This window comes from Enterobacter sp. SECR19-1250, assembly GCF_013391025.1.
GTDB lineage: Bacteria > Pseudomonadota > Gammaproteobacteria > Enterobacterales > Enterobacteriaceae > Enterobacter > Enterobacter cloacae.
In genome coordinates, this window is the sequence record NZ_JACASJ010000014.1 from 1 (window position 1) to 55,709 (window position 55,709).

Here is a 55,709-nt window from a genome sequence, read left to right on the forward strand (position 1 = left end):
GCGCGCTGATTTTCTTACGCCGCAGTTCATCGTGACAGAGCCGGGTGTCGTAAGCGCCGTCTGCCGATGCTGCCCTGATTTTTCTGTGAGTCTGCCGGATAAGACCCGGGAAGGCTTCTGAGTCCGTCACATTGTTCAGCGACAGGTCTGCACAGATGATTTCATGTGTTTTGCTGTCAACTGCCAGATGCAACTTTCGCCATATACGACGGCGTTCTTTGCCGTGTTTTTTGACTTTCCATTCGCCTTCACCAAAGACCTTCAGCCCGGTGGAATCAATCACCAGATGCGCGATTTCACCCCGGGTGAACGTTTTGAAACTGACATTAACCGACTTTGCGCGCTTGCTGACACTGGTGTAATCCGGGCAGCGCAACGGAACATTCATCAGTGTAAAAATGGAATCAATAAAACCCTGTGCAGCCCGCAGGGTCAACCTGAACACGCGTTTAATGACCAGAACGGTGGTGATGGCGAGATCAGAATAGCGCTGAGGTCTTCCCCGTGATGAAGGCGTTGCCGACTCATACCAGGCCTGAATAGCTTCATCATCCAGCCAGAAAGTTATGGAGCCACGGTTGATGAGGGCTTTATTGTAGGTGGGCCAGTTGGTGATTTTGAACTTTTGCTTTGCCACGGAACGGTCTGCGTTGTCGGGAAGATGCGTGATCTGATCCTTCAACTCAGCAAAAGTTCGATTTATTCAACAAAGTCCCAGAATGCTTAATGTCATGTTGTCGTGGCTGGACAATCGCTATCGACAAGAAAACCCATCAGAAATACGTTCTCTCCCCGCACATAGAGATTGCCGCCATTGCCAAAAAGAACCTTATCCTGCAGAGAAAGGGTAAGAACAGCTACTCCAGAGTGAAGTTAAACGAAAAAGGGGACTGTCCTTTTATCGATGAAAACAAGCTCTGCATGGTTCATCGCGATTTAGGTGAAGAGGCGCTCTCGCATACCTGCAGCACTTACCCCCGGAGTTCAACTCGCTACCAGGATGAGACACGGCACACGATGACGCTCTCCTGCCCGGAGGTGGTGCGGCGGGTGCTGTTTGACCCGGATGCGATGCTGCTTCAGGAGCAGGATGAGCTGGTGGCGGGCTATAAAACCAATTTGATTGGGCAGCGCCAGTCTGTCTCGCAGACTCAACAGGTGATCCATCTTTTCGCCTGGAATTTAATCCAGTCGCCATCCCGTAATATAGAAGAAAATTTGATGGCGCTGGCGCAGTTTATTCTTTGTCTCCAGCACGTTAACGTCGATCTGCATAATAAATTTGCTGAAGTGGAAAATTTCTACGAAGCGCTTCTCAATGAGTTGCAAAGCGGAAAATCGCTGATGGATTCCGGTCATCTGGCGAAGTCAAACGCGATGAAATATCTGGCGTTGTCCGTAATGGGCACAAATGTGGCGAAGGATTCAGCCCGGGACGGTTTTATTCTTGAAGGGCATCAGCAAATTGCCGCATACCTGGATGTTGCCGGTATTAGCGACGCGGCGGAACTGGAGACAAAATTCGACGCGATTAATCAGCAGTGGCACAAATTATGTGAGGATTCCTGTTTGTCAGAACCTTACGTGTTACGCAATTACCTGCTGTACAAACTCTACAGCAGCTATTTCCCCGGCAAAAACATGGCGACGATGATGCGTCAGTTTTATCGTATCGTGCTGGACTTTTTCTATATCAAATTCATCCTCAGCGTGAGATCGATGCAGGGCGAACTCGACCAACAGGTGGTAATGAAAACCATCGCCAGCCTCTCCGAAAAGGCCATGCACAATACCACCATTGATGCCCGCATGGACGCTGCGATTGATAAAATCAATGGCGGCGATGTTTTATCCTGCCTGCTGTTGATTGGATAAACGCCCGTAACGTAGGCCGGGTAAGCGCAGCGCCACCCGGCATTTTCTCAGACATTCACCGCACTGATCAGCCGAGACTTCATGGACTGGTACGCCGATGCCGCAAAGTCCTCAGCCCAGCGTTGATCCTCAATGGCGTCCAGCTGTACCGCACAATACTTCGTTTCCGGCGTTTTAGAGATGGGATCGAGATTATCCTGCGTCAGTTCGTTGCAGGCACCAATCCACCACTGATAGGTCATATATACAGCCCCGGGGTTGATGCGTTCGCTGAGGCTGGCGCGGGTAATCACTTTACCGCGGCGCGAACGCACCCAGACCAGTTGCCCGTCAGTGATACCGCGTTGTTCCGCATCCGCCGGGTTCAATTGCACCCGACTCGGTTCGTCGGCCAGGCTTTGCAGCGCGGCGCAGTTCCCGGTCATGGAACGACAGGAGTAATGTCCCACTTCGCGCACCGTGCAGAGCACCAGAGGATAGTCTTCGTCAGGTGTTTCAGCGGGCGCTCGCCAGGGCGCGGCAAACAGTTGCCCTTTGCCGGTTGGCGTGTCGAAGTGATTATCTTTGTACAGGTACGGTGTGCCGGGGTGATCGAGCGTTGGGCATGGCCACTGGACATGGCCCATTTCGCCCATTTTTGCGTATGTTACGCCGTAGAACAGCGGACACAGCGCGCGCATCTCATCCCAGATCTGCTGGTTTGAGGTGTAGTGCATCGGATAGCCCATTTCTGTCGCCAGCAGGCTGATGATCTCCCAGTCGCGTTTTACGTTGCCGCTGGCCTCAATGGCCTTGCCGAAACGCTGGAAGCCACGATCGGCACAGGTAAAGACGCCCCCGTGTTCGCCCCACGAGGTGGCGGGTAACAGAACATCCGCCACTTCCGCCGTTTTGGTCATGAAGATGTCCTGTACCACCACAAAGTCGAGCGCCTCAAAGCCGCTGCGCACCAGGCCCAGGTCGGCCTCGGTCTGCAGCGGGTCTTCCCCCATGATGTAATAGGCTTTGACTTTACCTTCCAGGGCGAGATGCGGCACCTCGGTAATACGCGTGCCGACGCGATCGTCCATTACCGTAACGTCAATTCCCCAGGCATCGGCGAACTTCTGCCTGACAGCCGGGTCCGTCACGTCCTGATAGCCGGGGAACATATTGGGCAATACGCCCATGTCACACGCTCCCTGCACGTTATTTTGTCCGCGAACGGGACCGACGCCGACGGCAGGGCGACCAAGATTACCGGTTAACAGCGCCAGACTCGAAAGCCCTTTTACCACATCTACGGCCTGACCAAACTGTGTGACGCCCATTCCCCACATCACGGTCGCGGAAGGGGCCGCTGCGAAAGTGCGCATCGCCTGGCGGACATCGTGGGCGGGTATGCCGGTCAGATGTTCGACCTTCTCTGGCGCGTACTCTTTCACCGTCTGCCGGTAGGCCTCAAGCCCCTCCGTGAAGCGTGCGACGTAGTTTTTGTCGTACAACTCCTCTTCCAGCAGCACATAGCCAAAGGCGTTAACCAGTGCCATATTGCTGCCGTTTTTCAGTTGCAGATGTTGGTCGGCAATGCGGGCTGTTTCAATCCGACGCGGATCGCAGACGATAATTTTCGCACCGTTCTCACGGGCTTTCAGCACGCGGCGGGCGACAATAGGATGGGAATCGGCGCAGTTGTATCCGAAAACCAGCAGGCATTTTGAGTGTTCAATGTCGTTAATGGAATTACTCATCGCGCCGTTGCCCAGCGTTTCCTGCAAACCCGCCACGGAAGGCCCGTGGCAGACGCGTGCGCAGCAGTCCACGTTGTTGGTATGGAGTACTGCACGGGCGAATTTCTGCATCACATAGTTGGTTTCATTGCCCGTCCCCCGGGAAGAGCCGGTGGTCATGATGGACCGCGGGCCGAACTGCGCTTTTATGTTTTTAAGCTTGTTGGCGGTATAACGAATGGCCTCGTCCCAGGTGACCGGGGTAAAGGGTTCGCCTTTGTGGTAGCGGATCATCGGTTGCGTCAGGCGAGGGGTGAGCAATCGGGTATCGTTAAGGAAGTCCCAGCCGTAAAAGCCTTTCAGGCACAAGGTGCCCTGATTGGTTACGCCGTCTGCGGCTTCGGCACGGATAATACGGTTATCTTCAACAACGAGGTTTAATTTACAGCCTGCACCACAGTAAGGGCAGACGCTGGCGATTTTTTTCATCAATAACAGACCTGTTAAGAAATGAAGCAAGATGACCGGAGAGCCCGATCCCGTAAAGAGGAGTAAGCAGGAAGTGTGCCATCTTTACGATGCGTGTTTTACAGGGTGTTATGAGGGGGGAGGGGTGTCATCGTCAGGCTGGTCGACAGTTATGACGATGACACGTTAGCTGATTTTAAAGGTCGTCCATTGTGTAACCCACAACAATTTCCAGCGTTTTACGAATGACGTCGGCCTGAACCACGTCATCCGTCGCTTCCAGCGTCTGGATCAGCCAGAGAATGATCGCTTTGTTGGTAAGGTGACCTTCCGTGGCCAGGACACAACGTACTGCAGTAGAAAAAATCGCGGATTCTTCAGCAAAACGATCGCCAGCGTGGCGGAAATACTCCGACAAAGCGCTGTCCAGAAAAGCCGAATGGTATTCGGGTTGTGGCTGAATATTCTGTCTCATTTGTTCTCACCGTAGCTGTTAAATTGCAGTCAATGTATTTTCCTGGGATTGGACGGTTTTCCATCACCAAATAACGGCACTACATTGTCTCTGTTATCCTTGAGAGATCCCTCTCTGATTGGTCGTCCTTGCGCGGTTCTGCGACGTATAAAGGCGCTGTTTTTTGAGCCGATGTCGGCTATCACCCTCGCCAGTGTCTCCCGCCGCCGGGGATCCTTTTCATGTATTTGCATTTTACGCAGACGCTGTACCAGAGAATCGGTCGTCAGTGGCCCCCGTTCTTTCAGGAGGGAAAGCACGGCTTCACCGATAAGCTGGTCTGTGAGTCTTTCAGCGTCACTGCGATTCATAACGTTACCGTTCGAAGAGCAAACCAAGCAGCATGTGGTAATGCTGTTCCTCTTCCGGCCCTTCGGCCTTTTCGAGGCGACTTAAGAGTTTGGTGCAGAGCGACTTGCGGTTGAGGTTTCGCCCGTCGCTAAGAATTTCAACCACAACTTCACCCAGCGTTTCCTGTTGCGTTGGAAGCGCGGCTTTTTCGAAGTACTGCGCAATAGCGGCGGCAGAATCTGCGACGTAACCGTTCTGTTGCATGTTTCGCTCCTGTAAAATTTAGTAATCACTAACGTTACATTTAAGGTATACACAAATCACAAATCTGTACATTAAAAATGTACAGATTTTTAAATATTTTATGATATATTTTATAAACTTTTTATATTTCAGAGGGTTATTGGTGGAGTTTGTAACGGTATCGTAACAGAATATATTGTACAACTTGAAGCGTCGTGGTTAAGTTGTACAACATCGAAAACTCGGGTCATAAACGTCCTAAATCATTGAGACGTAAATTATTTGCCTGACAATTAATATGCTATAACAGAACTCTATCCACGCGTTTTCGTGGCCAAACCCCTAACCCCTCCAGGAAAAGCATGCTGACAACCATCATATACCGCAGCCATATCTGCGATGACGTTCCGGTGAAAGCGCTGGAAACCATGGTCGCTGCTGCAGATAGTAAAAACCGACAATCCGACGTCACGGGGATCCTGTTGTTTAACGGCACGCACTTTTTTCAGTTGCTCGAAGGGCCAGTCGAAAACGTGACCGCCATTTATGAGCAGATCTGCCGCGATCCGCGTCACCACAATGTGGTGGAACTGATGCGCGATCACGGACCTTCCCGGCGTTTTGGCAATGTTGGGATGGAGCTCTTTGATTTGCGTCACTTCGACCGGGAAGATGTTCTTCAGCAGGTGCTTAATAAGGGCACGACCCGCTATCAGCTGACCTATAACGATCGTCCGCTGCAATTCTTCCGCACGTTCGTTGAGGCAACCGAGAAGGCCAACTATTTTGAATTGCCGCCCGCCGATGCCTGGGATTTTATCCCCGAGGAGACGCCGTTATCCGCACAACCGCCGGTGGTAGCAAAAGGGGCAGACTGCAGCTTTGCGTTTCAGCCGATTGTGGATCCCTTTATGCAGGAGGTGGTCTCCTGGGAAGCACTGCTGCGCACGCCATCCGGCGACTCGCCACGGGCCTATTTTGCGGCTCTTCCGCGTGAAGAGGTCTACGCAGCAGATTTGCACAGCAAACAGGTTGCGCTCTCCATGGCCAGTGCGCTGGGGCTACAGAATCAGACGCTGTCGATTAACCTGTTGCCCATGACGCTGGTCAATGTCCCGCATGCCGTCGATTTCCTGCTCACCGCTATCGACGCGAACGGCTTTGTGCCGGAGCAAATTGTGGTGGAATTCACCGAAAGTGAAGCCATCTCGCGCTTCGATGAGTTTACCCATTCGGTCCGGCAGTTAAAAAGTGCCGGTATCAGCGTGACGATCGATCACTTCGGGGCCGGTTTTGCCGGGCTGCAGTTGCTGGCCCAGTTCCAGCCGGACAGAATTAAGATTAATCGCGATCTGGTGCTGGATGTGCATAAAAGCGGTCCGCGTCAGGCCATCATTCAGGCGATTATCAAGTGCTGTTCCTCGCTGGAAATTCAGTTCTGCGCCGTTGGCGTGGAGAAGGCTGAGGAGTGGATGTGGCTGGAATCTGCGGGAATTTCCCAGTTCCAGGGGCATCTGTTTGCCAGCCCCCGACATGGCGGCATTCCGGCAATTTCGTGGCCCGAGAAAAAGTCTGGATTGTGATAATGCTGTACAACCTTTGGCAGAGTTAACTGTACGGAAGGCGGAATTTAGACAACAATAGAGTTAACGGCGTGGATGGTGTCCTCACCATTCACCTGTTTCAAACTGAGGTCTTAGTTATACAAATAGCTTGTACAATCTGATAAGGTTGCTGTGGTTGGGTATGGAAGTATTGAGCGTGAGGGAGTTAATGGCCTATTACAGTATCGGCGAAGTCGCCGAACGATGCGGTATCAACCCCGTTACGCTGCGTGCCTGGCAGCGCCGTTATGGTTTGTTGAAGCCGCAGCGCAGCGAAGGGGGTCATCGTCAGTTCGACGACGAGGATATCCTGCGTATTGAAGAGATCAAACGTCTGATGAAATCAGGCGTTTCGGTGGGGAAAGTAAAAGCCTTGCTGGAGAACAAGGAAGTGATGACCCAGGGTAACTGGGCCGCTTTCCAGGAAGAGATGATGACCGTTTTGCGCTATGCCAGCCCGGCAAAACTGCGCGCAAAAATTGGCGAGTTTCGCCGCGATCACGCCATGGATGCGTTGATCGACAACATTATTACCCCCGTAAGGCAGCGCATGAATCAGGATCAAAATACGGTGCGCCACATGGCGAGCCTGTTTGATGGTGTGCTGATCGAATTCGCCGTGGCAAGCCTGGCAGAATCGCGTAAAAAAGCTGGTAAAGATGCGTTGCTCATCGGTTGGGAGTGCGACGACCGCACTCATCTGTGGCTTGAAGCCGCGCGCTTAGCCAATAAGGGCTGGCATATCGACGTGCTGGCAGAGCCGATTGATTCACCGCGTCCCGAACTCTTCCCCGGGCAGAAACTCTTTGTATGGACGGGAAAATCGCCCACGCCCCGTCAGCAGGAACAGCTCGATCACTGGCGTGAACAGGGTTTTTCCGTCGCCTTTCATCATTAATCATCAGAGGCCTTGAGGGCCTTTTTTTCTTTCTGTCCTGTCCTGCGCAAAAGCTATCTCAAAAATAGGCATTTCCGATGCATATTTTGCTTTTCCTTTTAATCAGACGAACGACGCAGCGAAATGCATTATTAATCAATGCATTGAACAATTAAATCCATCCCGCCTGCATCCTCTCACAGGGTCTATGCTTAATAAAACCAGGCAAAAAGGGCGATTAAGCCTAATGCCCCTGCTGTCAGAGGGTTGAAGTGATAATCGTTATCACTAACATGGTGTTATGCCCTGATGGCTTATCAGATGAGGTGGACCTATGGAACTGCATTCAGAAACCTTTAACCCTGCCGATTTCGCCTGGCGCGGTTTAACGCTCACGCCAGCGGCGGCGGCACATATTCATGAGCTGGTGGCGAAAAAGCCAGAGATCCTCGGTGTGCGTTTAGGGGTCAAGCAGACCGGCTGCGCGGGGTTTGGTTATGTGCTCGACACCGTCACCGAACCCGAAAAAGATGATCTGGTGTTTGAAACGGATGGCGCAAAACTGTATGTCGCGCTTCAGGCGATGCCGTTTATCGACGGCACCGAAGTGGACTACGTGCGTGAAGGTTTAAACCAGTTATTCAAATTTCATAACCCGAAAGCCCAGAACGAATGTGGCTGCGGCGAAAGCTTTGGGGTATAGGCGGTACTATGTCTCGTAATACTGAAGCAACGAGTGAAGTAAATACCTGGAGCGGCGGACACCTCAACTATAAAGAGGGGTTCTTCACCCAGCTGCAAACTGATGAACTGGCGAAGGGCATCAATGAAGATGTCGTGCGCGCAATTTCAGCCAAACGTAACGAGCCGGAGTGGATGCTGGAATTCCGCCTGAGCGCTTACCGGGCCTGGCTGGAGATGGAAGAGCCGCACTGGCTGAAAGCCCACTACGATAAGTTAAATTATCAGGATTACAGCTACTACTCTGCACCTTCCTGCGGCAGCTGTGACGACACCTGCGCCTCGCAGCCCGGCGCGGTACAGCAAACCGGGGCGGATAATAGCTTCCTGAGTAAAGAGGTGGAAGAGGCGTTTAACCAGCTTGGCGTGCCGGTTCGCGAAGGGAAAGAGGTGGCGGTGGACGCCATTTTTGACTCTGTCTCGGTGGCAACCACCTACCGTGAGAAGCTGGCAGAACAGGGGATCATTTTCTGTTCTTTCGGCGAAGCGATCCACGATCACCCGGAACTGGTGAAAAAGTACATTGGCACCGTGGTGCCGTCTAACGACAACTTCTTCGCGGCGCTCAACGCAGCGGTCGCCTCAGACGGCACCTTCATCTACGTGCCGAAAGGGGTACGTTGTCCAATGGAGCTGTCGACCTATTTCCGCATCAACGCGGAAAAGACCGGCCAGTTCGAGCGCACCATTCTGGTGGCGGACGAAGGCAGCTACGTCAGCTACATCGAAGGGTGTTCCGCGCCGGTGCGCGACAGCTACCAGCTCCACGCCGCGGTGGTTGAAGTCATCATCCATAAAGACGCCGAAGTGAAATACTCCACGGTGCAGAACTGGTTCCCGGGCGACGGTAATACCGGCGGTATCCTCAACTTCGTCACCAAGCGTGCGCTGTGTGAAGGCGAAAACAGCAAGATGTCCTGGACCCAGTCTGAAACCGGTTCGGCCATTACCTGGAAGTACCCGAGCTGTATTTTGCGCGGGGATAACTCCATCGGCGAGTTTTATTCCGTTGCGCTGACCAGCGGTCATCAGCAGGCGGATACCGGCACCAAGATGATCCACATTGGTAAAAACACCAAATCGACCATCATCTCAAAAGGTATCTCCGCCGGACACAGCCAGAACAGCTATCGCGGGCTGGTGAAAATCATGCCAACAGCCACCAACGCGCGAAACTTTACCCAGTGTGACTCCATGCTGATTGGCGCAGACTGCGGCGCGCATACCTTCCCGTACGTGGAGTGTCGCAACAATAGCGCCCAGCTTGAGCATGAGGCGACAACGTCGCGTATCGGGGAAGATCAGCTTTTCTACTGCCTGCAGCGCGGGATCAGTGAAGAAGATGCCATCTCGATGATTGTCAACGGCTTCTGTAAGGACGTGTTCTCTGAACTGCCGCTGGAATTTGCCGTTGAAGCCCAGAAACTCCTCGCCATTAGTCTTGAACACAGCGTCGGTTAAGGAAAGCACATGTTAAGTATTAAAGATTTACAGGTTAGCGTGGAAGACAAAGCCATCCTGCGTGGCCTCAATTTTGACGTCAAGCCGGGTGAAGTCCACGCCATTATGGGGCCGAATGGCTCCGGGAAAAGTACGCTTTCAGCGACGCTGGCGGGACGCGAAGATTACGAAGTGACCAACGGCTCGGTGGAGTTTAACGGCAAAGATTTGCTGGAGATGTCGCCGGAAGAGCGCGCGGGGGAGGGCATCTTTATGGCTTTCCAGTATCCGGTCGAAATTCCGGGCGTCAGTAATCAGTTCTTCCTGCAAACGGCGCTCAACGCGGTACGCAAATACCGTGGCCTGGAGGCGCTGGATCGTTTTGATTTTCAGGACCTGATGGAAGAGAAGATCAAGCTGCTGAAAATGCCGGAAGATCTGCTGACCCGCTCGGTAAACGTCGGTTTCTCCGGCGGCGAGAAGAAGCGCAACGACATTCTGCAGATGGCGGTGCTTGAACCTGAACTGTGCATTCTGGATGAGACCGATTCCGGTCTGGATATCGATGCCCTCAAGATTGTCGCCGACGGGGTGAATTCTCTGCGCGACGGCAAACGGTCATTCATTATCGTTACCCACTATCAGCGTATCCTTGACTACATCAAACCGGATTACGTCCACGTGCTTTACCAGGGGCGCATTGTGAAATCCGGTGATTTCACGCTGGTCAAACAACTGGAGGAGCAGGGTTATGGCTGGCTTACCGAACAGCAGTAATGCGCTCCAGCAGTGGCACCGCCTGTTTGAAGCGCAGGGCGGAAGGCGTTCTGAGCAGGCACAACATCACCTGCAACAGATGCTGCGCCTCGGTTTACCCACGCGTAAACATGAGAACTGGAAGTACACGCCGCTTGAGGGCCTGCTGAACGCTGAATTTGTCTCGCAACGGGCGGATATCACACCGACGCAGCGCGATGCACTGGCGCTGAATGTGGATGCCCTGCGCCTGGTGTTTGTCGACGGCCAGTTCCGTCCTGATCTGAGCGACAGCACCGACGAGAGCGGTTATACGATCACCATTAATGATGAGCGCCAGAGCCTGACGGCACCCGTGCAGCCGGAGATCTTTCTGCACCTTACCGAGAGCCTGGCGCAGAGTGTGACGCAGATTCACGTGAAGCGAAACCAGCGCCCGGCGAAACCGCTGCTGCTGATGCACATCACCCAGGGCCTGGACGGCGATGAAATCAATACTGCGCACTATCGCCACCATCTGGAGCTGGCGGAGGGGGCGGAAGCCACGATCATTGAACATTACGTCAGCCTCAACGATACCCGCCACTTTACCGGGGCGCGCCTGACGATGAATGTCGCCGCCAACGCTCAGCTGCACCATATCAAGCTGGCATTCGAGAACCCGCAGAGTCACCACTTTGCGCATAACGATATCCTGCTTGGACAAGATGCAGCGGCATACAGCCACAGCTTCCTGCTGGGGGGCGCGGTACTGCGTCACAATACCAGTACGCAGCTTAACGGCGAGAACGCCACCCTGCGCATCAACAGCCTGGCGATGCCGGTCAAATCGGAAGTGTGTGATACGCGGACCTGGCTTGAGCACAACAAAGGCTACTGCAACAGCCGCCAGCTGCACAAAACCATTGTCAGCGACAAAGGCCGCGCGGTGTTTAACGGTCTGATCAATGTGGCGCAACACGCCATTAAGACCGACGGGCAGATGACCAACAACAACCTGCTGCTGGGGCGCCTGGCAGAAGTGGACACCAAGCCGCAGCTGGAGATCTATGCCGACGACGTCAAATGTAGCCACGGCGCCACGGTCGGGCGCATTGACGATGAACAGATGTTCTATTTGCGTTCGCGCGGTATTGACCAGCAGGCGGCGCAGAAAATGATTATCTACGCCTTTGCCGCAGAGCTGACGGAGGCGCTGGACGATGGCCTGTTAAAACAGCAGGTGCTGACCCGTATTGGTCAGCGTCTGCCTGGAGGCGAAGCATGAGTTTTCCCGTAGAGAAAGTACGGGCCGATTTCCCGGTTCTGACCCGTGAAGTGAATGGACTGCCGCTGGCCTATCTCGACAGTGCAGCCAGCGCGCAAAAACCGAATCAGGTGGTGGATGCAGAAGCCGAATTCTACCGCCACGGTTACGCCGCCGTGCATCGCGGTATTCATACGCTGAGCGCAGAGGCGACCCAGCGTATGGAGAACGTCCGCACCCAGGTGGCCGCTTTTCTGAATGCGCGCTCGCCGGAAGAACTGGTGTTTGTGCGCGGCACGACGGAAGGGATCAACCTTGTCGCCAACAGCTGGGGCAGTACGCAGGTTCACGCGGGCGATAACATCATCATCACCGAGATGGAACACCACGCCAATATCGTGCCGTGGCAGATGCTCTGTGAGCGTGTGGGTGCCGGGCTACGGGTGATCCCGTTGAATCAGGACGGCACGCTCCAGCTTGAGCACCTTGATGCCCTGCTGGACGACCGCACGCGGCTGGTGGCGATAACCCAGGTCTCTAACGTGCTGGGCACCGAAAACCCGGTGGCAGAGATCGTCGAAAAAGCCCACCGGGCGGGCGCGAAGATCCTGATTGATGGCGCTCAGGCGGTGATGCATCACGCGGTGGATGTTCAGGCGCTGGACTGCGATTTTTACGTCTTCTCCGGGCATAAGCTTTATGGCCCAACCGGGATCGGCGTGTTGTATGTGAAAGACGATATTTTGCAGGCCATGCCGCCGTGGGAAGGGGGCGGCTCGATGATCGCCACCGTCAGCCTGTCGGAAGGGACCACCTACGCGCGCGCGCCGTGGCGTTTTGAGGCTGGTACGCCCAATACCGGCGGGATTATCGGGCTTGGGGCTGCTCTCTCTTATGTCTCCTCCATTGGCCTTGAGGCCATCCAGGAGTATGAGCAGATGCTGATGCACTACGCGCTGCAGGAGCTTGCCAGCGTGCCCGAGTTGACCCTGTATGGCCCGGCTAACCGGCAGGGCGTGATTGCGTTCAATCTGGGAAAACACCATGCCTATGACGTGGGCAGTTTCCTCGATAACTATGGCGTGGCCGTGCGTACGGGGCACCACTGTGCCATGCCGCTGATGGCATTTTATCAGGTCCCGGCAATGTGCCGCGCGTCGCTGGTGATGTACAACACAACGGAAGAGGTCGACAGGCTGGTGGCGGGGCTAAAACGCATTCACCAGTTGCTGGGCTAACGGAGAAGCGAACAATGGCAGAGTTGCCGGACAAAGATAAATTACTGCGTAACTTCGGACGTTGCGCAAACTGGGAAGAAAAGTATCTCTATATTATTGAGCTGGGGCAGCGTTTGCCGCCGCTCAGTGAAGAGGCGCATAACCCGGATAATATTATTCAGGGCTGCCAGAGCCAGGTGTGGATTGTGATGGAGCAAAAGGGCGACGGTACGATTGAATTGCACGGCGACAGCGATGCCGCGATTGTGAAAGGGCTTATCGCCGTGGTCTTTATTCTCTACCACCAGATGTTCGCGCAGGATATTGTCGCCTTTGATGTGCGCCCGTGGTTTGAAAAAATGGCCCTGACCCAACACCTCACCCCGTCCCGCTCCCAGGGGCTGGAAGCGATGATTCGCGCCATCCGCGCCAAAGCTGCAATCATTAGCTAGACTTACAGGACAGCATTCATTCTGTTTCGCGAGGTGGTTCCCGCCTCGCTGGTTTTTCAGCTTTCTGGCGTTCTGTCAGTGAATAAGGAATCTCAGCATGAAGCGCGCGTCTCTAATAACACTCTTACTCCTTGGTTCGCTCGGCGCTCTTAATTCGGCCAGTGCGATGGATTATCCGTTACCGCCCGCAGGCAGCCGTCTGATTGGGCAAAATCAAACCTACACAATACAGGAAGGGGATACCAAACTTCAGACCATCGCACGTCGGTTTAATACTGCGGCACAGCTCCTCCTTGAAACCAATAATACCATTGCGCCGGTAAACCCTGCGCCGGGAACGGTGATTACCATTCCATCCCAGATGCTGCTTCCGGACACGCCACGCGAAGGTATTGTGGTGAACCTGGCCGAGTTACGGCTTTACTACTATCCGCCGGGGGGAAATATTGTTCAGGTTTTCCCGCTGGGGATTGGACAGCTGGGGCTGGAGACGCCGGTCACGACGACCCGCGTGAGTCAGAAGATCCCTAATCCAACCTGGACCCCGACGCCGGGCATCAGAGCGCGCTCTCTGGAGCAGGGCATTAAATTGCCGCCGGTCGTACCCGCCGGGCCAAATAACCCGCTGGGACGCTTTGCACTGCGTTTAGGCGTGGGCAATGGGGAATATCTGATCCACGGTACCAGTGCGCCGGACAGCGTTGGTCTGCGGGTGAGTTCAGGCTGTATGCGCATGAATGCCCCGGACATTAAAGCCCTGTTCGAACAGGTGCGGGTCGGCACACGGGTGCAGATTATTAATGAGCCGGTGAAGTTCTCCGTCGAGCCGGATGGCAAACGCTATATTGAAGTGCATCGTCCGCTGGCGCAGGTGGAGGGAGAAAACCCGCAGATTACACCTATTACCCATTCCGCTGACTTTGCCTCGTTTGTTTCTCAGGCAGGAAGTGACAAAGCGCTTATTGATAAAGCCTTGTCGCGCCGGGCGGGGATCCCGGTCGCCGTATCGGCGGCTAACGGCCCGTCGGCCAGCAACAACGTGCAGTCCGTGCAGAACAGCCGTGTCTCTGCTGCGGTAACGGAAGAGGATGGCGAGAAGGTGACGCAGTAGGGGGTTTGACGCAGGCAAAAAAAATGGCGCACAATGTGCGCCATTTTATTAACAGGTACTATTACTTACGGTATTTAGTAGCCTGGTTGTCCAGACGCTGGTTAGCGCGAGCTGCGTCATCTTTAGCAGCCTGAACGTCGGAACGCATTGCGTTCACGTCGTTGCTCAGCTGGTCAACTTTAGCGTTCAAAGTCTGAACGTCAGAAGACAGCTGATCGATTTTAGCGTTGCTAGAGCAACCTGCCAGCAGAGTAGAACCCAGGATTACCGCGCCCAGTACCAGTTTAGTACGATTCATTATTAATACCCTCTAGATTGAGTTAATCTCCATGTAGCGTTACAAGTATTACACAAACTTTTTTGGGTTGAGAATATTTTTTTGATGGGAATACGCCTATTTTTGATCGTTCGCTCAAAGAAGCAACGAATTCGGCATTTTTGTCGAAAAAGCTATGTTAAAAAAGGCATTTTTCATCGGATTCATCTTACATAAATCGCGATTAAATAGAAAAACCCGATTTGCTTTTTGAATAGAGTTGGCTAATACCACGAATAAAAAAAGCGCCCCGAAGGACGCTTTTTATCAAAAACTAATTCGTTTGAACATTATTACAGCACGTGAACAGAGGCGGTATTGGTTGTACCACTCGGTACCAGTGCACCCGATACCATTACCACCACGTCGCCTTTCTGTGCCAGGCCGCTTTCCAGCGCCAGTTCTTTACCCTGAATGTAGAAATCGTCAGTAGAGGCGATCTCTTTCACCAGGTGCGCAACAACACCTTTGCTCAGCACCAGCTGACGCGCAGTGGTTTCATTGGTGGTCAGCGCCAGGATGGTAGCATCCGGGAAGTATTTACGTACGGCACGCGCAGATTTACCGCCCTGCGTTGCAACCACGATCAGTGGCGCTTCCAGCTTCTCAGCCGTTTCTACCGCACCGCGGCAGACTGCTTCAGTGATGCGCAGTTTGCGGCTGTCGTTGTTGAAGTCCAGACGGCTGGTCATCACGCGGTCAGTACGTTCGCAGATGGTGGCCATGATGGACACCGCTTCCAGCGGATATTTACCTTTCGCAGATTCGCCAGACAGCATGACGGCATCAGTACCGTCGAGGATGGCGTTCGCCACGTCGCCTGCTTCAGCGCGGGTTGGACGTGGGTTTTTGATCATGGAGTCCAGCATCTGGGTGGCAGTGATAACCACTTTACGTGCGCGGACACATTTCTCGATCATCATCTTCTGCGCGAAGATCACTTCTTCAACCGGGATTTCAACACCCAAGTCGCCACGCGCAACCATGATACCGTCAGACGCTTCGAGGATTTCGTCGAAGTTATTCAGGCCTTCCTGGTTTTCGATTTTGGAGATGATCTGGATCTTCTCGCCGCCGTGCGCTTTCAGGTGCTCACGGATTTCAACCACGTCGGAACGTTTACGGATGAAGGAGGCAGCAACGAAATCAACGCCTTGCTCGCAGCCGAAGATCAGGTCTTGCTTGTCTTTTTCAGCCAGTGCTGGCAGCGCGATAGAAACGCCTGGCAGGTTAACGCCTTTGTTTTCGCCCAGGTCGCCGTTGTTCAGCACTTTACAGATGACTTTGTTGCCTTCGATGGCGGTGACTTCCATTCCGATCAGACCATCGTCTACCAGCACGGTGTTACCCACAGACAGATCGCTGGTGAAGCCTTCATAGGTTACCGCAACGATTTCGCTGTTACCGACCACAGACTTGTCAGTGGTGAAGGTGAAGGTCTGGCCCGCTTTCAGGGAGACGTCGTTACCGCCTTCCAGTTTGATGGTGCGGATTTCAGGACCTTTGGTATCCAGCAGGATGGCGGCTTTTTTACCGGTCTTGCTCATGACGTTGCGCAAGTTCTGGATACGCTGACCATGTTCAGCGTAGTCACCGTGAGAGAAGTTCAGACGCATAACGTTCATGCCGGCGTCCAGCATTTTGGTCAGCATCTCTTCAGATTCGGTTTTCGGGCCGATGGTACAAACAATTTTCGTCTTTTTCATGACAGTCTTAGTCTTTAAGTTGGGAAGGATATGGAAATCTCGCTCCGGGGGCGCACCGCCGCGGAGTCAAACCTGTGTTGCAAAAGAGTATATGACACGCACTAAGGATAGGAGACATCAAATGAGCGTGCAGAAGAAAGTGTGCCTGAGTGACAGCCCAACGAAGGAGAGGAGAAGTTGTACGTTGTTTTTTGTATTCCAAGCGCTGAAACCATTCACCAGGGATTTGGCGCGCATTATACGCTGATTTTAAGATAAAAGGAAAATGGAAACGGTGTTTCAGAAATAATCTGTGCAGTTTCACATAATATTGTTATCAATGCGTTAAGGCATAATGACATCTTATGGCGGCAGGCGAGGGGCCTGCCGCCTTTTGCTTATTTTTCCAGCGCCTGACTCAGATCGGCAATCAGATCGTCTGCCTCTTCGATCCCCACGGACAGGCGGATCAGCTGCGGCACAATGCCGTTAGCCAGACGCTGCTCGCGCGGAATTGAGGCGTGGGTCATGCTGTAGGGCTGACTCACCAGGCTTTCCACACCGCCGAGACTTTCTGCGAGGGTGAACAGCTTCAGCTTGCGGATCACCTCCGTCGCACGTTGCGCATCGCCTTTCACCACGACGGAAATCATCCCGCCCGGCAGCGCCATTTGCCTGCGGGCGAGCTGATAGTGCGGGTGCGAATCCAGCCCCGGATAGAAGACCTTTTCAACCTGCGGCTGCTGCGCAAGCCATTGCGCAATCGCCAGCGCGTTGCTGCTGTGCTTTTCCATCCGCAGAGCCAGGGTACGCATTCCGCGCAGCGTCAGAAAACTGCTGAAGGGATCGAGCACGCCGCCGATGGCGTTTTGCAGATAACCCAACCGTTCCGCCAGCGCCGGGTTATCGCCCACCACCGCCAGCCCGGCTACCACGTCGGAATGGCCGTTCAGGTATTTAGTGGCGGAGTGCACTACGATATCAAAACCCAGCTCCAGCGGACGGTGAATGACCGGGGAGGCGAAGGTGTTATCCGCCACGCTTATCACGTTATGGCGGCGGGCAATGGCCCCGATGGCTGCCAGGTCGGCCAGTTTCAGCAGCGGGTTAGTCGGCGTCTCCACCCAGATCATGCGCGTTTGGGGACCAATGGCGGCTTCCAGCGCGGCCAGATCGTCGGGCTTTACCCAGCTGACCCGCAGCCCGGTGCTGCGCTTGCGCACGTTTTCAATCAGACGGTAGGTGCCGCCATACACGTCATCAATGGCGACGATATGGCTGTCTTTATCCAGCAGCTCCAGTACGGTGGAAATGGCGGCCAGACCGGAGGCAAAAGCATAGCCGCGCGTGCCGCCTTCCAGTTCGGCGATGGCGGTTTCCAGCGCATGGCGGGTAGGATTGCCGCTACGGGAATATTCGTAGCCGGTATGCTCCCCCGGCGACGGTTGCGCAAACGTCGAGGTGGCGTAAATGGGCGGCATGACCGCGCCGTGTTGATCGTTAACCTGGCCGCTGTGTACGCTGAGCGTGGCGAGATTTTTCATTCTTGTTTCCTTATTGCTGTAGACGGTTGCGCCAGGCGGTGAGGAGATCGCTGCGGGTGATCAGACCCAGAAAACGGTCATTGTCATTAATCACCGCCACCAGACCGCGGTCGAAGATGGCGTGCAGGGCGCTTTCCGGCGCGTGCTTATCAAGAATCTCCACCTGTTGCGTCATGGCCGCCGTGACGGGGAGGGCAAAGCGAGCCCCGTCGCCGCCAATGTGGCGCAGCAGATCCCACTCATCAATAATGCCTACCACCTTGCCGTTCTCCAGCACCGGCAGCTGCGAGATGTCATACAGGCGCATGCGTGCCAGTACGGTGGAAAGCGTGTCGTCCGGGGCGGCGGTGACGGTGGCGCCCTCGTCGTGGCGCAGCGCAATGTAGTCAGAGAGATCGCCTGCCTGCGGGCGAGACATCAGCCCCCGCTGGCGCATCCAGTCATCGTTGAACATCTTTGAGAGGTATTTGTTGCCGCTGTCGCAGGCGAAGGTCACCACGCGTTTCGGCGTGGTCTGTGCCTGGCAATACTTCAGCGCGGCTGCCAGCAGGGTTCCGCTGGAGGAGCCAGCCAGAATTCCTTCCGTTTTCAGCAGCTCGCGCGCGGTGGCGAACGCGTCGCGGTCGGTGATGCGCCAGGCGCGATTCACCCCGTCAATGTGGGCCAGTGGCGGAATAAAGTCTTCGCCAATTCCCTCAACCAGCCAGGAGCCCGCGTCGCGGTAGCGTCCGGTTTCCACCTGGTCGGCCAGAACCGATCCTGCCGGGTCTGCGAGGACAAACTCCGTGTGCGGAGAGTGTTCGGCGAACCACGCCTGCAGGCCACCCAGCGTGCCGCCTGACCCCACGCCCACCACGATGGCGTCGATCCTGCCGTTAAGCTGTTCAAACAGCTCCGGCGCGGTGGTGGTACGGTGCGCCAGCGGATTGGCTTCGTTGTTGAACTGGTCGATGTAAAACGCGCCGGGCAGTTCACTCGCCAGACGCCGGGCGTAATCCTGGTAATAGGCGGGATGGCCCTTATTGACGTCCGAACGCGTCAGTACCACCTGGGCACCCAGCGCGCGAAGGTGGAAGATTTTCTCGCGGCTCATTTTGTCCGGTACCACCAGGATCAGCGAATAGTCTTTCTGGGCGGCGATCAGGGCCAGACCCAGGCCGGTATTCCCCGCCGTGGCCTCAATAATCGTGCCGCCCGGCTGCAGCTGGCCGGTGCGCTCCGCTTCATTAATCATCGACAGCGCCACGCGGTCCTTTATAGAGCCACCCGGGTTCTGGTTCTCCAGTTTCAGAAACAGCGAACAGAGGCCGGTGTCCAGTTTATGCAGCTGGATAACCGGTGTATGGCCAATCAGTTCAGTGACGGAGTGGTAAATCGTCATGGGTTTTTCCTTTCAGGAGGTCATGACGGGATGATAGGGCGGTGAAAATTTCGCAAGAAAGAACGAATCTCTGCTTTTTAGAACAGAAAAGAATATAAATGGTGTTTTGGATATCAGGATAGCAAGACGTAAAGTGCTCCGGATGTGAGGATGGCTATATCAACAGAATATGTTGAAAAAATGCGCGTTTTTGGCGTGGGTCGCCCCTGACATATGCATCGTGCAGATAAACATTGCTGAAATTGGTCTAAACGGGTCTCGCCCGCGACAGGCAGTGTTTATTCCCTCTGGTTATAACACATGCTTTTTTGTTCATTTAAAAGCAAGTAACGGCTGATTACTATCGTTTGGACATCCATACTTCTAAACCGCCAGGGCGGACGGATAACGAATAAGAATGATTGTTCTCAGCAATATTTCGAAGGTCTTTGACAACGGCAAGGTGGCGCTCACGGCCGTTGATAACGTCAATCTGACGATTGAGCAGGGGCAGATATACGGCATTATTGGCTACAGCGGCGCGGGGAAAAGTACGCTTATCCGCCTGTTAAATGGCCTGGAAAAACCGAGCAGCGGCAGCGTGACCATTAACGGTCAGGACATTTCTGCCGCAAAGGGGGAAGCGCTGCGACAGGCGCGTCTGAAGATCAGCATGGTGTTCCAGCACTTCAACCTGCTGTGGTCGCGAACGGTAGCGGAAAACATTGCCTTTTCGATGCAGATCGCCGGGGTGCCAAAGGCCAGGATTCAGGCCCGCGTGGCCGAGCTGGTGGAACTGGTCGGGCTGAAAGGCCGTGAAAATGCGTATCCGTCGCAGCTGAGCGGCGGGCAAAAGCAGCGCGTGGGCATTGCGCGTGCGCTGGCGAACAACCCGGATGTATTGCTCTGTGACGAAGCCACCTCTGCGCTCGACCCACAGACCACCGATCAGATCCTCGATCTGCTGCTGGACATTAATCGTCGTTTCAGGCTGACCATCGTCCTCATCACCCACGAGATGCACGTGGTGCGCAAAATCTGTGACCGGGTGGCGGTGATGGAGAACGGTAAAGTGGTGGAAGAGGGCGACGTGCTGAGCGTTTTTACCCATCCGCAGCAGCCGATTACGCAGCAGTTTGTCCGCCAGGTGAGCCAGTACGCTGAGGAAGAGACCTTTAATACCGAGCTGGCAAACGATCTGGAAGGGACGGTCATCCGTCTGACCTTCACCGGGCACAGCACACATAAACCGATTGTGGGTGAATTGACGCTGCGCTACGGCCTGCCGTTTAACATTCTGCACGGAAAAATGACCCAGACGGCGCACGGCGTGTTTGGCCAACTGTGGGTACACGTGGTGGCATCCGATGAACAACTGAACAATATCCTCGCCGACCTGAAGCACAGCGATATTGAAGGCGAGGTGATTAAACATGGCTGAGAATCTCTTTCCGCATCTGAAGTGGGATCAGCTCTGGGCGGCAACGCTTGAGACGCTGTACATGACCGCGCTCTCCGGTGTGGCGACCTTTGTGCTGGGGATTGTACTGGGTCTGGCGCTGTTTTTAACCGCCCGCGGCGGATTGTTCCACAACCGCACGGTCTATAGCGTCATTTCAATTGTGGTGAACGTGTTCCGCTCTATCCCGTTCATCATTCTGATTGTTTTGCTGATCCCGTTCACCAAGACCGTTGTTGGCACCATCCTGGGAGCTAATGCGGCACTGCCTGCCCTGATTGTGGGCGCCGCACCGTTTTACGCCCGCCTGGTGGAGATCGCCCTGCGTGAAGTGGACAAAGGGGTCATAGAAGCAACGCGCTCAATGGGGGCACGACTGAGCACCTTAGTGTTTCGGGTTTTACTGCCGGAATCATCACCCGCACTGGTTTCTGGTATTACGGTGACGCTGATTGCGCTGGTGAGCTACAGCGCAATGGCCGGGGTGATTGGCGCCGGTGGGTTGGGAAATCTGGCTTATCTGGAAGGATTCCAGCGCAACCATGGTGACGTCACGCTGGTGGCAACGGTGACCATTTTGATCATCGTTTTTGTTATCCAGTTCTGCGGCGACATCATTACCTCACTGTTAGATAAACGCTAATAAATACACACAGGAACCATCATCATGAAAAAGACACTGACACTGACACTGATCGCCGCAGCAACCCTCAGCGCCCTGAGCTTTGCCTCCTGGGCTGACACCCTCACCGTGGGCGCGTCCAATACGCCACATGCTGAAATTCTTGAACAGGCGAAGCCGATTCTGGCGAAGCAGGGTATCGACCTGGAGATCAAACCGTTCCAGGACTACATTCTGCCCAACACTGCCCTGGCGGGTCATGACATTGACGCGAACTACTTCCAGCACATCCCTTACCTGAACAGCGTGCTGAAAGATCACGAAGGCGATAAGGATTATGATTTTGTCAGCGCAGGCGCGATCCACATTGAGCCCATCGGCATCTACTCCAAAAAATACAAGTCGCTGAAAGACCTGCCGGAAGGCGGCAAAATCATCATGCGTGATGCCGTTTCTGAAGAGGGGCGTATTCTCTCTATCTTCGAAAAAGAGGGGGTGATCAAGCTGAAGCCTGGCATCGACAAAGTGACCGCGCGCATCAGCGACATCGTGGAGAACCCGAAAAAGCTGCAGTTCACCCCTAACGTGGAAGCGTCTCTGCTGCCGCAGATGTATAACAACGATGAAGGCGCGGCGGTTGTGATCAACGCCAACTACGCGATTGACGCCGGTCTGGATCCGGTTCACGACCCGATTGCAGTTGAGAGCGGTGAAAACAACCCGTATGCCAATATCATTACCGTGCATCGCGGTGACGAGAAGAAGAAAGATATCGTTGCGCTGGTGAACGTGCTGCACTCCAAAGAGATTCAGGACTGGATCCGCACCAAGTACAAAGGTGCGGTGATCCCGGTAAATAACTAATTAATTGATTTAGCTTAGGAAGCCCGGTGAGTTTCTCGCCGGGCTTCTTTTTTGTATCCGGGCGAGGGATCATTTAAGCTGACGGTTTAGGGCAACGGAGTGGATCGCCATGGGCAATGTGACCAAAGACGAAGAGTTGTACCAGGAGATGTGTCGGGTGGTAGGGAAGGTCGTTCTGGAGATGCGTGACTTAGGGCAGGAGCCCAAGCATATCGTGATTGCCGGGGTACTGCGTACGGCACTGGCGAACCAGCGCGTAAAACGGAGTGAGTTAACCACCCAGGCGATGGAGACAGTGGTGAAGGCGCTGGCCGGGTAAGGCACCAGCGTTTCGCGAGTTACTCAAATCCTGCATATCAACTGTCGTTATTGTTATTTCCCCTTCCTGATGGAGGCGTGTTTTACTGAAGTCAGGTAAAGCGATAGGGGTACAGACGATGAAAAAGTGGATAAGCACGTTACGGCGGTTTTTTGCGACCCGGCCCGCGAATGCGGAGAACAGCGCGCAACGTGTTCTTGAGTCGATACTGCCTGTCGCCAGTCTGTATGGCGTGGACGTGGCCAACATTGACCCGGAGTGGTTCCATGATAAAACGTCACGCTGAACTGCGCCGCACGCGCGAAATGTACTGGAATGAGCTGTGCATCGATGCTGTAAAGCGTGGATGAGCGGAAAAATACGCTGGGAAATCCTCGGTTAACGCAAACCGTTTTGTTACCAATATCTCCTTTCACAGATGGAGATGAAGATGAAACGGACTGTATTCACGCCCGCCCTTTTAGCCACCGCGTTACTGATTGCCATGCAGGCGGCCCATGCCGGGCCACAGGCGCATGTGGTCTGCAGTTACTCCCACACCCTCGGCGATGACGCCATCATGATGTTTGGTATGCCCAACCAGGCCATGTGGCACGATTTCTTTGGCAATACCCATACCGATGCCTTTTCAACCCGGGAAACCTTGCGCCAGCATGAAGAGACGACCTGTGATAACAAGGCCGACGGCTCTGCCTACTGGGCGCCTTCTCTGAGATTACCCGACGGAACGGTGGTCAAACCGGCCTACCAAAAAACCTATTATCAGGCCTCGAAGGTTGATGCCTATCCCTTGCACCCGTTCCCGGCCGGGCTGTCGCTGCTCGCCGGGGATCATCACGGCAGCACGCCCAACCCCCATATCAGCTTTTTATGCGCGAACGGGAATGGCTATAGCAGCAAAATCGGGGAGGTGTGCGGGCTGCGTAAAGCTAACGATGCCGTCCAGTTTAATATTGGCATTCAATTTCCGAACTGCTGGGACGGTGTGAATCTGAAGCCCGACCACGGTCTGGCCAATGCGGCGTATGACGTTAACGGCCAGTGCCCGAGCGCGTTCCCGGTAAAAATTCCAACGGTTAATATGAATGTGGCTTACGTGCTGCATGGTATTACCCGCCTGGACACCCGTCAGGCGCAACTGTCGCTCGATCCGGTGATGCAGGGGGCTGAACGTGAAGAACGCTGGGGTAGCCTCTACACGGCGCATGCCGATTTCATGAACGGCTGGACGGACGATGCCGCCCGCTTTATGACCGAACGCTGCATGAACCGCGGTATGGATTGTGGTTCAACCGTGCCCTATGGTTATTCTATGGCGAAGGCCAATGTCTGGCTCAGCAGTCTTGAACCGAACATCTCTCAGCCTTCACCGCAGGTGTTACTGGTAGAAGATAACTGGCAGAACGGTGGACGCACAAAAAACAGCGAGACGCTGAGCCTGGTAAAATTCCATATCCCACCGCTGCCCGCCGGGCAGGATCCGTCCTTGTTTAAATACCGCATCCGTATTTTCGGTGGGAAGGTAGAAAACAATGGGGCCGATCAGATTTTCTTTTATCCGGCCAGTAATGACTGGGATCCTGCGACCGTGAAGTGGTCGTCGCGTCCGGCCTGTAATTACCGTTCCGATGCCGTGCTTTATCTGAACCATGTTCGTGAATACCGGATGGTCGACGTGGATAAAGCCGTGCGTAAGGCGCTGGCGGAAGGGAAAACCGAGATCTCGTGGTATATCGGTGGCGATCGCCAGGGGAATCATTATCAGTTTGAACCAGCCTCATCACCAGACGGGTTAATGCTCATGCTGACTGGCTTTAAACATACGCCGGAGGTCTGACCCTACGTTTTTTTGTTCTTAACAGGGTTAGCTGGTAAGGTCTCGGCATTCGCCACTGTCCCTGTTAACGCAATGACCACCAACAGCATGATGAAACGCGCTATCGTTCTTTGGGCGATAGCGTGCACACTCAGCGGCGTACTGCTCTACGCCGAACAAATTCGCCGTCAGTTCTGGGAACGAGACCGTGAGTTCTCGGCGTTATTTTCCGAATTAAGCGCGGTCCTGACGCAAAATGAATCGGTCTTACCGCTTCTGAATGGCGATGAAGACATTGCCGCCCTGCGCAAAAAATTCCCCCATCTGCTCGCGCTGGAAAAAACGACGGGACGCCCACTGGATGCGGCGCGGGTGGAGCCTGCCCACGAGATGCAGTACTGGCTTTATAACCCCTGGCGTCAGATCCGCGTGCGGGTGGATCTCGGCCCGATTCTGAATGCGCATCATCCGTTTACCCATCTGGGGATCCGCTTTATACCGACCGGGGAAGAACGGCCCTCTGACGCATTCTGGCACTGGCAACGCACCTTCCCGCAACATACGCAACCTTTTACGCTCGAAGCGGATTCCCGGCCGGACTGGTTTGGCGTCCGCTGGTCTGTTTACCCCTTGTTGTTTATCGGCTGGGGGATAGTGATTGCGCTGGTAAGCGTGGTGCTCTGGCAGCGTAAAGCACGTAAAGACGCCGAGCAAAGGGCGCGCTATTACCAGCACGCCAGGCTCAATACCCTGGGGGAGATTACCGCCGGTATTGTGCATGAGATAAACCAGCCGCTGACCGCCGTCCAGACGTGGATCCAGGGCGCACAGCGTCAGTTACAGCAGGAAAACGGCCAGGCCGTGTCGCAGGCGCTGTCGGCTGCGCTGACGCAAACGCAGCGTATTAGCGCATTATTAACCCGTTTTCGTGAGCACGTTGTGAAGGAGAAAGTCACCCTGCGGGAAACCGATCTGGCAGCATGCTGGCTGCAGGTGGTGAACTTACTTGAGCATGAGCGCAGGGCTGAACATATCTCGGTCAGTCATGCGTTTTCCCCCGGGGCCACCACCGTGCTGGCCGACCCGCTCTGGCTGGAGCAGGTGCTGCATAATCTGCTCAGCAATGCGATTCAGGCCCAACAGGCGAGTCCTGCTGGCTGGGTAAAGATTGAAAGCCACAAAACCGAGAGCGGCATTCAGATTACCGTGACGGACGGCGGGCCAGGCTTCAGCCCGGAGGCGTTACAAAATGCCTTTATGCCGTTTTACAGCGGCCGGGAAGAGGGCATTGGACTGGGAATGACCTTAACGGAATCATTAATGACGCGTATGAATGGATCGATTACGCTGGGCAATGCACCGCAGGGCGGGGCACAGATCCGGCTACAACTGGCAAACGGAAAGGAGGCTACGGTTGGATAACACAATCTGGCTGATTGATGATGATGAATCCATCAGAGAGTCGATGGCGTTTTTGCTTTCGGGCATGGGGTGGCCGGTCAGGACGTTTGAAAGCGTTGATGCCTTTACCGCAGCCCATGCACGGGACACAGAGCTGGTAGGCTGCATGCTGCTGGATATGCGGATGCCGGGCAAAGGCGGGCTCACCTGGCTTGAGGAGGGGAAATGGCCCAGGCCCCTGCTGCCGGTAATCATCATGACCGGGCACGGGACCGTAGATGCCTGTCGTCGGGCATTTCGTAACGGCGTGTTTGAGTTTTTCACCAAACCGCTGGATGCCGATAAGCTTATTGAAACGGTAGGATTAGCCTTTGAGGAGAGTCAGCGCCGGTTTGCCGACTGGCAGGAAACCTCCCGGGTGAAAGCGCGCTTCGCACAATTAACCGCGCGGGAGCATGAGGTGCTGGGGGAGTTGATGAAAGGGCTCAGCAACAAAGAGGTGGCCGCCCGGCTGAATCTCTCGCCACGGACGGTGGAAGCGCACCGCGCGGCGGCGTTTACCAAGCTTGGCGTCGGCAGTCTGGTTCAGGCAATACGCGAATACGATAAATTGCAATCCGTATAACTACCAGGTTGAGTGCGTATTCAACCGAATTATGTTTCATCGCCCGGCAGGGTACGCTCTGCCACGTATCCCAACACGCGAGGAAGTGCGATGAAAAAATTAATGATGGTTGCGGCACTGGCCGCAGGTAGCGTAAGTCTGACGGCACAGGCCGATACGTTAAACCAAAAGAGTCTCTCGCTGGCGCAGGCGAATGCGCTGGCCACGTCCGCCATTCAGGCGTGTACGGCAAAGAATTATCAGGTGACGGTCACCGTGGTTGACCGTGCGGGCGTGGTGAAAGCCGTACAGCGTACGGACAATGCCGGTCCTCATACGGTTAAAGCCAGCGAAATGAAAGCCTGGACGGCGCTCAGCGCAAAGAATGCCTCAGGCAAAGTGATGGAAGCGGCGCAGAGCAACGCCGGCGCGCAAAACATGCGTGATATTCCGGGCTTCCTGCTGCTGGCGGGCGGCCTGCCGGTGAAAGAGGGCGATGAGGTGATCGGGGCGATTGGCATCGGCGGTGCGCCGGGCGGTCATCTTGATGAAGCCTGCGCGCAGGCGGCCATTGACGGGCTGAAAAAGTAACATAAAAAAAGCACCGGGTTAACCGGTGCTTTTTTATCAGATCTTGCAGGCATCGCCGCAGTCGTCATCCGCAACAATCGCCTGGGCTTTTTTATCTGCGTCGTCCAGACGTTCCGCATTACGCTCTTCTGCTTCATCCAGTCCGTTAAAGACCAGGTTTTCGAGATCAATTTCCATGTGGCACCTGCTTTATTCAGTTTTTGATACTGGCACAGTATAGGGCAAAAAAGGCCAGCAATGTACCTCGCAGCACATATGGATAATCCCTGCCATACTCTCTGCTTTATGGCTGAGGAATGCATATGATGACACTCTGCAAAACCTGCGGTACTGCGTATGACACCACGCCGGAAACATGCCCGATTTGCGAGGATGAACGCCAGTATGTTCCGCACAGCGGCCAGGCGTGGATTGACTTTGCTACCGTGACTTCCACCCACAGCAACAAATGGCAGCAGCTGGAGCCACAGCTGTTGAGTATCAAAACGGTGCCTGCCTTTGCGATTAACCAGCGCGCGCTGCTTTTGCGTACCCCACACGGCAATATTCTCTGGGACTGTATTGCCAACCTCGACCCGGCAACCAAAACGCTCATTACCGCGCTCGGCGGCATCAGCGCGATTGCGATCTCGCACCCACACTATTACACCACCATGCAGACATGGGCTGCGGCATTTAATGCACCGGTGTACCTGCACGCCAGCGACAGAGAGTGGGTCATGCGCGGCAGTCCTGCCATTCAGTTCTGGGAAGGGGATACGCTGGAACTATTTCCGTCGGTCACCTTGTTGCGTCTGGGGGGGCATTTTGCAGGCGGTACGGTGCTGCACTGGCAGGAGGGCGAAGGCGTATTGCTGGCGGGGGATATTCTACAGGTCACGCCCGGAAAAGACGCCGTTTCGTTTATGTGGAGCTACCCGAATATGCTGCCGCTGCCAGCCCGCACCGTTGAGCGGATTACCGGACTTCTGGAAGGCAAAAAATTTGCCCGCCTGTACGGTGCCTTTGAGGGACAAAACATCCCGGCAAACGCGGACGAGATTGTGCAGCGGTCGGGCCAGAAATATATTGCTTGTCTCAGGTAAAGCACGATGGGTAAACTTCAGGAGTGTGATCCCGATCATACCTAAACAACAACAGATAAAAGAGAAATTGCTATGCAACATATCATTGAAGGTTTCCTCAACTTTCAAAAAGAGATTTTCCCGCAACGTAAAGAGCTCTTCCGCAGTTTAGCGTCCAGCCAGAATCCCAAAGCGCTGTTCATCTCATGCTCCGACAGCCGTCTGGTACCAGAACTGGTCACTCAGCAAGAGCCAGGACAGCTCTTTGTCATTCGAAATGCTGGCAACATTGTGCCACCGTTCGGGCCAGAGCCGGGCGGTGTCTCCGCAACCATCGAATATGCCGTTGTGGCGCTTGGCGTGACGGATATTGTGATTTGCGGTCACTCCAACTGTGGGGCGATGAAGGCGATTGCGGATAACGCGAACCTCGAGCCGATGCCTGCCGTCTCCCACTGGCTGCGTTATTCTGATGCCGCTAAAGCGGTGGTGGAGAAGAAAAGCTGGGATCAGCCGATCGACAAAGTGAATGCGATGGTGCAGGAGAACGTCTTTGCGCAGCTGAGCAATATCAAGACCCATCCATCCGTTGCTGTGGGTCTGCGCAATAACGCCCTTCGCCTGCACGGCTGGGTGTATGACATTGAGAGCGGTGAAATTCGTGCGCTGGATAAAGCGACGAAAACCTTCGTTTCTCTGTCAGAGAACCCGGAAGTGTTCTTCGAATAATGACGATCAGGGCATGGAAGCCCTGTCAGCTATCGAAATACGGCAATCTCCTGCGTAACCCAGAAGCAGGTTTTTCCGCCGCTTTCGCCATCGACCCGGCAATCTCCGCACACTCGGCCAGTCCCTGAACGAAGGGATGATCGTGCATCAGCCACGGTATCGCGCCAAACGCGATTCTCCCGCGCACCGTTTCTGGTGCTTTAAGCGTGTAATCCTCGCCAATATCAGGGATCTCGTCGCCTGTCGCCTGCAGCTGTTTGCGCAGTGTCGGGAAAGGCAGATCCTCTGTTTTCAGCGGTTTTTGCCCGCGGGCATCAATAAACACGTCAAAGAGATAGGTGTTGTCTTCAGTCGCGATCGCCGTCTGGGCGCGACCGACATCCAGCGTGTAATCATCACCTAATGCGACAACGCTAATGATCCCGGCCTCGCGCAGCGCAAGCAGCCGACGGATAGACTGCGGTGGAATGGCGGCGTAGTTGTCGATAAACACCCGCGCCAGTCCCTGTTTGAAACGTTCCCGGTCCTGCTCATTAAGATGCGGCACGATCTCCTGAACCACCTCGTGCAACCGAAGCACGGTGTAGCGCCACGGCACCGTTCGCCGCTCACGTTTGTTGCGTTCGACCTCATTCAGATTGGCTTCTGCCCAGCTAAACGGACCGTGCTGTTTGCGGTCCTCAAACCAGGCATCGCGAAGGGTGTCCGCATCCAGGGCGCGCAGCCCGATTTTCTCACACCATGCCGGGTCGGCGAGTTCCAGCTCTTTTACCATCAGGGCAAAAATACGATCCAGCAGGCCGTCAGACCCTTTGGCGATTTCATTCTCAACGACAAATTCAGTTAATACCGACAGCGGCTCGTAAGGAATAGGGCAGTAAAAATCGGCCTCAGGCAGAATGCCTGTCCGGGACATGAGAACTATTTTTAACGCCTCGCTGCCCTTATCCAGAACGAATTTGTCATCAACAAAGGCGCCATGCTGCATAACAACCGCCATGGCGGCGTCCAGTCCGCTTAATGAGGTCCCCATAATCCCCACCCGACAGGCTGGGATATCGGCGTCCATCAACCCGGACCAGGGGCTTGGGAAGAAGGTGCGCGTGGCCTCATCCTCATCAGGCCAGACGTGGCCGGTGGCGATGACGGCAAGATTGAAGCGTTCAGGTAAGCGGCTGTTATTTACCGAAAGCGTAACGCCGTCTTTGTCGGTGGCGATATCCGTCACCTCGGCGGATTCATGGATATCGACATGAAATCCCAGCCTGCGGGCCTCTTTGACCACCCTCAGAAAACTGTCACGAAAATATTCCCCCAGCAGGATTCGGGGCAGAAACTGCCGATCGTGCAGGGAAGCTTTATCGACGTGATAGCGGGCGAGATGGGCTGCACTCTGCTCTTTTAACCAGTCGAGGTAGGTCATAAAAACGGGCGGGATTTCAACGCTGGCAATATTCGCCAGCATCAGACGCGAGTTTTCATCAATTCGATAGGGCATGCCCACGCCCGCTTCCTCGGCTTTTTCGAAAATGGAAACGGCCAGTGGCGTTTTATGCTTCAGGAGCGCGTAAAAGGTGTAAATCCCTGTGGGGCCGGAGCCGATAATGGCGATTTTTTTCATCGACACTGTTCCTGCTTTTTTTTGTCATATGAAAAGCGTAGCAGGAGAAAGCGTAAAAAATCAGGCGATTGGGATTATTCAGACTACAAGAAGAGGATTTGCACCATTTCAGGACTGAAATGGTGCGTCCGAGTGGACTCGAACCACCGACCCCCACCATGTCAAGGTGGTGCTCTAACCAACTGAGCTACGGACGCAGAATGGTGCGTTCAATTGGACTCGAACCAACGACCCCCACCATGTCAAGGTGGTGCTCTAACCAACTGAGCTATGAACGCAACGTGTTGTCGGTGACAACGGGGACGAATATTAGCGGCACAGCACCGCAGTGGCAAGAGGCAAAATGCATTTTTCTCTCTGATTTCACGCGATTGCTTCATTACCGCGCAAAGTGAAGAGAAAGTAGCCGCCAGCAGGCGGCTACTGTGTATTTAACGTGCGGCGCGTTGCAAAATTACCGTGGATGGCTGACGTTGCAGGAAGCGCATACGCAGCATCATCATGATAGCCGCAGAGGTCAGACCGATAATAAAGCCGATCCAGAACCCTGCGGGCCCCATACGATCCACCACCAGATCGGTGAGCGCGAGAATGTAACCGCTCGGCAGACCCAACACCCAGTAGGCGATGAAGGTAATAAAGAAGATGGAGCGGGTATCTTTATAACCACGCAGTACGCCGCTGCCGATCACCTGGATGGAGTCAGAGATCTGGTATACCGCTGCCAGCAGCATCAGATGCGATGCCAGCATCACCACTTCCGGGTTGTCATTGTAGAGCAGGGCAATTTGCTCCCGGAGTGCGACGGTGAAAAGCGCGGTGCAGACCGCCATACAGACACCCACGCCCAGCCCGGTACGCGCAGCCGTTTGTGCATCAAGGGTTGAACCTTGCCCCAGACGGAAGCCGACGCGGATGGTGACCGCGGCCGCCAGCGACATCGGCAGGACGAACATCAGCGAGCTGAAGTTCAGCGCAATCTGGTGTCCGGCCACGTTCACAATGCCCAGTGGCGAGACCAGCAGGGCGACCACGGCAAACAGAGTCACTTCGAAGAACAGTGCCAGCGCAATGGGCAGCCCCAGCTGTACCAGACGCATCATAATGTGCCAGTCCGGCGTGCTGAATGAACGCTCATTACGGATATCACGCAGGGAGCGGGCGTGTTTAACAAAGGTAAGTATGCTAAAGAACATCACCCAGTACACCGCCGCTGTTGCCACGCCGCAGCCTACGCCGCCAAGCTCCGGCATGCCAAAATGGCCGTAAATAAAGATATAGTTCACCGGAATATTGACCAGTAAACCGATAAAGCCCATGACCATCCCCGGCTTGGTTTTTGCCAGGCCTTCGCACTGGTTACGCGCCACCTGGAAGAAGAGATAACCCGGTACACCCCAGAGCAGGGCGCGCAGATACCCCACGGCCTTGTCTGCCAGAGCCGGGTCGATATTATGCATGGCGCGAATGATATGCCCGGCGTTCCAGAGCACAATCATAATCAGTACGGAGACAAATCCAGCTAGCCAAAAGCCCTGGCGCACCTGATGGGCGATACGTTCACGTCGGCCGGAACCATTCAGCTGGGCGATAACCGGCGTGAGTGCCAGCAGCAGGCCGTGACCGAAGAGAATGGCCGGAAGCCAGATAGAGGTTCCGATTGCCACGGCGGCCATATCGGTGGCGCTGTAGCCACCGGCCATCACCGTATCCACAAATCCCATTGCGGTCTGGGCCACCTGCGCGATGATCACCGGGATAGCCAGTGCCAATAACTGCCGCGCTTCATTCATGTACTTCTGCACGTGAACACCTTTATTTTGTAGTTATATGAGAGACTAAAAAAGCCGCCGTAACTGGCAGCAAGAAGAAAAAGCAGAGGGGGTGCCAGCTATTGTAGCGGGCTTTAGCTATTAATCTAGTGAAAAAATCGCCAGAAAATGCGCTGCTCTGGCAACCTGTATTTCCAACTGTTATTGTGGTGGGATTAAACGGTGTCACCACCGTCCGGAAAATACAGGAGTTGTAAGCATGTTTACTGGTATTGTGCAGGGCACCGCTAAAGTGGTGTCCATTGATGAAAAACCTAATTTCCGTACTCACGTCGTTGAGCTGCCAGAATATATGCTGGATGGCATCGAAACCGGTGCCTCGGTTGCGCATAACGGCTGCTGCCTGACGGTGACCGAAATTCATGGCAACCAGATTAGCTTTGATTTAATGAAAGAAACGCTGCGTATCACCAACCTGGGCGAACTGGTGGTGGGCGATACCGTAAACGTAGAGCGTGCGGCGAAGTTCAGCGATGAAATTGGCGGCCACCTGATGTCGGGCCATATCATGACCACCGCCGAAGTGGCGAAAATTGTCACCTCTGAAAATAACCGTCAAATCTGGTTTAAAGTGCAGGATCCGTCATTAATGAAATACATCCTGTATAAAGGATTTATTGGTATTGATGGGATTAGCCTGACGGTCGGAGAAGTGACGCCGACGCGTTTTTGCGTGCATTTAATTCCGGAAACGCTACAGCGTACGACGCTGGGGGCGAAAAAACTGGGGCAGCGTGTGAATATCGAAATCGATCCGCAAACCCAGGCGGTCGTGGATACCGTCGAGCGTGTGCTGGCGGCGAAAGAGGCGGCCATAATAAAGGCCACCGAAGAAGAATAAAAAATAACCCCGGATACCCGGGGTTATTTTTTAGCGCGGCACACGTAAGCCGTGTTCAATCCCGCGACTAAAGACCACCTGCCAGAGCTGAATATCTCGCGCGCGGAACGCACCTGCGCAGGCATTCAGATAATAGCTGAACATCCGTTTAAATCGTTCAGAATAGTTGTCTGCAATCTCAGGCCACGCTTGCTGGAAACGTTCATGCCACGCCATAAGCGTGGTGTCGTAATCCGCGCCAAAGTTATGCCAGTCTTCCATAATGAAGTGGCTTTCGCTGGCGTTGGCAATCTGGCGAACGGAAGGCAAACAGCCATTCGGAAAGATGTATTTATTGATCCAAGGGTCAACGTTATTGTCCGTGCGCTTAGAGCCTATGGTGTGCAGCAGGAAAATGCCGTCGGGTTTTAAATTACGATCCACCACCTCAAAATAGGTGTCGTAATTTTTCGGCCCCACGTGCTCAAACATGCCCACGGAAACAATGCGATCAAACTGCTCGTTGAGGTCGCGGTAATCCTGCAGACGGATATCAACGTCGAGACCCTGGCAGCGCTCCCGGGCCATTTTTTGCTGTTCGGCTGAAATGGTTACGCCGACCACGCTGACGCCGTAGTGCTTCGCCATAAAATAGGCCAGACCGCCCCAGCCGCAGCCGATATCCAGCACACGCATACCGGGCTGCAGCTGCAGTTTCTCGCTAATCAGACGCAGTTTATCCTGCTGGGCTTCTTCGAGGGTTGTCGCCTTTTTCCAGTAGGCGCAGGAGTATTGCATGAAGGGATCCAGCATGCGGCTGAACAAATCGTTACCGAGGTCGTAGTGCTCTTTGCCCACGATCCACGCCCGCTTTTTGCTTTGCAGATTGAACAAACGGGCGGAGGCGACGCGCAACGTATCTTTTATATTGCGGGGAAGCTGGTTCTCCAGACCGGCGCGCAACACGCTGGCAAAGAAAATATCCAGCCGCTCGCAATCCCACCAGCCATCCATATAGCTTTCGCCCAGCCCTAACGATCCCTCGCGCAGCACGCGTTTAAAAAAATCGGGATGTTTGACCTGCGGATCGGAGGGTGAAGATCCGTTGATAGTGATGCCTGCACGACCTAACAGTTCACTGACGATCCGGGACCAGTTATCGTCCGGAACGCTGACTTCTTCTATACACGATGAACTCATAGCTTCTCCATCACCTTACTGTGATCAGAACCTTCAAACAGCGTAGACGCTTTTTATGGTTTGTGAGAAATCTCACGGTAAATACCGCGAGGCTAGTATCCGACGTAGAACAGAGGAAGGGAGATAACCCTTGCCGAAATGCCTTCCATGGTAAAACGGGAGCACTCCGGCTCCCGTTAACACTTAATATTTATCGTATTTAATCGAACCAAATTTAGTATAGGCCTCAAAATTTGGTGATTCAATAGAAAATTCTTAGCAACCTAATCACTGAAATGTTACATATTTTCCCCAGTGATTACGCGTGCGACGTTTCCGCCTGAGCATGGTTCTCAAGCTCGCGCTGTGCGGCGGATTGCATGCGATAACCCATTACTGCCAGCGCAACGGTGACCAGCATCACGCTGGTGGTAGTCAACAGCGGGGTGGCAATCAGCGCTGACACCACCAGGCTTGCCAGGAAGCACAGGCCGAGCTGCAGGGTATTTTGCAGCGCCGCGGCGCGTCCTGTCGCCTGCGGGAAAGGACGTAACGCCTGTGCGGCCACGATAGGGTAAATGGCACCGTTAGCCACCGCCATCACGCAGAACGGAATCAAAATCTCCGCCAGACCGACGCCTGGAATAAACCCAACGGCCCAGGTGGCGCCCACGCTCAAAGCAAACAGCGCCAGCAGCCAGGGCAGCATCTGCTGGCCTTCCCATTTCTGCAGCGCCGCACGGCAACCATATCCCCCCAGCAGGAAGGCGATGGTCTGTGGGACATAGCTCAGGCCAATGGCGGCCGGGCTGTATCCCATATCGTGCAGAATAAACGGCGAGCCGGTGAGCCAGGCGAAGAAGCTCGCCGAGCAGGCGGCATAGACCAGGACGTTACCACGATACGCTTTGGCGCTCAGCAGGAAGAGGAACGTGATCGGTTTAGCGTCAGCATGCGCCTCTTTTTTATGCGCGGGCTTGAGGGCAAACGCTGGCAGCATCAGTACCAGGGTGATGGCAAACAGCGTGGCAAAAATGGCCTGCCAGTCAAAGTGCGCGAGGATCCAGCTGCCCAGCAGGGGAGCGAGGGCGGGTGACAGGCCAACCAGCGGCATAATGGTGGCGAAAATTCGGTTGGTACGGTTGGCCGGGTAGTAGTCGGTCACGAGAGCCTGCCAGGTTACAGCCGCGGCACAGACGCCGACGGCCTGCACAAAGCGCAGCACCAGCAGCCAGGTCGCATCTCGTACCCACAACATTCCCAGACAGCCTGCGGCAAAAATAGCCAGGCCCAGCAACAACACCGGTTTACGCCCGAAGCGATCGGAGAGCGGGCCCCAGAGCAGCTGTGCGATGGCAAATCCGGCGAGGAACAAACTCAGGCTGGCGCTGATGGCCGCGGCTGGCGTTTGCAGATCTTCCTGCATCGCCGCAAACGCGGGCAGGTACATATCGGTGGCCAAAAAGCCCAGCACGCTCAAACCGCCGAGCCAGACTAAAAATCCATTCCTGGGTTGCATTGTTTTATTCTCCTTGAGGAGGCAGGTAGACACTGGCGCAGAGTGTAGGGAGTGCAAAGCGGGTTGTGAAACGCTAATATTTGGCGGTTGCATTCAAATTTTTTGCAGGCAGAAAATGTGGTCAGATTATTCTCTTGAAGTGGTGGATGCTGTCGCGCGTAACGGCAGCTTTAGCGGTGCGGCACAGGAGTTGCACCGCGTCCCTTCGGCTATCAGCTACACGGTGCGGCAGCTTGAAGAGTGGCTGGCGGTTCCGCTGTTCGAACGGCGGCATCGCGATGTGGAATTAACGCCTGCTGGCGCGTGGTTTTTGAAAGAAGGGCGTTCTGTTATCAAAAAAATGCAGATCACCCGCGAACAGTGCCAGCAGATCGCCAACGGCTGGCGCGGACATCTTTCCATCGCCGTGGACAATATCGTTAAGCCGGAGCGTACCCGGCAGATGATCGTGGATTTCTATCTCCATTTTTCAGACGTTGAACTTCGTGTCTCGCAGGAGGTATTCAACGGGGTCTGGGACGCGCTGGCGGACGGCAGGGCAGAGATGGCGATTGGCGCAACCCAGGCGATCCCCGTCGGGGGGCGCTATGCGTTTCGCGATATGGGCATGTTGAGCTGGAAATGCGTCGTGGCACACGATCATCCGCTGGCTGCCCTGGAGGGACCGCTGAGTGACGACACGCTGCGCAACTGGCCGTCGCTGGTGCTGGAGGATACCTCGCGCTCGTTGCCAAAACGTATTACCTGGCTTCTTGATAACCAGCGGCGGGTGGTAGCGCCGGACTGGGAATCCTCCGCGACCTGCCTCAGCGCCGGGCTGTGCGTCGCGATGGTTCCCGTCCATTTCGCTAAGCCGAGAATCGATACCGGTGAATGGGTCGAGCTGACGCTGGAGAATCCGTTCCCGGATGCGGCCTGCTGCCTGACGTGGCAACAAAATGATGTGTCGCCCGCCATGGCATGGCTACTGGATTATCTGGGAGACAGCGAAACGCTTAACCGGGAATGGCTACGGGAGCCAGCTTAGCTGGCTCCACACGAGATTAACGACGGTAGTCGCGGAATGGACCATCCGCAACGGAACGGCGCTCGATAAGGCGCGGGTGAACTTCAATGGACTGCGACTCTTCACGTTTGTTGACGATCCTGTCCATCAGCATATTGAAGGCCGTTTCACCGAGGGAGTCCTTAGGCTGGTGGATGGTGGTCAGCGCAGGCGTGAAGAAGCGCGCGTTGCGCACGTTGTCATAGCCGATCACGGAAATATCCTGCGGCACGCGCAGGCCCAGCTCATCGGCTGCACACAGAGCCCCCATCGCCATGATGTCCCCGCCGCAGAACACCGCCGTTGGACGATGCGGCTGAGAAACGATCTGCTGCATGGCGCGGTAGCCAGACTCCGGCTCAAAGTCGCCCTGCACGATCCAGTTTTCCGGCACGGTGATCAGCGCTTCTTCCATCGCCTTCATAAACCCGGCCAGACGGCCAGCACCGGTGTTGCGCTCGAGCGGCCCCGGGATCACGCCAATTTCACGGTGACCGCGTTCAATCAGATAGCGGCCCGCCATATAACCGCCTTCGAAGGCGTTATCGATGACGGAGTCGGTAAAGTCGGCGCGCGCTTCGCCCCAGTCCATCACCACCATTGGGATATGACGATACTCTTCCAGCATGGAAAGGACAGATTCCGGGTATTCGGAACACATCACCAGAAGGCCATCCACACGCTTTTGCGCCATCATCGACAGATAGGCGCGCTGTTTTTCAATATTGTTCCACGCGTTGCCGAGGATAAGGGTATAGCCTTTCTGGAAGCAGTTTTTCTCAACCGCTTCGATGATTTCGGCAAAATAGGCCGCTTCACTGCTGGTCGCCAGCAAACCAATGGATTTGGTGTGATTAACTTTAAGGCTACGCGCAACGGCACTCGGCGAGTAGTGCAGCTCTTTGATTGCCGCCCAGACGGCGTTGCGCGTCTCTTCCGCTACGAAGCGGGTTTTGTTAATTACATGTGATACGGTTGTAGTGGAAACGTTTGCGCGTTTTGCTACGTCTTTAATTGTTGCCATTAAATGTCACTCCAGACCATATCCTAAACTCCTGAAAACCTTGAAGGTAAACGTTTGCCTTCTCTCACCCTTATCACGCAATCTTGAATTGCGGCACGCCAGGAAAACGACACGGGACGTCAGGAGGGGGTCAATGGCCGGTACGCTAATAAATTTAGCGTGGAATTTTGTCCTATCTTGATGAAAAGGGGAAGAGCTAAAGTGGTTATCCGTTTAAATCCTGGAAGATTTTTGACGTAAATTGTGTAAAAATGAGCAAGCTCACTTTTCGTGGGGGGATTAAAAGGAGAAAAATTGATGAGTTCCGATCTGAAGTTTTCGCTGTTCACCACCGTTATTGTGCTGGCGCTGATTGTTGCTGCAGGTCTGACGGCTGCACTGCACTGATTTACGCGGAGGGGGCGTTCGCTCTCTCCCGCTTGCCCTCATTGTTACATCTCCGGCAAAAATCTTTTGCCAATTTGTTAACTTCTCATTTTTTGTGATTGATGTCATGCTTTCGGCTTCTTTGTTCTGTGTCACGACATGACACGGCATCCGGAGTTGACGCATGAAAATCAATTTTCCCCTGCTGGCCCTGGCGATTGGCGCTTTTGGGATTGGCACCACTGAATTTTCCCCTATGGGACTCTTACCGGTTATCGCCCGCGGTGTGGACGTCTCTATCCCTGCAGCCGGGATGTTAATCAGCGCCTATGCCATTGGTGTGATGGTAGGGGCACCGCTGATGACGCTGTTGCTTTCCCACCGAGCGCGCCGCAATGCGCTGATTTTCCTGATGGCTATCTTTACCCTTGGCAACGTGCTCTCCGCCATTTCGCCGGATTACACCACGCTGATGCTGTCACGTATCCTGACAAGCCTTAACCACGGCGCTTTCTTTGGGCTGGGGTCGGTGGTGGCGGCAAGCGTGGTGCCCAAACACAAGCAGGCGAGTGCCGTGGCAACCATGTTTATGGGCCTGACCATCGCCAACATTGGCGGCGTTCCTGCGGCCACCTGGCTGGGTGAGGTCATTGGCTGGCGTATGTCGTTCCTCGCAACCGCCGTACTGGGCGTTGTCGCGATGGTGGCCTTGTTCTTCTCTCTGCCGAAAGGCAGCGCTGGTGAGCGTCCTGAGGTACGTAAAGAGCTGTCGGTACTGATGCGCCCGCAGGTTCTTTCTGCGCTGCTCACCACCGTGCTGGGTGCCGGGGCGATGTTTACCCTTTACACCTATATTTCGCCGGTGCTGCATGACATCACTCACGCGACGCCGATCTTTATTACCGCGATGCTGGTGCTGATTGGCGTGGGCTTCTCGATTGGTAACTATCTGGGCGGGAAATTTGCTGACCGCTCCGTGAGCGGAACGCTGAAGGGTTTTCTGACCCTGCTGATTGTCATCATGATTGCCATTCCCTGGCTGGCTCGTAATGAGTATGGCGCGGCCATTGCGATGGTCGTCTGGGGTGCGGCCACCTTTGCCGTGGTTCCGCCGCTGCAGATGCGCGTAATGCGCGTCGCGCATGAGGCGCCGGGTCTTTCATCGTCGGTGAATATTGGCGCGTTCAACCTGGGCAATGCGCTCGGTGCCGCAGCGGGTGGTGCTGTTATTTCAGGTGGTCTGGGATACAGCTTTGTGCCGGTGATGGGGGCCATTATTGCCGCGCTTGGCCTGCTGTTAGTGATGATGTCGGGTCGTAAACAGCCTGAAGCGGCCTGTGCTGCCGAATAAAAAAACGCAGAAGGGGAAACCCTTCTGCGTCTCTCTTACGCGGCGAAGTTCTTCGCCACAAAGTTCCAGTTAACCAGTGCCCAGAAGTGCTCCAGGTAGTTAGGACGCGCGTTACGGTAATCAATGTAGTATGCGTGTTCCCAGACATCCACGGTCATCAGCGGTGTCGCGCTGGTGGTCAGTGGTGTACCCGCGTTAGACGTGGAGACGATAGCCAGTTTGCCATCGGCCTCTTTTACCAGCCATGTCCAGCCAGAACCGAAGTTTTTGATTGCGGCATCGGTAAATTTCGCTTTGAACTCCGCAAAGCTGCCAAAGGCGGCGTTAATCGCAGTAGCCAGTTCACCGGTCGGCTCGCCGCCAGCATTTGGTGCCAGGCAGTGCCAGTAGAAGGTGTGGTTCCACACCTGAGCAGCGTTGTTGAATACGCCACCGTCTGAACTGCGGACGATCTCTTCCAGCGTTTTGCCTTCAAAATCGGTGCCCTTGATCAGGTTGTTCAGGTTGGTGACATAGGTCTGGTGATGTTTGCCGTAATGATATTCCAGGGTTTCCGCAGAAATGTGCGGTGCCAGGGCGTCTTTTGCATACGGTAGTGCAGGTAATTCGAACGACATTGCTTCTCTCCTTATTGTATTTTGCGTTGCCAATAACCACACAGACAACAAGGACAGGATAGCAAATTGAAAGGGTATGCAAAAGAGGAACTTACCCTGCCGTGGTGACGGCAGGGCAGGGTTTAGCGGATGGTTTTCGGCGTCATGACGCGGCGTGCGCCGACGTAGTGACGCACCCAGTAGTCTTCGCTAAGCGAGGTGATCTGAATGTCCTGACCGCTTCGTGGGGACTGAATAAACTTCCCGTTACCCACATACACGCCGACGTGATCAGCCGTACCGCGACCCTGGGTGCGGAAGAAGACCAGATCGCCATTTTGCAGCTCGCCACGGTTAACAGGGGATGCGTCGCGCAGGTGGTACATTTCATTGGCGGTGCGCGGAATGCGGAATTTCACCAGATCTTTATAGGCGTAATACACCAGCCCGCTGCAGTCAAAACCGGTGCGGGGAGAGGTGCCACCCCAGCGATACGGTTTGCCAATTTGCCCCATCAGCTTATTCATCGCCGTTTTTTGCGCTTTCTGTACCCGAACCTTATGCGCGTCGGCAATTTTTGTCACTTTCGTGCATTTGGCTTTATGCCCTTTGCGCGTAGTGCATTTTTCCGTTACGAGGTTGGCAGCAGTTTTTGAGGCTTTACGTTTCGATGCGAGGGCAGTGCGGGAAGATGTTGATTTCGATTTGCTGGAGGCGGTCTTTTTCGTTTGAGCGGTTGTTTTTTTCTTTTCGTTCTTACTGGTAGTCTTTTTTTTACGTTCTGTAGTTTTTGCCAGATGCGTTTTTTGCACAGCAGAGTGCCGCGCCTGTTGAGAGGCGTTTGCCGCTGGCGTGAAAGAGAGTGATGTAAACAGTAAAGCACAGAGCGTGATCGAGATTTTATTTATCCGCGCCACTGGGCAGTCCCCTGATAAATGCAGGTCATCAATAATACCCGCGTGTGATTTACAAAGCCCGTCGATTCTAATCCATAAAAACCCGAGAAGTTAATAGCATTTTTCAATCTAAAAACCTGTTTCGTTAACAAGTGCAAAAAAATTCATCGATTTGTCGCACAATTGTTCACGCCCTAAGCAAAACCCTGCCTGCCGCAGGGTTAAGCACCATTTACAATGCAACTTTTCGCCACTCGCGATAAAATAGCTATACGTGACAAAAATGTTATTTTCCGATGCCAGTCTGAACCGCTACAATGTCAGACTAATGCCGTAACAGAAGTTAAAGGAAGCAAGACATGAGCACCACTATTGAAAAAATCCAGCGCCAGATCGCTGAAAACCCGATTCTGCTGTATATGAAAGGTTCTCCGAAGCTGCCAAGCTGTGGCTTCTCCGCGCAAGCGGTTCAGGCGCTGTCTGCCTGTGGTGAACGTTTTGCTTACGTTGATATCCTGCAAAACCCGGACATCCGCGCTGAGCTGCCAAAATACGCGAACTGGCCGACGTTCCCGCAGCTGTGGGTCGACGGTGAACTGGTTGGCGGTTGCGATATCCTGATTGAAATGTATCAGCGCGGCGAACTGCAGCAGCTGATCAAAGAGACGGCTGCGAAGTACAAAACCGAAGAGCCGGACGCAGAGTAATTTTCTGCGCAAATAAAAAAGCGACCTTAAGAGGTCGCTTTTTTTTATTCTTCGCTGTCGCCCATCGCCAGCGGCCAGCCGCCCAGACGCTTCCAGCGGTTGACTATTTCACAGAACAGCTCTGCGGTGCGCTCCGTATCATACAGCGCGGAGTGCGCCTGCGTGCCGTCAAACTCAATCCCGGCCGTAATACAGGCTTTTGACAAGACCGTTTGTCCCAGTGCCAGGCCACTCAGTGCGGCGGTGTCAAAGGTCACAAACGGGTGGAAGGGGTTACGCTTAAGAGAGGCTCGCTCGGCGGCGGCCATCGTAAAGCTGTGATCGAACGTGGCGTTATGCGCCACCATAATGGCACGGCTGCAGTTGCTCTCTTTCATGCCTTTACGCACCATTTTGAAAATGGCGTGCAGCGCGTCATATTCGCTCACCGCACCGCGCAGCGGGTTATGCGGATCGATGCCATTAAACGCCAGCGCCTCTGGCTGCAGGTTTGCGCCTTCAAAGGGCTCAACGTGGAAATGCAGCGTGGTGTCCGGTGTAAGCCAGCCCTCTTCATCCATCTTCAGCGTGATGGCGGCAATTTCAAGCAGCGCATCGGTTTTAGCGTTAAATCCGGCTGTTTCGACATCAATGACAACAGGATAAAAACCACGAAAACGGTCGCACAGACCGGTAAGTTGAGCGTTATCGGACATCAGGGTCTCTTACAAGGGGAAAAAAGCAGAGCGCATTATGGCAAATTTTGGCGTGGGATGCAGTAAAACAACGGGCGCATAGTGCGCCCTGAGGGATCAGTTGCCCAGACCGCGACCGGCGTCTTTGGCTTCAATCAGCTCGATTTTATAACCGTCTGGATCTTCAACAAACGCAATCACGGTGGTGCCGCCTTTTACCGGGCCCGCTTCACGCGTGACGTTGCCACCGTTGCTGCGAATGCGTTCACAGGCTTCTGCCGCGTTGTCCACTTCCAGCGCGATGTGGCCATAGGCCGTGCCCAGCTCATAGCTGTCGACGCCCCAGTTATAGGTCAGCTCGATAACCGCTTCATCCGTTTCCGGGCCGTAACCCACGAATGCCAGCGAGTATTTGTATTCCGGGTTTTCGCTGGTGCGCAGCAGCTTCATACCCAGTACGTTAGTGTAGAAATCGATGGAACGTTGCAGATCGCCAACGCGCAGCATGGTGTGAAGTAGGCGCATAATTTCCTCATTAACCAATGGAGTAGAGTATCTTTTTGAACAGAAACGATGTTTTAGTATAGCGGCGAAAGGCCGCCGCTATCAATGCACAACGGAGAGATTACAGCGTAGGGTAGTCGGTATAGCCTTCCGCGCCGCCGCCGTAGAAGCTTTCCGGGCGCTGTGGGTTCAGCGCTGCTTTCTGCTGCAGACGGGCAACCAGGTCCGGGTTGGCAATGTAATCACGACCAAAGGCCACGGCGTCGATCAACCCTTTATTAATCAGATCTTCGGCTTTCTCAGGCGTATAGGCCCCCGCACCGATGATCACCCCGTGGAAACGCTCGCGCACTTTCTGGCGGAAGGCCTCAGAGTAAGGCTGACCACCGGCCCAGTCCGGCTCAGACATGTGCAGATACGCGATACCGCGTTTCGCCAGTTCTTCAATCAGATACAGCGCGTCCGCTTCTTCGTTCGGACCGTTGTCGACGTTCTGGAACGTACCGATTGGGGAGACGCGAATACCAATACGGTCCGGGCTCCACTCCTGACAAACGGCATCAACCACTTCCAGCACCAGACGGGCGCGGTTTTCGACGCTGCCACCGTACTGGTCGGTGCGGTGGTTGGACGACGGTGAAAGGAACTGGTGCAGGAGGTAACCGTGCGCGGAATGCAGTTCAACCAGATCAAAACCGGCTTCGCGGGCGTTAACTACGGCCTGACGGAAATCGTTCACGATACCCGGGATCTCGTCCAGCTCAAGGGCGCGTGGCGTTGAGGTATCGACGCGGATCGCGTTACCGTTTTCATCGCGCAGGGAAGTGCGGGTATTCGCATTCAGGGCCGACGCGGAAACCGGCGCCTGACCGCCAGGCTGAATGCTGCTGTGAGAGATACGACCGGTGTGCCACAGCTGAACCGCAATGCGACCCTCTTCGGCGTGAACGCCAGCGGTGATTTTCTTCCAGGCGGCAATCTGCTCCGGGCTGTGCAGGCCTGGTGCGCCGGCATATCCCTTCGCCTGTGCGGAAATCTGCGTGGCTTCAGTGATGATGAGACCAGAGCTGGCGCGCTGACGATAATATTCACCCATCAGTGGGGTTGGGATATCACCCGGCTCTATGCTGCGCAGACGGGTGAGTGGGGCCATAAACACGCGGTTTGGTGCGGTGACGGCGCCCACTTTCAGTGGGGTGAAAAGTTTTTCAGCTGACATAACGACTCCTGAGTAGACCAGTCGACTAGTAATTAAGTAAATAAAAACGCCTGCTACACGCCAGGCGCAGTAATGCTGCTATTAACATGTGCCAGTGCGCTTTCCAGCGGCACGGCACTGCGGGAAATTTTGGCCTGCAGGTTCGCCCCTAACCAGAGCGAATATAAAACCTGCGCCTGGGTTAACGCCTCACCGGCGAAGGCCAGCGTTTTTTCACGGCGGCCATTCTCAAGCGCCTGCGCCAGCAGGGCGATCACGCCGCTGGCACCTTTATCCATTGCCGCGCGCATATCTTCGGAGAGATCGCACACTTCTGCAGAGAGTTTTACCGTCAGGCAACCGCTGATAATGCCCTGCTGACAGAACTGGTTCAGCGTTTCCTGATAGTAGTTGAGAACACGATCCCGATAGTTTCCTTCACCACTGGCGAAATGGGTGGCCAGGCGTTGATGGTAGCTGGCATAGTGCCGCTCCAGCATCGCCACGCCAAACGCCTCTTTGGATCGGAAGTAGTGATAAAACGACCCCTTTGGCACTTCAGCGGTTTTAAGTAACTCGCTTAACCCCATACCGGTAAACCCGCGATGCATGCAAAGCCGCTCGCCGGTCGCCAGTAAATGTTCGCGTGTATCGTGCTCAGTATTTCTGCTCATGGCCAAACTCTAATAGACCGTTCGGTCTATTGCAAGGGCGTTTACTGACGACATGCGCGCAGGATATCCAGTTGCTGCTGATAAACCGTTGATTTCACATCCATCATACCCAGTACAGTAGAGAACAGATTATCCTGCGAAACCGCATTTTTTGCTGCATAGTCGCGCAGGCACTGCGCGTTGATACCAAAGTTTTTCGCGTAGTCCGGTGATAACCAGAACATAAACGGAATGTGCGTTTGTTGCTCTGGCGCCAGCATGTACGGCGTGCCGTGCAGATAAATTCCGCTTTCGCCCAGCGATTCGCCGTGGTCGGAAAGGTAAATCAGCGCGGTGTTCATATTCGCCTGACGTGCCTTCAGCGCATCGATGGTTTTGCTGACCACGCTGTCGGTATACAGAATGGTGTTGTCATAGGTATTCATCAGCGCCTGGTGATCGCAATCCTGAATTTCATTGGTGTCGCAGGTTGGGGTAAATTTGCGGAAATTATCCGGGTAACGGTGATAGTAAGCCGGGCCGTGGCTGCCCATCAGGTGGATAACCAGTACGGTGTCCTGTTTCAGGCCGTCCAGCACGTTGTCGAGACGGTAGAAGTTCACATCATCAATACAGGACTTGTCTTTGCAGAACTGATCCAGGTTCCACTGGGTCATATCAGTATGGGGTACGCGGTCGCAGGCACCTTTACAGCCGCCGTCATTGTCGCGCCACAGCAGGTTGATTCCCGCGTGTTTGAGCACATCGAGTAACCCTTCCTGGTGATGCGCCAGGTCGGCATCATATTTGCTGCGCGTCATCCCGGAGAACATGCAGGGAACGGAAACGGCCGTTTCGGTACCGCATGACGTGGCCTGCGGGAAGTTGATGACATCCTGCTTTTTCAGTTCCGGGTTCGTTTCACGGGCATAACCATTCAGCGAGTAGTTCGCGGCACGTGAGGCCTCACCGACAACCAGCACCAGAACCGTTTTCTTGTTCTGTCCTGCAATCAGCGGGCCTTTATGCGCATCTTCACCTATACGCACCAGCGTTTGGTCACCTTCGAACCAGCGCATTTTGCTGTATTTCATCATGGCGCTGATGTAGTTAGCAGGGGTGACCATCTTGACGATGCTCTTATTGTTGCGAAACAGCGACGCATAATCTTTATAAAACACGGCGGCGACGAGGATGATCACCAGCAGGGCGCCAAGCATGGCGGCAACGCGCATCAGCAGCGCATACCACCATTTTCCGGTCTGAATACGCGTCATCGCCAACACCACGGAAGGAACCAGTCCTGCTATGACAATCCACAGAATCATCTGCGGCGTGACCAGCGCTGTGGCTTCCTGGGAGTTGGTTTCGAACACGTTAACAATCATGTTCTGATCGATAACCGCGCCATAGGTATACATAAAGTACGTTGCCGCGGCACAGCCGACGGTTAAGACGATCAGCAGCGGCTTACGGATAAAGGGGATATTGAGCAGGCTGAAGACAATCACCCAGCCGCAGAACAGCACCAGCGGCACGGACGCGGCAAAAAGGATATCGTGAAGCCTTGCCGGGGCAATAATGGCCCAGCTACGTTGAATAAACAGTGCGTTTATCAGCGTAAAGAAAAGCGCACAACCCAGAGTGAATTTTATATCGTTACACTGTAACTTCTTCGTTAACCACATCGAAAAGAAACCTGTCATCATATTGATGAGGCGAGTATAGAGAGGGAAGATTAGTGAAACCTTAATGCCACAAAACTGTGGTAAAGCCCTTGCACGTGGGGCGTTTAACGTCTTCACTGTAGGTGAGTGTCGGTATTCGGAGGTGAACGTGGCAGAGCAGCTGGAGTTTTTCCCCATCCAGAGCCCGTGCCGGGGGATTTGTCAGGTGGATGAGCGCGGTTATTGCCGTGGGTGTATGCGTACCCGCGACGAGCGGTTTAACTGGCAAAATTTCAGCGACACGCAAAAGCAGGAGGTGCTTCGCCTCTGCCGCCAGCGGTTTCTGCGCAAAATACGTGCAAACAAGCCCGGTGAAACCGAAGAACCCCAGCAACCTTCACTGTTTTAACACGCTTATTGCGTATACTCATGACATCACTTCCTTGAGGAAAATGTTATGGTTCAGCGTATTACCCTTGCCCCCCAGGGGCCAGAATTCTCCCGCTTTGTGATGGGTTACTGGCGCCTGATGGACTGGAATATGTCCCCCCTGCAGCTGGCGAGCTTCATCGAGGAGCACCTCGATTTAGGGATCACCACCGTCGATCATGCTGACATTTATGGCGGCTATGCGTGTGAAGCGGCGTTCGGAGAAGCCCTCAAGCTGGTTCCGGCGCTACGTGAGCGGATGGAAATTGTCACCAAATGCGGTATTGCCACGACGGCAAAACCTGAACATACCCTTGGTCATTACATTACCGATAGCGCACATATCATCAAAAGCGCCGAGCAGTCGCTGGTGAACCTGGCGACGGATCATATCGACCTGCTGCTGATCCACCGTCCCGACCCGTTAATGGATGCCGATGAGGTCGCCGAAGCCTTCCTGGCGCTGCATCAAAGCGGCAAAGTGCGTCATTTTGGCGTCTCAAACTTTACCCCGGCGCAGTTTGCGCTGCTGCAGTCTCGTCTGCCCTTTACCCTGGCCACCAACCAGGTGGAAATCTCCCCGGTGCATCAGCCATTGTTGCTGGATGGTACGCTCGATCAGCTGCAACAGCTGCGCATCCGTCCTATGGCGTGGTCTTGCCTTGGTGGCGGTCGTCTGTTCAATGACGATGAATTTCAGCCGCTGCGCAATGAGCTGGAAACCATTGCCCGTGAACTGAACGCTGAGAACATCGAACAGGTGGTTTACGCGTGGATCCTGCGTCTGCCGTCGAAACCGCTACCGATCATTGGTTCCGGTAAAATTGAACGCGTCCGTTCTGCCCTGGCGGCTGAAGAGCTGCAGATGAGCCGTCAGCAGTGGTTCCGCATCCGCAAAGCTGCGCTCGGTTACGACGTACCGTAAACCGGTAAAAATGTGACTTTCCGGTGAAATCTTTGCCTCTGGTATACACTTAAGAGGCAAAAAATAACCAGCGGAGGTCATATGAAGCGTTTTGCTCTGGCACTGGTCACGCTGGTTGTTTGCGCAGGGGCGCAGGCAGCCAGCGATGAAGTAGAAATGAATCTCGTCACCTCGCAGGGCGTAGGTCAGTCCATCGGCACAGTGAAAATCACTGAAACCGACAAAGGACTGGAATTTGCGCCCGATCTCAAGGCCCTGCCTCCCGGCGAACATGGTTTTCATGTTCATGCTAAGGGGAGTTGTCAGCCCGCGTTAAAAGAGGGTAAACCCTCGGCAGCAGAGGCGGCAGGCGGCCACCTTGACCCACAACATTCCGGTAAGCATGAGGGCCCGAACGGAATGGGCCATCTGGGCGATCTGCCCGTGCTGGTGGTAAATAATGACGGCAAAGCCACGGATCCGGTTGTTGCGCCACGCCTCAAAAAGCTGGATGAGGTGAAAGGCAAGGCGCTAATGATCCACGTCGGCGGCGACAATATGTCCGATCAGCCGAAACCGCTTGGTGGTGGTGGGGCACGCTATGCCTGCGGGGTGATCTGATCCCCAATCGTCCCCGGCGGCGGCGCTTGTTCCAGCTGCGAGAGGGAACAGTGCAGCCGCCAGATTATCGACGCTAAATCACGCGCGGCGGGCTGATGGTGGTGAGCAAGACTGTCGCAGATCCGCTGCAGTTCAGTCAGCGTCGCTTCCAGCGGGCGTTGCTGAACGCCGCGTTCACTCATCACATCGCGTAGCAGAGAGATGCACACGTCGCGCACCTGCGACAGCGGATCGGAGCGTGTCTCCCATGCGCGAAGTTGCCAGACCACGTGGGAACAGTTCAGCAGGACCACTCCCCAGCGCAGCAGCCAGCGGCGGGAAAGCGAGTCCTGGCTGTTATTGAGCTGGCTGACATGGTGGTACACCAGGGATTCATACTCACTTTCACGCAGATGCGGTTTACGGCTGAGCTGATCGACAAACCCCCGACGAAGCTCGCGGATATGGCGTCGGCTTTTACGCGCGTCTGAGCCGGGGCGTAATACGGCAAAAGCCAGCCACGCCAGACCTACGCCCAGGATTTTTGCCAGATTGTCATTGAGAAAATCGGCGTAATCATAAACCGGCGGGTTTGTGACTGAGATAAACGAGCCCATAAAGACAATCAACTGACCCCAGAGCCCCGCAAGTTTGGGCATTTGCAGCTTCAGAAGCTGCATCGTGGTTAATAGCGGAAACAGAAACAGCAGGAACTGCCACAGGTCGCTTATCTGCACCATCAGGCCGAACTTGACCACAAAGCTGAACAGCGATAACAACACCAGCGTGCGCAGCAGCAGCGTAAGCGAGTTGAACGGCGAGGCGGCGACGGAGTAGAGCACGCAACTGATGGCGGCCAGCGTGAGCGCGGCGGAGCCAGATTCCCACTGCGTGGTGATGCTCCATGCCCCCACCAGCGTCAGGGCGCAAAAGGTTCGAAAACCGCTCCACAGCGCTTCCAGATAGTCAGTGTGCCGCGCCAGCGCCGGGCTACTGGGAACGGCGAATTCCGTTATCGGCGTGGCATTTTCAACGGCCTTGATCCAGCGACTGCTGTGCAGGTACAGGCGGCAAAAGTAGTTCAGACGCTGCCAGAAGGCGCGGTGGCGATAATCGTACTCATCTTTCGGCGCAAGCGGGGCGATAATGCGGGCCACCGTGTAGATGTCGGCATCCGGGCGGGCAAGGGCTGCGAGCAGCGTTTCAATGATGGCGCGGGTGTTTTCCGGTGGCGTTGACCAGTTGAGTAACATCCGGCGCAGGCTGGAGATCGCACTGGTCATCCGTAGCTGCTGGTGAAGCAGGTAGTTCAGCAGGGTATTCTGGCGGCGAAAACGATAATGGCTCCAGAAGGCCTGAATGCGTAACAGATTCATGGTCAGGATCTGACCAATCACCTTTTCATGCGCCAGGCGAATCTCATCGTTAGTATCCGGCTGCCAGAGCAGGCTCGCATGTTCCAGCAAGCGGGTATGCATGGTCTTCAGCGCCGTGATAAGCGCGGTGCCGTCGGAGGTGCTGGGCAGGATCATCATCATAAACCCGCCGCTCAGAATACCGACAATAACTTCACAGACGCGCGCCTGGGCGATATCCCATAACTCGGTGGTATCGAGAACGTTAACTACCGGAAAGGCAATAATCGCGGCGGTATAGCCCGCCAGCTGGAAGGCGTAGGCGACGTTGTTGGTAAAGTGGGCGCAGGCCCAGGTGCAGCATCCCAGCCATGCCGCCATGCTCAGTAAAAAAAGCCACGGATCGTTCAGGGTATGGCCTGCAATAATCAGCGCCGCAGTGGCACCGAGCAGGCTGCCCGCGATGCGCCCAAGGCTTTTACTGATCACTCCGCCAACGGTCGGGAAGCTCACGACCGCCGCGGAGGTCATGGCCCAGTAAGGCTCGTCAAGGTTCAGATAGTAGGCGACGGTCAGCGCAAGGCACATGGCAATGCCATTGCGCAGGGCGTAGCGCCACTGAGGGCGCGTTGCTTTCATCCACGGCAGATTTCGCCAGGATAAGGCATTCATCAGGGTGTTCCGATCGAGACAGTACAGGTTGTGCCGGAGACCAGCGTTAACCCCTGCGGTAAGCGGTCAAATTCAACCCGAACCGGCACGCGCTGGGCCAGGCGCACCCAGGGGACATTAGGTTTGATGTCGGGAACCAGGCCAGAATCGGTTTCAACGCTCTGATCGTAAATGGCACGGCCAATGCTGGAAACGTGACCCTGTAACCTTTGCGAGCCGCTATAAAGCGTTATCGTGGCAGGGGCACCTTCCCGAATATGGCGAAGTTTGGTCTCTTCAAAATAGCCCACGACGTAAAACGAGTGGCTGTCGACCAGCGCGAAAATCGGTTGGCCGGTGGTGGCATAATTACCCACGCGGGCAGAGAGGTTCGTCACCCAGCCATCGACAGGGGCCTGTACCACGGTTTGCGTCAGTTCCCATTGCGCCTGTTTGAGCGTTGCCTCTGCCACATTGACGTTGGCCTGCATCGCCTTGACGTTGATGTTGGCGGTGTCCAGGTCTTCGGCAGAGATATAGTTTTGTGATAAATGCCGACGACGCGTGGCTTCGTTGTTCGCTTTCGCCAGCTCAGTCTGGGCCTTAGCCAGCTGCGCCTGGGCGTTTAGGATCGCGATATGGTAAGGGGTGTCGTCAATGCGGAATAAAACATCTCCCTTTTTAACGAACTGGTTATCCTTAACCAGAAGCGCCGTGATACTGCCAGATACCTGCGGGGTGATACTCACCTGCTCAGCGCGAATTTTACCGTCGCGTGTCCAGGGTGACTGCATATAAAAATTCCACAGCCACCAGCCGGCAACCAGGGCCAGAGCCAGGACAAAGAGGGTGGAAAAGTACTTCAGCGTTTTCAGGGGCATAATCACCACACAATCAGCACAGCAAGGCCAAGAGACACGGAGAGGGCGAACAGGGAGAGATCCATCAGCATGGGGTGCCAGATCTCGCCAGAATACATCCAGTCGCGGAGCAGACGATGCGCGACAAGCCAGATCACAAATCCCACCAGAACGGCTTTAAACAGGGGAGGAAAGTAGACTGATGCACCGAAGATCAGGTCCTGAAGGGGCAGCCCCTCTGAGCGATGAAAAAACGTCACGAGCAGAGATCCTTTGCAGTGAACAGAATGCCGGGATGGCTTGTCTTAATGAGATGGAACATCACTTTTCAGTGTAAGTCATACTTTTAAATTTGATGAATGTCGTAATGCATTTGTTTTGGCAATACAAATGCTGCACACTATTCTAAAATCAGTATAATAACTTAGCAAGCTAATTATAAGGAGATGAAATTGGAATCGCCATTAGGTTCTGATCTGGCAAGGTTGGTACGCGTCTGGCGTGCTCTGATTGACCATCGCCTGAAACCTCTGGAATTGACACAGACGCATTGGGTCACGCTGCACAACATTCATCAGCTGCCGCCCGACCAGTCACAAATTCAACTGGCAAAGGCGATTGGTATTGAGCAGCCGTCGCTGGTGCGTACGCTTGACCAACTGGAAGAGAAGGGGCTGATCTCCCGACAAACCTGTGCCAGCGACCGTCGCGCCAAGCGGATTAAACTCACTGAGAAAGCGGCTCCCATTATCACTGAAATGGAAGCAGTGATTACCAAAACCCGCGGTGAGATCCTGTCCGGGGTTTCCCCTGCGGAGCTTGAAATGCTCATCAGTCTGATTGGGCGTCTTGAGCAGAACATTCACGACCTGCAGGCACGCGACGCCTGACCTTATCAGGCCTTGCACTCGCAAGGCCTTTTATCATCTGGAGACGATCACTCGGTTGCGACCCGTCTCTTTCGCCTCATACATCGCTTTATCAGCCTTTTCCACACACTCTTCAGCCGTCGTCTCCACGGACGTTGCCGTAAAGACGCCCATGCTGATGGTAATGGGCTCCGGAAGCTGTCCCCCGCTGCTGGTCTTATCAAAGCTGCTCAGCTTCAGGCGGATGCGTTCCGCCACCTGGTACGCGGCTTCTGAAGAGGTGTTGGTTAACATCAACACAAATTCCTCACCGCCAATACGCGCGGCAATATCCTGAGGCCGTACGGAATCCATCAGCAGATGCGCCACAAACTGCAACACTTTGTCGCCCTGCAGATGGCCGTAGCAGTCGTTGATGCGCTTGAAGCGGTCGAGATCGCTGACGATAACCGAAACCGGACGGCTGGCTTTACAGGCACCGAGTGCCTAGTTTAGCGAGTCGTAAAAATAGCTGCGATTGTAGAGGCGGGTCAAAGGATCGCGAATCGATTTTTGATACGACTGTTGATATTTCAAATGCGAGTCGCGATAGAGTCTAAAGACATCATAAAGCAGAACAAAAATAATCAATAACGTCGCAACAGTTTCAAATAAGCGCGCTCGATACCAGGAAATATCCTCCGCGTGTCCGCCTGCTAATAGCATCGCGAGCGTCACGATATAACAGACATAAAAAATTACCGCCCACCCAAAAAATATTGCGTACGCGGGTAATAACCATTAGCGTTGCTAATGTCACCACCCAAAGAATAATCAAGACGATATTTATTGCATGGCTCCAGAGAACCATAAATTGATGGGTTTCATTATCCACCAGGTCTAACGACATTAATGATGAGTGGCTGGAGCTAAGCCAGGCCAACAGCACCATGCCCACCATAAACAGAAATGTACCGGCAACAATGGCGATATGCGCCGCACGTGAAAGCGGATTATCCCTGACGATATATAGCAGGGCCGACGCAATCATCAGTACCGCCATTAACAGATGGCGGTACATAAAGAAGATCATCGTATCGTTATAGTCCACGACGTTGAGCTGGTAGAGATCAAGCCAGGCCGGGAAACTGGTAAGCGTACCCACCATCAGCATGGCTGAACCGGCAAAGGCAAAAGCGATAGCAATCAGGTACAACCGTCTTCTGTCACACCAGTATTTCATGGCCATAAAGCAGGCAATAAACAGATGGAATACCAGTAAAAAAATGGTGAGTGTAGGGAATAAAAGCGGTGAGAAAGAGGGAACCCATTCGACCAGTTTTAAAAATAAAATTTGTAATATTCCAATTACGACAATGCACCCTAAACAGAATGGAATATAGGGCTTTTTCACGTACCGGGAGATCGCAAGCATAAGTGTTTTTCAACGAAAATAATAAATAAAAAAGTTAATTGAGATTAGCCTAATGCAAAAGAGAGGGGAATACTTTGCGCAGGAACAAGATACGGCGTGGTTAATTATTCATTGCCTGAATAAATTTTGTAAAACTATTTATTATAATGATGCTATTTGTAAAAGGATGCGGCCTGGCAGCCACATCCTTTTTATGAATTAACGCGGAGAAACGGTAACCTGGCTACCGTTGCTTGCCAGCACGACGCGCTGACCGGCAGAGAAGCGGGTGCTGCCCTGTTTCTGCACAACCATAATGGTGCTGCCGTCGTCTTTACGAATTTCCAGCTCTACGCCCTGGGTTTTATTCATCGCACCCTGAACGCCCTGGCCTGCTACGCCACCCGCAACGGCACCTGCCGCAGTCGCCAGAGAACGGCCTGTACCACCGCCTACGGTGTTACCCAGGAAGCCACCCAGAACCGCACCGCCGATGGCACCCATGACGTTGTTCTCGTCACCACCCTGAATTTGAACAGGACGTGCGTTAACAATCGTACCGTAAGTCACGTTCTGAACCTGTTTCGCTTCAGAAGCGCTATAAACGTCGCCAGAAAGTGAACTGTCATTCACACAGCCAGCCAGAGTTAAACCAATCAGCGAAACGCCCAGTACACGTAAAATCATTTGAATCTCCTGTTCACCAAAAACGCCCAATCCGGGCATCCGTTATGGCTAAATTATATGGCATAAAGGGCCATCGTTCATATCTTTGCACTAACAATCGGAAAATTGTACTTGAATTTGACTTAACGAGAGATAAACAAAATTTCGACGCGTTACCTCACTGAGAGTGTTAAAAAATATTATCGCCTGATGGCAAAGCGGGGCTGTTTATGGTTGAGTGGTTATCCTTAGCCCACGCAACGTAAGGAAAGCGCATGAAATCGGGTCGCTATATTGGTGTGATGTCTGGCACCAGTCTGGATGGGGTAGATGTCGTTCTGGCCGCCATAGACGAAAACATGGTGGCACAACAGGCAAGTCTGACCTGGCCTATCCCTGTTTCGCTGAAAGAGGAGATCCTGAGCATCTGCCAGGGGCAACAGCTGACGCTTTCGCAGCTTGGACAGCTTGATGTCAGGCTGGGGGCGCTGTTTGCCGATGCGGTGCTGGCGCTGATGCAGAAAGAGAATCTCCGGCCGCAGGATGTGGTCGCGATTGGCTGTCACGGGCAGACCGTCTGGCACGAACCCACTGGCGATGCGCCGCATACCATGCAAATTGGCGATAATAATCAGATTGTGGCAAAAACGGGCGTCACGGTCGTGGGTGATTTCCGGCGTCGCGACATCGCGCTGGGCGGGCAAGGTGCGCCGCTGGTGCCGGCCTTCCACCAGGCGTTGCTGGGGCACTCGTCAGAGCGCCGTATGGTGCTTAACATTGGCGGTATTGCCAACCTGTCGATGCTGATCCCGGGCCAGCCGGTACGGGGATATGATACCGGCCCGGGTAACATGCTTATGGATGCCTGGATCTGGCGTCAGTGCGGTAAACCGTATGATAAAGACGCGGAGTGGGCGAGCGAAGGCAAAGTCATTATCCCGCTGCTGCAGTCCATGCTTAGCGATCCCTGGTTTGCCTTGCCGGCACCAAAAAGCACGGGACGCGAGTACTTTAACTATGGCTGGCTTGAACGTCAGCTGGCTCGGTTCCCGGCGCTGGCACCGCAGGATGTTCAGGCGACGCTGGCCGAGCTCACGGCGGTCTCCATATCAGAACAGGTACTTTTGAGCGGTGGCTGCGAACGTCTGCTGGTCTGCGGGGGCGGAAGCCGCAACCCGCTGGTGATGGCGCGCCTTGCCGGCTTGTTGCCGGGCACCGAAGTGACAACCACCGATGAAGCCGGCATCAGTGGAGACGACATGGAAGCGCTGGCCTTCGCCTGGCTTGCCTGGCGTACCGTTGCCGGGCTACCGGGGAATTTGCCCTCAGTCACCGGCGCACGCGAAGCCAGCGTTCTCGGTGCCATTTTCCCGGCCAATCCCCGCCATAATCAGAGTTAACTGAAATTCAGC

At 54.4% G+C, this 55,709-nt stretch carries 57 protein-coding genes, 2 tRNA genes and 1 pseudogene; 31 read left to right on the plus strand and 29 right to left on the minus strand.

The window, feature by feature from the left end:
- A partial coding sequence (locus tag HX884_RS05705; protein ID WP_072223390.1) for an IS5 family transposase occupies nt 1-682 on the minus strand: 682 nt, incomplete at its 3' end.
- Nucleotides 683-726: 44 nt separating this feature from the next.
- On the opposite strand from HX884_RS05705, the gene fliB reads away from it, so the two are divergent.
- Complete coding sequence (fliB, locus tag HX884_RS05710; RefSeq protein WP_249166300.1) at nt 727-1,875, plus strand: flagellin lysine-N-methylase; 1,149 nt, start codon at nt 727-729, stop codon at nt 1,873-1,875.
- A 47-nt stretch (nt 1,876-1,922) separates the two neighbouring features.
- On the opposite strand, the gene fdhF is transcribed toward fliB, so the two are convergent.
- From fdhF to ycgZ, 4 genes are all read right to left on the minus strand, one after another.
- On the minus strand, nt 1,923-4,073 hold the full coding sequence (gene fdhF / locus HX884_RS05715; protein ID WP_178327831.1) for a formate dehydrogenase subunit alpha: 2,151 nt from the start codon (nt 4,071-4,073) through the stop codon (nt 1,923-1,925).
- A gap of 175 nt (nt 4,074-4,248) precedes the next feature.
- The gene (locus HX884_RS05720) at nt 4,249-4,527 is read right to left on the minus strand and encodes a biofilm development regulator YmgB/AriR family protein (protein ID WP_013096961.1); all 279 of its coding nucleotides are present in this window, start codon (nt 4,525-4,527) and stop codon (nt 4,249-4,251) included.
- 29 nt (nt 4,528-4,556) lie between these two features.
- Complete coding sequence (locus HX884_RS05725) at nt 4,557-4,877, minus strand: hypothetical protein (RefSeq protein ID WP_029883869.1); 321 nt, start codon at nt 4,875-4,877, stop codon at nt 4,557-4,559.
- A 4-nt stretch (nt 4,878-4,881) separates the two neighbouring features.
- A complete protein-coding gene (gene ycgZ, locus HX884_RS05730; protein WP_013096960.1) occupies nt 4,882-5,121 on the minus strand; it encodes a regulatory protein YcgZ in 240 nt (79 codons plus the stop codon).
- A gap of 341 nt (nt 5,122-5,462) precedes the next feature.
- Between ycgZ and HX884_RS05735 the strand changes: the two genes are divergently transcribed.
- From HX884_RS05735 to HX884_RS05775, 9 genes are all read left to right on the plus strand, one after another.
- Nucleotides 5,463-6,683, plus strand: coding sequence for a diguanylate phosphodiesterase (locus HX884_RS05735; protein WP_013096959.1), 1,221 nt, complete (start codon nt 5,463-5,465; stop codon nt 6,681-6,683).
- 190 nt (nt 6,684-6,873) lie between these two features.
- Complete coding sequence (locus HX884_RS05740; protein ID WP_013096958.1) at nt 6,874-7,602, plus strand: MerR family transcriptional regulator; 729 nt, start codon at nt 6,874-6,876, stop codon at nt 7,600-7,602.
- A gap of 313 nt (nt 7,603-7,915) precedes the next feature.
- Nucleotides 7,916-8,284, plus strand: coding sequence for a Fe-S cluster assembly scaffold SufA (sufA, locus tag HX884_RS05745; RefSeq protein ID WP_008500631.1), 369 nt, complete (start codon nt 7,916-7,918; stop codon nt 8,282-8,284).
- Nucleotides 8,285-8,292: 8 nt separating this feature from the next.
- Nucleotides 8,293-9,783, plus strand: a complete 1,491-nt coding sequence (gene sufB / locus HX884_RS05750; RefSeq protein WP_013096956.1) for a Fe-S cluster assembly protein SufB — start codon at nt 8,293-8,295, stop codon at nt 9,781-9,783.
- 9 nt (nt 9,784-9,792) lie between these two features.
- Entirely contained in the window at nt 9,793-10,539 is a 747-nt protein-coding gene (gene sufC / locus HX884_RS05755; RefSeq protein ID WP_013096955.1) for a Fe-S cluster assembly ATPase SufC, read from the plus strand.
- Complete coding sequence (gene sufD / locus HX884_RS05760) at nt 10,514-11,785, plus strand: Fe-S cluster assembly protein SufD (protein ID WP_178327832.1); 1,272 nt, start codon at nt 10,514-10,516, stop codon at nt 11,783-11,785. The genes sufC and sufD overlap by 26 nt, the downstream gene beginning before the upstream one ends.
- The gene (sufS, locus tag HX884_RS05765) at nt 11,782-13,002 is read left to right on the plus strand and encodes a cysteine desulfurase SufS (protein ID WP_178327833.1); all 1,221 of its coding nucleotides are present in this window, start codon (nt 11,782-11,784) and stop codon (nt 13,000-13,002) included. The genes sufD and sufS overlap by 4 nt, the downstream gene beginning before the upstream one ends.
- A 14-nt stretch (nt 13,003-13,016) precedes the next feature.
- Nucleotides 13,017-13,433 carry a cysteine desulfuration protein SufE gene (gene sufE, locus HX884_RS05770; RefSeq protein WP_178327834.1) on the plus strand — a complete coding sequence of 139 codons (417 nt, stop codon included), beginning with the start codon at nt 13,017-13,019 and terminating at the stop codon, nt 13,431-13,433.
- Between the two features lie 97 nt (nt 13,434-13,530).
- Complete coding sequence (locus HX884_RS05775; RefSeq protein ID WP_040019821.1) at nt 13,531-14,544, plus strand: L,D-transpeptidase family protein; 1,014 nt, start codon at nt 13,531-13,533, stop codon at nt 14,542-14,544.
- A 61-nt stretch (nt 14,545-14,605) separates the two neighbouring features.
- On the opposite strand, the gene lpp is transcribed toward HX884_RS05775, so the two are convergent.
- The 4 genes from lpp to HX884_RS05795 form a co-directional block, all read right to left on the minus strand.
- Nucleotides 14,606-14,842: a murein lipoprotein Lpp gene (lpp, locus tag HX884_RS05780; protein ID WP_001082307.1), complete on the minus strand. Its 237-nt coding sequence runs from the start codon at nt 14,840-14,842 to the stop codon at nt 14,606-14,608.
- A 311-nt stretch (nt 14,843-15,153) separates the two neighbouring features.
- A complete protein-coding gene (pykF, locus tag HX884_RS05785; RefSeq protein WP_013096950.1) occupies nt 15,154-16,566 on the minus strand; it encodes a pyruvate kinase PykF in 1,413 nt (470 codons plus the stop codon).
- Nucleotides 16,567-16,943: 377 nt separating this feature from the next.
- The gene (locus tag HX884_RS05790) at nt 16,944-18,089 is read right to left on the minus strand and encodes a PLP-dependent aspartate aminotransferase family protein (RefSeq protein ID WP_029883873.1); all 1,146 of its coding nucleotides are present in this window, start codon (nt 18,087-18,089) and stop codon (nt 16,944-16,946) included.
- A 10-nt stretch (nt 18,090-18,099) separates the two neighbouring features.
- Nucleotides 18,100-19,470, minus strand: a complete 1,371-nt coding sequence (locus HX884_RS05795) for a pyridoxal-phosphate dependent enzyme (protein WP_178327835.1) — start codon at nt 19,468-19,470, stop codon at nt 18,100-18,102.
- A 397-nt stretch (nt 19,471-19,867) separates the two neighbouring features.
- On the opposite strand from HX884_RS05795, the gene HX884_RS05800 reads away from it, so the two are divergent.
- The 9 genes from HX884_RS05800 (at nt 19,868) to HX884_RS05840 (ending at nt 27,125) form a co-directional block, all read left to right on the plus strand.
- Nucleotides 19,868-20,890, plus strand: a complete 1,023-nt coding sequence (locus HX884_RS05800; protein ID WP_020688322.1) for a methionine ABC transporter ATP-binding protein — start codon at nt 19,868-19,870, stop codon at nt 20,888-20,890.
- Entirely contained in the window at nt 20,883-21,551 is a 669-nt protein-coding gene (locus HX884_RS05805; protein ID WP_013096946.1) for a methionine ABC transporter permease, read from the plus strand. Before HX884_RS05800 ends, HX884_RS05805 begins: the two co-directional genes overlap by 8 nt.
- Before the next feature lie 24 nt (nt 21,552-21,575).
- Nucleotides 21,576-22,394, plus strand: coding sequence for a MetQ/NlpA family ABC transporter substrate-binding protein (locus HX884_RS05810; protein ID WP_178327836.1), 819 nt, complete (start codon nt 21,576-21,578; stop codon nt 22,392-22,394).
- Nucleotides 22,395-22,503: 109 nt separating this feature from the next.
- On the plus strand, nt 22,504-22,713 hold the full coding sequence (gene fumD, locus HX884_RS05815; RefSeq protein WP_013096944.1) for a fumarate hydratase FumD: 210 nt from the start codon (nt 22,504-22,506) through the stop codon (nt 22,711-22,713).
- Between the two features lie 118 nt (nt 22,714-22,831).
- On the plus strand, nt 22,832-22,999 hold the full coding sequence (locus HX884_RS05820; protein WP_013096943.1) for a hypothetical protein: 168 nt from the start codon (nt 22,832-22,834) through the stop codon (nt 22,997-22,999).
- Nucleotides 23,000-23,143: 144 nt separating this feature from the next.
- On the plus strand, nt 23,144-24,550 hold the full coding sequence (locus HX884_RS05825; RefSeq protein WP_178327837.1) for a DUF1996 domain-containing protein: 1,407 nt from the start codon (nt 23,144-23,146) through the stop codon (nt 24,548-24,550).
- A 72-nt stretch (nt 24,551-24,622) separates the two neighbouring features.
- Nucleotides 24,623-25,951, plus strand: coding sequence for a sensor histidine kinase (locus HX884_RS05830; RefSeq protein WP_178327838.1), 1,329 nt, complete (start codon nt 24,623-24,625; stop codon nt 25,949-25,951).
- Nucleotides 25,944-26,555: a response regulator transcription factor gene (locus tag HX884_RS05835; RefSeq protein ID WP_062857220.1), complete on the plus strand. Its 612-nt coding sequence runs from the start codon at nt 25,944-25,946 to the stop codon at nt 26,553-26,555. The genes HX884_RS05830 and HX884_RS05835 overlap by 8 nt, the downstream gene beginning before the upstream one ends.
- 90 nt (nt 26,556-26,645) lie before the next feature.
- On the plus strand, nt 26,646-27,125 hold the full coding sequence (locus HX884_RS05840) for a heme-binding protein (protein WP_029883877.1): 480 nt from the start codon (nt 26,646-26,648) through the stop codon (nt 27,123-27,125).
- Nucleotides 27,126-27,161: 36 nt separating this feature from the next.
- On the opposite strand, the gene HX884_RS05845 is transcribed toward HX884_RS05840, so the two are convergent.
- A complete protein-coding gene (locus HX884_RS05845; RefSeq protein WP_013096938.1) occupies nt 27,162-27,302 on the minus strand; it encodes a hypothetical protein in 141 nt (46 codons plus the stop codon).
- Between the two features lie 125 nt (nt 27,303-27,427).
- Between HX884_RS05845 and HX884_RS05850 the strand changes: the two genes are divergently transcribed.
- Together HX884_RS05850 and HX884_RS05855 are read left to right on the plus strand one after the other, a co-directional pair.
- Nucleotides 27,428-28,210: an MBL fold metallo-hydrolase gene (locus HX884_RS05850; protein ID WP_094084175.1), complete on the plus strand. Its 783-nt coding sequence runs from the start codon at nt 27,428-27,430 to the stop codon at nt 28,208-28,210.
- A gap of 72 nt (nt 28,211-28,282) precedes the next feature.
- Nucleotides 28,283-28,918, plus strand: a complete 636-nt coding sequence (locus HX884_RS05855; RefSeq protein WP_013096936.1) for a carbonic anhydrase — start codon at nt 28,283-28,285, stop codon at nt 28,916-28,918.
- A 25-nt stretch (nt 28,919-28,943) separates the two neighbouring features.
- On the opposite strand, the gene HX884_RS05860 is transcribed toward HX884_RS05855, so the two are convergent.
- From HX884_RS05860 to mdtK, 4 genes are all read right to left on the minus strand, one after another.
- Nucleotides 28,944-30,539 carry an FAD-NAD(P)-binding protein gene (locus HX884_RS05860; RefSeq protein ID WP_013096935.1) on the minus strand — a complete coding sequence of 532 codons (1,596 nt, stop codon included), beginning with the start codon at nt 30,537-30,539 and terminating at the stop codon, nt 28,944-28,946.
- Between the two features lie 120 nt (nt 30,540-30,659).
- Nucleotides 30,660-30,736, minus strand: a tRNA-Val gene (locus tag HX884_RS05865).
- A gap of 4 nt (nt 30,737-30,740) precedes the next feature.
- Nucleotides 30,741-30,817: transfer RNA gene (locus tag HX884_RS05870), tRNA-Val, on the minus strand.
- A gap of 153 nt (nt 30,818-30,970) precedes the next feature.
- The gene (mdtK, locus tag HX884_RS05875; RefSeq protein WP_013096934.1) at nt 30,971-32,344 is read right to left on the minus strand and encodes an MdtK family multidrug efflux MATE transporter; all 1,374 of its coding nucleotides are present in this window, start codon (nt 32,342-32,344) and stop codon (nt 30,971-30,973) included.
- Nucleotides 32,345-32,570: 226 nt separating this feature from the next.
- Between mdtK and HX884_RS05880 the strand changes: the two genes are divergently transcribed.
- Complete coding sequence (locus HX884_RS05880) at nt 32,571-33,212, plus strand: riboflavin synthase (protein ID WP_040023023.1); 642 nt, start codon at nt 32,571-32,573, stop codon at nt 33,210-33,212.
- A gap of 30 nt (nt 33,213-33,242) precedes the next feature.
- On the opposite strand, the gene cfa is transcribed toward HX884_RS05880, so the two are convergent.
- Entirely contained in the window at nt 33,243-34,391 is a 1,149-nt protein-coding gene (cfa, locus tag HX884_RS05885) for a cyclopropane fatty acyl phospholipid synthase (protein WP_013096932.1), read from the minus strand.
- A gap of 298 nt (nt 34,392-34,689) precedes the next feature.
- Nucleotides 34,690-35,889, minus strand: a complete 1,200-nt coding sequence (gene punC / locus HX884_RS05890; protein WP_178327839.1) for a purine nucleoside transporter PunC — start codon at nt 35,887-35,889, stop codon at nt 34,690-34,692.
- A gap of 115 nt (nt 35,890-36,004) precedes the next feature.
- On the opposite strand from punC, the gene punR reads away from it, so the two are divergent.
- Nucleotides 36,005-36,916 carry a DNA-binding transcriptional activator PunR gene (punR, locus tag HX884_RS05895; protein WP_178327840.1) on the plus strand — a complete coding sequence of 304 codons (912 nt, stop codon included), beginning with the start codon at nt 36,005-36,007 and terminating at the stop codon, nt 36,914-36,916.
- A gap of 16 nt (nt 36,917-36,932) precedes the next feature.
- Here the strand turns inward: punR and purR are convergent, their stop codons facing one another.
- On the minus strand, nt 36,933-37,958 hold the full coding sequence (purR, locus tag HX884_RS05900; RefSeq protein WP_013096929.1) for an HTH-type transcriptional repressor PurR: 1,026 nt from the start codon (nt 37,956-37,958) through the stop codon (nt 36,933-36,935).
- 297 nt (nt 37,959-38,255) lie between these two features.
- Here purR and HX884_RS05905 point away from each other — a divergent pair, with 297 nt between their 5' ends.
- Complete coding sequence (locus tag HX884_RS05905; RefSeq protein WP_020688313.1) at nt 38,256-38,345, plus strand: YnhF family membrane protein; 90 nt, start codon at nt 38,256-38,258, stop codon at nt 38,343-38,345.
- 163 nt (nt 38,346-38,508) lie between these two features.
- The gene (locus HX884_RS05910) at nt 38,509-39,675 is read left to right on the plus strand and encodes an MFS transporter (protein WP_038419208.1); all 1,167 of its coding nucleotides are present in this window, start codon (nt 38,509-38,511) and stop codon (nt 39,673-39,675) included.
- A 35-nt stretch (nt 39,676-39,710) separates the two neighbouring features.
- Here the strand turns inward: HX884_RS05910 and sodB are convergent, their stop codons facing one another.
- On the minus strand, nt 39,711-40,292 hold the full coding sequence (gene sodB / locus HX884_RS05915; protein WP_038419209.1) for a superoxide dismutase [Fe]: 582 nt from the start codon (nt 40,290-40,292) through the stop codon (nt 39,711-39,713).
- A gap of 122 nt (nt 40,293-40,414) precedes the next feature.
- Nucleotides 40,415-41,188, minus strand: a complete 774-nt coding sequence (locus tag HX884_RS05920; protein ID WP_178327841.1) for a C40 family peptidase — start codon at nt 41,186-41,188, stop codon at nt 40,415-40,417.
- 338 nt (nt 41,189-41,526) lie between these two features.
- Between HX884_RS05920 and grxD the strand changes: the two genes are divergently transcribed.
- The gene (gene grxD, locus HX884_RS05925; protein WP_003832760.1) at nt 41,527-41,874 is read left to right on the plus strand and encodes a monothiol glutaredoxin 4; all 348 of its coding nucleotides are present in this window, start codon (nt 41,527-41,529) and stop codon (nt 41,872-41,874) included.
- A gap of 44 nt (nt 41,875-41,918) precedes the next feature.
- On the opposite strand, the gene rnt is transcribed toward grxD, so the two are convergent.
- From rnt to eptA, 5 genes are all read right to left on the minus strand, one after another.
- Complete coding sequence (gene rnt, locus HX884_RS05930; protein ID WP_013096924.1) at nt 41,919-42,569, minus strand: ribonuclease T; 651 nt, start codon at nt 42,567-42,569, stop codon at nt 41,919-41,921.
- A gap of 96 nt (nt 42,570-42,665) precedes the next feature.
- Entirely contained in the window at nt 42,666-43,073 is a 408-nt protein-coding gene (gene gloA, locus HX884_RS05935) for a lactoylglutathione lyase (protein WP_013096923.1), read from the minus strand.
- 100 nt (nt 43,074-43,173) lie between these two features.
- Nucleotides 43,174-44,271 (minus strand): alkene reductase, encoded by a 1,098-nt coding sequence (locus HX884_RS05940; protein WP_178327842.1) that lies wholly within the window; start codon nt 44,269-44,271, stop codon nt 43,174-43,176.
- 53 nt (nt 44,272-44,324) lie between these two features.
- Nucleotides 44,325-44,924 (minus strand): TetR/AcrR family transcriptional regulator, encoded by a 600-nt coding sequence (locus tag HX884_RS05945; protein ID WP_028028082.1) that lies wholly within the window; start codon nt 44,922-44,924, stop codon nt 44,325-44,327.
- Between the two features lie 41 nt (nt 44,925-44,965).
- Nucleotides 44,966-46,591 (minus strand): phosphoethanolamine transferase EptA, encoded by a 1,626-nt coding sequence (eptA, locus tag HX884_RS05950; RefSeq protein WP_048971235.1) that lies wholly within the window; start codon nt 46,589-46,591, stop codon nt 44,966-44,968.
- A 148-nt stretch (nt 46,592-46,739) separates the two neighbouring features.
- Between eptA and HX884_RS05955 the strand changes: the two genes are divergently transcribed.
- The 3 genes from HX884_RS05955 (at nt 46,740) to sodC (ending at nt 48,524) form a co-directional block, all read left to right on the plus strand.
- On the plus strand, nt 46,740-46,979 hold the full coding sequence (locus HX884_RS05955; RefSeq protein WP_013096919.1) for a DUF1289 domain-containing protein: 240 nt from the start codon (nt 46,740-46,742) through the stop codon (nt 46,977-46,979).
- 48 nt (nt 46,980-47,027) lie between these two features.
- Nucleotides 47,028-47,924, plus strand: coding sequence for an aldo/keto reductase family oxidoreductase (locus tag HX884_RS05960; RefSeq protein WP_013096918.1), 897 nt, complete (start codon nt 47,028-47,030; stop codon nt 47,922-47,924).
- Between the two features lie 81 nt (nt 47,925-48,005).
- A complete protein-coding gene (gene sodC / locus HX884_RS05965) occupies nt 48,006-48,524 on the plus strand; it encodes a superoxide dismutase [Cu-Zn] SodC (protein WP_013096917.1) in 519 nt (172 codons plus the stop codon).
- Here sodC and HX884_RS05970 read toward each other — a convergent pair.
- From HX884_RS05970 to HX884_RS05980, 3 genes are read right to left on the minus strand one after another with little or no spacing between them, the layout of a single operon-like run.
- The gene (locus HX884_RS05970; RefSeq protein ID WP_178327843.1) at nt 48,503-50,530 is read right to left on the minus strand and encodes an FUSC family protein; all 2,028 of its coding nucleotides are present in this window, start codon (nt 50,528-50,530) and stop codon (nt 48,503-48,505) included. The genes sodC and HX884_RS05970 overlap by 22 nt on opposite strands.
- Nucleotides 50,530-51,390, minus strand: a complete 861-nt coding sequence (locus HX884_RS05975) for an HlyD family secretion protein (protein ID WP_013096915.1) — start codon at nt 51,388-51,390, stop codon at nt 50,530-50,532. The genes HX884_RS05970 and HX884_RS05975 overlap by 1 nt, the downstream gene beginning before the upstream one ends.
- A gap of 2 nt (nt 51,391-51,392) precedes the next feature.
- Entirely contained in the window at nt 51,393-51,629 is a 237-nt protein-coding gene (locus tag HX884_RS05980; RefSeq protein ID WP_013096914.1) for a DUF1656 domain-containing protein, read from the minus strand.
- Nucleotides 51,630-51,815: 186 nt separating this feature from the next.
- Between HX884_RS05980 and slyA the strand changes: the two genes are divergently transcribed.
- Nucleotides 51,816-52,259 carry a transcriptional regulator SlyA gene (gene slyA / locus HX884_RS05985; protein ID WP_020688303.1) on the plus strand — a complete coding sequence of 148 codons (444 nt, stop codon included), beginning with the start codon at nt 51,816-51,818 and terminating at the stop codon, nt 52,257-52,259.
- 33 nt (nt 52,260-52,292) lie between these two features.
- Here slyA and HX884_RS05990 read toward each other — a convergent pair.
- Both HX884_RS05990 and slyB read right to left on the minus strand, forming a co-directional pair.
- Nucleotides 52,293-53,652, minus strand: a pseudogene (locus HX884_RS05990) (MASE4 domain-containing protein).
- A 198-nt stretch (nt 53,653-53,850) separates the two neighbouring features.
- Nucleotides 53,851-54,318 (minus strand): outer membrane lipoprotein SlyB, encoded by a 468-nt coding sequence (gene slyB, locus HX884_RS05995; RefSeq protein ID WP_013096912.1) that lies wholly within the window; start codon nt 54,316-54,318, stop codon nt 53,851-53,853.
- A gap of 254 nt (nt 54,319-54,572) precedes the next feature.
- On the opposite strand from slyB, the gene anmK reads away from it, so the two are divergent.
- Nucleotides 54,573-55,697, plus strand: coding sequence for an anhydro-N-acetylmuramic acid kinase (gene anmK, locus HX884_RS06000; protein ID WP_178327844.1), 1,125 nt, complete (start codon nt 54,573-54,575; stop codon nt 55,695-55,697).
- Nucleotides 55,698-55,709: the final 12 nt, after the last annotated feature.

What these genes read in the sequence shown, in the direction of transcription:
- sufC (WP_013096955.1), top strand. Translation starts at nt 9,793, where the DNA reads ATGTTAAGTATTAAAGATTTACAGGTTAGCGTGGAAGACAAAGCCATC.
- HX884_RS05810 (WP_178327836.1), top strand. Translation starts at nt 21,576, where the DNA reads ATGAAAAAGACACTGACACTGACACTGATCGCCGCAGCAACCCTCAGC.
- HX884_RS05940 (WP_178327842.1), bottom strand. Translation starts at nt 44,271, where the DNA reads ATGTCAGCTGAAAAACTTTTCACCCCACTGAAAGTGGGCGCCGTCACC.
- rnt (WP_013096924.1), bottom strand. Translation starts at nt 42,569, where the DNA reads ATGTCCGATAACGCTCAACTTACCGGTCTGTGCGACCGTTTTCGTGGT.
- ycgZ (WP_013096960.1), bottom strand. Translation starts at nt 5,121, where the DNA reads ATGCAACAGAACGGTTACGTCGCAGATTCTGCCGCCGCTATTGCGCAG.
- punR (WP_178327840.1), top strand. Translation starts at nt 36,005, where the DNA reads ATGTGGTCAGATTATTCTCTTGAAGTGGTGGATGCTGTCGCGCGTAAC.
- HX884_RS05970 (WP_178327843.1), bottom strand. Translation starts at nt 50,530, where the DNA reads ATGAATGCCTTATCCTGGCGAAATCTGCCGTGGATGAAAGCAACGCGC.
- fliB (WP_249166300.1), top strand. Translation starts at nt 727, where the DNA reads ATGTCATGTTGTCGTGGCTGGACAATCGCTATCGACAAGAAAACCCAT.
- HX884_RS05855 (WP_013096936.1), top strand. Translation starts at nt 28,283, where the DNA reads ATGCAACATATCATTGAAGGTTTCCTCAACTTTCAAAAAGAGATTTTC.
- sufD (WP_178327832.1), top strand. Translation starts at nt 10,514, where the DNA reads ATGGCTGGCTTACCGAACAGCAGTAATGCGCTCCAGCAGTGGCACCGC.
- fdhF (WP_178327831.1), bottom strand. Translation starts at nt 4,073, where the DNA reads ATGAAAAAAATCGCCAGCGTCTGCCCTTACTGTGGTGCAGGCTGTAAA.
- HX884_RS05735 (WP_013096959.1), top strand. Translation starts at nt 5,463, where the DNA reads ATGCTGACAACCATCATATACCGCAGCCATATCTGCGATGACGTTCCG.
- HX884_RS05805 (WP_013096946.1), top strand. Translation starts at nt 20,883, where the DNA reads ATGGCTGAGAATCTCTTTCCGCATCTGAAGTGGGATCAGCTCTGGGCG.
- HX884_RS05795 (WP_178327835.1), bottom strand. Translation starts at nt 19,470, where the DNA reads ATGACGATTTACCACTCCGTCACTGAACTGATTGGCCATACACCGGTT.
- sufE (WP_178327834.1), top strand. Translation starts at nt 13,017, where the DNA reads ATGGCAGAGTTGCCGGACAAAGATAAATTACTGCGTAACTTCGGACGT.
- HX884_RS05800 (WP_020688322.1), top strand. Translation starts at nt 19,868, where the DNA reads ATGATTGTTCTCAGCAATATTTCGAAGGTCTTTGACAACGGCAAGGTG.
- HX884_RS05850 (WP_094084175.1), top strand. Translation starts at nt 27,428, where the DNA reads ATGATGACACTCTGCAAAACCTGCGGTACTGCGTATGACACCACGCCG.
- fumD (WP_013096944.1), top strand. Translation starts at nt 22,504, where the DNA reads ATGGGCAATGTGACCAAAGACGAAGAGTTGTACCAGGAGATGTGTCGG.
- sufS (WP_178327833.1), top strand. Translation starts at nt 11,782, where the DNA reads ATGAGTTTTCCCGTAGAGAAAGTACGGGCCGATTTCCCGGTTCTGACC.
- HX884_RS05945 (WP_028028082.1), bottom strand. Translation starts at nt 44,924, where the DNA reads ATGAGCAGAAATACTGAGCACGATACACGCGAACATTTACTGGCGACC.
- HX884_RS05840 (WP_029883877.1), top strand. Translation starts at nt 26,646, where the DNA reads ATGAAAAAATTAATGATGGTTGCGGCACTGGCCGCAGGTAGCGTAAGT.
- HX884_RS05740 (WP_013096958.1), top strand. Translation starts at nt 6,874, where the DNA reads ATGGCCTATTACAGTATCGGCGAAGTCGCCGAACGATGCGGTATCAAC.
- HX884_RS05975 (WP_013096915.1), bottom strand. Translation starts at nt 51,390, where the DNA reads ATGCCCCTGAAAACGCTGAAGTACTTTTCCACCCTCTTTGTCCTGGCT.
- HX884_RS05825 (WP_178327837.1), top strand. Translation starts at nt 23,144, where the DNA reads ATGAAACGGACTGTATTCACGCCCGCCCTTTTAGCCACCGCGTTACTG.
- HX884_RS05725 (WP_029883869.1), bottom strand. Translation starts at nt 4,877, where the DNA reads ATGAATCGCAGTGACGCTGAAAGACTCACAGACCAGCTTATCGGTGAA.
- HX884_RS05830 (WP_178327838.1), top strand. Translation starts at nt 24,623, where the DNA reads ATGACCACCAACAGCATGATGAAACGCGCTATCGTTCTTTGGGCGATA.
- sodC (WP_013096917.1), top strand. Translation starts at nt 48,006, where the DNA reads ATGAAGCGTTTTGCTCTGGCACTGGTCACGCTGGTTGTTTGCGCAGGG.
- HX884_RS05905 (WP_020688313.1), top strand. Translation starts at nt 38,256, where the DNA reads ATGAGTTCCGATCTGAAGTTTTCGCTGTTCACCACCGTTATTGTGCTG.
- HX884_RS05860 (WP_013096935.1), bottom strand. Translation starts at nt 30,539, where the DNA reads ATGAAAAAAATCGCCATTATCGGCTCCGGCCCCACAGGGATTTACACC.
- HX884_RS05790 (WP_029883873.1), bottom strand. Translation starts at nt 18,089, where the DNA reads ATGAAAAATCTCGCCACGCTCAGCGTACACAGCGGCCAGGTTAACGAT.
- sodB (WP_038419209.1), bottom strand. Translation starts at nt 40,292, where the DNA reads ATGTCGTTCGAATTACCTGCACTACCGTATGCAAAAGACGCCCTGGCA.
- HX884_RS05845 (WP_013096938.1), bottom strand. Translation starts at nt 27,302, where the DNA reads ATGGAAATTGATCTCGAAAACCTGGTCTTTAACGGACTGGATGAAGCA.
- pykF (WP_013096950.1), bottom strand. Translation starts at nt 16,566, where the DNA reads ATGAAAAAGACGAAAATTGTTTGTACCATCGGCCCGAAAACCGAATCT.
- lpp (WP_001082307.1), bottom strand. Translation starts at nt 14,842, where the DNA reads ATGAATCGTACTAAACTGGTACTGGGCGCGGTAATCCTGGGTTCTACT.
- sufB (WP_013096956.1), top strand. Translation starts at nt 8,293, where the DNA reads ATGTCTCGTAATACTGAAGCAACGAGTGAAGTAAATACCTGGAGCGGC.
- HX884_RS05960 (WP_013096918.1), top strand. Translation starts at nt 47,028, where the DNA reads ATGGTTCAGCGTATTACCCTTGCCCCCCAGGGGCCAGAATTCTCCCGC.
- cfa (WP_013096932.1), bottom strand. Translation starts at nt 34,391, where the DNA reads ATGAGTTCATCGTGTATAGAAGAAGTCAGCGTTCCGGACGATAACTGG.
- HX884_RS05820 (WP_013096943.1), top strand. Translation starts at nt 22,832, where the DNA reads ATGAAAAAGTGGATAAGCACGTTACGGCGGTTTTTTGCGACCCGGCCC.
- grxD (WP_003832760.1), top strand. Translation starts at nt 41,527, where the DNA reads ATGAGCACCACTATTGAAAAAATCCAGCGCCAGATCGCTGAAAACCCG.
- gloA (WP_013096923.1), bottom strand. Translation starts at nt 43,073, where the DNA reads ATGCGCCTACTTCACACCATGCTGCGCGTTGGCGATCTGCAACGTTCC.
- slyB (WP_013096912.1), bottom strand. Translation starts at nt 54,318, where the DNA reads ATGATTTTACGTGTACTGGGCGTTTCGCTGATTGGTTTAACTCTGGCT.
- anmK (WP_178327844.1), top strand. Translation starts at nt 54,573, where the DNA reads ATGAAATCGGGTCGCTATATTGGTGTGATGTCTGGCACCAGTCTGGAT.
- purR (WP_013096929.1), bottom strand. Translation starts at nt 37,958, where the DNA reads ATGGCAACAATTAAAGACGTAGCAAAACGCGCAAACGTTTCCACTACA.
- HX884_RS05775 (WP_040019821.1), top strand. Translation starts at nt 13,531, where the DNA reads ATGAAGCGCGCGTCTCTAATAACACTCTTACTCCTTGGTTCGCTCGGC.
- slyA (WP_020688303.1), top strand. Translation starts at nt 51,816, where the DNA reads ATGAAATTGGAATCGCCATTAGGTTCTGATCTGGCAAGGTTGGTACGC.
- HX884_RS05880 (WP_040023023.1), top strand. Translation starts at nt 32,571, where the DNA reads ATGTTTACTGGTATTGTGCAGGGCACCGCTAAAGTGGTGTCCATTGAT.
- sufA (WP_008500631.1), top strand. Translation starts at nt 7,916, where the DNA reads ATGGAACTGCATTCAGAAACCTTTAACCCTGCCGATTTCGCCTGGCGC.
- HX884_RS05910 (WP_038419208.1), top strand. Translation starts at nt 38,509, where the DNA reads ATGAAAATCAATTTTCCCCTGCTGGCCCTGGCGATTGGCGCTTTTGGG.
- eptA (WP_048971235.1), bottom strand. Translation starts at nt 46,591, where the DNA reads ATGTGGTTAACGAAGAAGTTACAGTGTAACGATATAAAATTCACTCTG.
- HX884_RS05720 (WP_013096961.1), bottom strand. Translation starts at nt 4,527, where the DNA reads ATGAGACAGAATATTCAGCCACAACCCGAATACCATTCGGCTTTTCTG.
- punC (WP_178327839.1), bottom strand. Translation starts at nt 35,889, where the DNA reads ATGCAACCCAGGAATGGATTTTTAGTCTGGCTCGGCGGTTTGAGCGTG.